Origin of the sequence: Herbaspirillum rhizosphaerae (genome assembly GCF_001189965.1) — a bacterium.
GTDB classification, from domain to species: domain Bacteria; phylum Pseudomonadota; class Gammaproteobacteria; order Burkholderiales; family Burkholderiaceae_D; genus Herbaspirillum; species Herbaspirillum rhizosphaerae.
The window spans coordinates 55,530-113,200 of sequence record NZ_LFLU01000004.1; the positions used below are offsets into that span (position 1 = coordinate 55,530).

The window sequence follows — 57,671 nt, forward strand, 5'->3', positions numbered from 1 at the left end:
GTATCGCAGAACTGGCAGATCGCCTTGCTGCGATCTTCCTCGCGGCCGGTCCACAGGTTGCAGCCGCTGAAACGGCAAAACACCGCCGGGCGGCCGGCATGCGTACCCTCGCCTTGCAAGGTATAGAAAATTTCTTTGATGCTGTAAGTCACAATGATAGGGAGCGCTGGCGGCGTGGGCGCCGCGGGTTTCGGAGTTTGCCTGAGCGGCAGTCACAGAGCCTGCTGCTCCGGTTTTCCGTAAAGCGGCATTATAGCCTGTCCGGCGCATGCGCCGCTGGGAAAGGCGCGCAGCGCTGCCGTAAACCGTCTTCGCGCCAAACAACAACACTTCACGGCGACATTTCCTATAACGGCAGAAAAATATCACTATAATCAGTAAATACTTACTTACTAATACAGTTTTTCTGCCCATATGCAAAATTTTTGCACCATAGAACTGTTCAGTGACGACCAATGGACCGAAGCCGCCACGGTGAGCCTGACGGGGGATGCCGCGCTTGGCACGCTCGCGCCGACCTCCAGCGGATACGGCCTGGAATATGCCGTCGCCTGGCCAAACCGGCGCGATGCGCATGCGCTTTGCAGCGGCTTTCCCGTGTCATTCTCGGGCCTCGACCTGCAGCATTGGCCGGTCTTCCTGATCGACATGCTGCCGCAGGGCTATGGCCGGCAAGAATTGCTGCGGCGGCTGGACATGCCCGAAACCACCGAAGCGGCAGGCGACTGGCCGCTGCTGCTCGCCGGCGCAGGCAATCCGATCGGCAATCTGCGCATCAAGGAAGCGGCGCAATGGCTGCAACAGCAAGACGGCCCCTTGCATGGCTTCACCGATGACGACGTCGCCACACGCGCCGACGACTTCACCGAATATCTGGCACAGCACGGCCTGTTCGTCGCCGGTTCATCCGGCGTACAGGGCGAATGGCCGAAGATCCTGCTCACCCGTGCTGACGACGGTTTGCTTTATCTCGATCATGCACTGCCCGACGAACGTGCACGAGAGCATTACATCGTCAAATTCGGCCGGGGATCCAACGAGCGGCTGGCGCAAATCCTGCGGCAGGAAGCGCCTTACATGGATATCGCCCGCCATCTGGGCCTGCGCGTGCACGCAAAGCTGCGGATGCAGGATCGCGCCCTGTTCATTCCGCGCTTCGATCGCCGTGTCGACAACGGCAAAGTGCTGCGCCTGGCGCAAGAAAGCCTGGCGACACTCACCGACAAACCCCGCTTCGGCCAGGTGCCGACGCACGATGAGGCTTGCCTGAAATTATGCCAAGTGGCTTCGGATCCTCTGGCGGAGATCTGCGAATACCTGCGCCGCGACGTCGCCAACATCGCGCTGGCCAACAAGGACAACCACGCGCGCAATACTGCCGTTGCCCGCGACGCTGCCGGGCATATCGGCCTGACGCCGCTATTCGATTTTGCGCCGATGTATCTGCATCCGGACGGCATCTCGCGCCGCATACGCTGGTCGCAGCACGACAATGGCAGCCCGGACTGGCAAGCCGTCATCGACATGGTGGCGGAGCAAACCGGGTTGCCACGCATGCCTCTGCTGGAGACCTTGCAAGCCATGGCGGAACCGTTGCTGGAAGTCGCCGATCATGGCGGCGACTTCGGTTTGGAAAACGACGTGCTGGCCTACCTGCAACAGCATTTGCGCACGCACGCAAAACGCCTGCAGGCATTGCGCTAAACGATTGCACCGAACTGCGAGACAACATCATGGATAAACGCTTTAACCCGATCCCGATACAAGAACAGGTACACCTGCGCAAACAGGCCGTCGAAGAAGTGCTCGCCCATCCGGAATGGAATCTGGGCGAAGCTACGCGTCACCTGCGCACCACCATGCGCCTGACCATCAAGGAGATGGCCAAAGTGACCGGTCTGTCCGAACGCACGCTGCGCGACATCGAAAGCGGCCGCTCCGGCGGCACTATCGCCACGGCGGAAAAATTGCTGGGGCTGGTCGGCTTGCGGCTATCGATCAGCCGCATCAAAGGCTGATGCGCAGGTATGCTCCCGGATACGGAAGAACCAATGGCGTCGCAGAGACTCACACAAACCCGCCGTCCCGACAGAATCCGCTTAAGCACCTACAACACCATGTCCGCCATCATCCACTCGTTCATCCACCTGCTGTTCATCGGCATCATTGCCCTGTTTCCGGTGGTCAATCCCATCGGCAGTGCGTTCATCGTGAATCCTTACTTTGAACGCCTCAGCGCAGCCGACAGAAAAATAGCGGTCAGGAAGATCACGCTCTACGCATTTTGCGTCTGCACGGTGGCCCTGTTTGCAGGTCACTACATTCTGGAATTGTTCGGCATTTCCATCCCCGTCATCCAGCTCGGCGGCGGCATCATGATTTGCAAAATGGGCTGGGAGTTTCTCAGCGCCGACGATGCGGCGCCGCGGCCGGCGGCGGCAAGCGAGGGGGCAAGCGTGACGGCATCGGATTACGGCAGTATTGAACCCAAACTGTTTTATCCGATCACCTTCCCCGTCACCACAGGCGCCGGCACCGTCTCGGTGCTGTTCACCCTGAGCGCGCATAGCGCGAATGAAGACTTCAGCACCTATATGCTCAATACGACGGCGATCCTGCTGTCCATACTTTTCATGTGCGCGCTGGTTTATATTTTTTACATGCACACGAAAAAGATGATCACTCGCCTGGGCAGCAGCGGCGAAAAAATCACCAACAGGATTACCGCATTCCTGATCTTTTGCGTCGGCTTGCAAATCAGCGTCTCGGGCATCCAGGCGCTGATGAAGACCTGAAATCGCAGCTAGTTACGCCGAGCGCTGCCCAACAGCAGCCGCACCAGCATGTCTGCCGTATCGAGCAAACGCGCCCTGCTCTGATAAACCCGCTCCATCACCACCAGCCCGCGCGTAAACGTCGTGATCAGGCGCGCGGCTTCTGCCGGCGAAGTCATCAATTGCGTGGAGTCTTCCGGACGCGACAAGCGTTCCAGCAAAGCCTGTTCCAGCCTGTCGATCAGCTTTTGCAATACCTGCCGTATCGGTTCTTCGATCACTTCGCCGCTTAATGCGGTCTTGCTGGTCAGGCAGCCTCTGGTCGGTTCTCCTGCCGTCATCGAATCGATCACGAATTCAAAAAAATCCGTCAACGCTTCGGACACATCCTGCTGGTCCAGCGTCTTGACGACGCTGGCGATGAAACGGTCCATGTACAGATCAAAGACCTTCAGGAACAAGGCGTCCTTGCCTTGATAGGCGTGATACAGCGAGCCGCGCTGAACGCCGGTCACCGCCGCCAGTTCCTGCATGGTGGTTTCGGCATAGCCTTTTTTCCAGAACAGGCCCATGGCCTTGTCGAGGACTGCTTCTTCATCAAATTGCCGAACGCCGGCCATACCCTGCTCCGCTGTGTTGTTTCCGCTTGTTTCCGCTTATTTGCTCTGAACGATGACTGTAAATCATCATTGACACATATGTCAATGATGATTAGGATTACCCATTATTGACATTAATGTCAAACATTGAATTACCGCTTCATCGCTACTTTCACAACAAGAATTTGCCTTAGAGGAACATCACCATGTCTGCCGACACGACGCTTTCGCAACTTCCCGCTTCAGACCGTAATGCCGTCTGGCGCCACATTCTCGCCGGGCTGTGCGCCAGCCTGGTCAGCATCGGCCTGGCGCGCTTTTCTTATACGCCCCTGATCCCTCCTCTGATCCAGGCGCACTGGTTTTCGGCGGCGGACATCGTCTACCTCGGCGCCGCGAATCTGGCCGGTTACCTGCTGGGCGCATTGCTCGGCCGACCGATTGCGCGCCGGCTTTCGAATGTGACCATGCTGCGGCTGATGATGGTGCTGGTGACGTTGTCCTTCCTGGCCTGCGCCATGCCACTGTCGGTGAGCTGGTTCTTTGGCTGGCGGCTGGTGTCGGGGATTGCCGGCGGCGCCATCATGGTGCTGGTGGCGGCGACCGTTCTGCCGCACGTCCCGGCTGAACGCAGGGGTTCGGCCAGCGGCGCCATCTTCCTTGGCCTGGGCCTGGGCATCGCCGGCTCGGGAACGCTGGTGCCGCTGCTCCTGAATCTGGGCCTGTGGCAGACCTGGTTCGGGCTTGGCGTTGTCTCTGCGGTACTGACAGCGGTCAGCTGGTTCTGGTGGCCATCGTCTGCTCCGGTGCCGACGGCGCACCTCGCACATGCTTCTGCACCCGGCGAAAAAACAGCTTCCGGCACAGGCCTGCTCTACCTTCAATATGCATTGACCGCAGTCGGCGTGGTGCCGGCGATGGTGTTCTTCGTGGATTTCATCGCGCGCGGCCTGGGCGCCGGCGCGCATCTGGGTTCGCTGTTCTGGATTCTGTATGGCGTCGGCGCCATCTTCGGGCCGCCGGTCTACGGCTTTCTCATCGACCGCATCGGTGCGCGCCCGACCATGCGCTATGTGCTGTTGACGCAACTGCTGGCCGTCGTTGGCATCTGCGTGACGGACAACTACTGGTGCATCGCTGCGCTGACCTTGCTGATCGGCGCCTTTCCTCCCGGCGTGGTCCCGCTGATGCTGGCGCGCGTGCGTGAAACGATCGTTGGCCACGCTGAGCAACAGAACGTCACGTGGGGCCGCGCCACCACGGTATTCGCGGCGTTTCAGGCGGTCGCGGGCTATAGCTATTCGGCGATCTTCAACGCCACGGGCGGCAATCATCGCCTGCTCTTTCTCATCGGTGCTGCGGCAATCGCCATTGCCTTGCTTGCCGATCTCGGCTTGCCGCTGTTGAGCGGGCGACGCAAATCTGCCGCCTAGCCCGCAAGGCGCTCCAGTTCTGAACCGCGCCCATTTTTTACAAGATGCGCGCAGTACGGGCGCGCAAGCGCGGCGTGGCAAAATCGAGGAAGGCGCGCAGCTTCAACGGCAACGGCGCCTGCCCAGTGTGCACCAGACTGACGGGCAATGGCGCCGACTCGAATTCCTCCAGCACCATCCGCAACGCCTGCTCGCGGACCGCATCTGCAACCTGGTAAGACAACACGCGTATCAGCCCGACGCCCAGCGTCGCGGCGGCGATGGCGGCCTCCGCCGTGTTGACCGTCAAGCGCGACTGAACGGGCACCGACAGCTCGGACTTGCCTGCCCCGAATACCCAGGCCCGCATGGACGCGAGAACTTCAAACGTCACGCATGCGTGCCCGGCAAGATCCTCCGGCCTGGCGGGCACCCCATACGCCGCCAGATAGGCAGGACTGGCGCAGACCACACGCCGCACCGTCCCGACGCCCGTTGCCATCAAGGCGCTATCGGGCAGCTCGCCGATCCGTATCGCCGCATCGGCGTGCTCGTCCATCAGGTGGACTACACGGTCGGTGAGTATCAGGTTGATGCCGATCTCCGGATAGTGCGCGAGAAACTCGGCGACCACCGGCACCACATGCAAGCGCCCGAACGCCACGGGAGCGGTGACCACCAGTTCTCCTTTGGGTGAAGCGTACTCTCCCGTCGCCGCCCGCTCGGCTTCGCCGATTTCTTCCAGGATGCGCCGGCAAGCAGCCACATAGGAGATGCCCGCCTCCGTCAGCGACAGTTGCCGCGTCGAGCGATGCAGCAAACGCGTCTTCAGATGCGCCTCCAGTTCCGCCACCTTGCGGCTGACCGTCGCCAGCGGCATGTCGAGGAAACGCGCAGCAGCCGACAAACTGCCGGCGTCGACGACGGCAATCAGGATGGACATGGAGTCGAGGCGATTCATGTGTTATTACCAAATTTTGAGAGGATTATTCCCGATCTTATGGAATTCTCTTTATAAATGCAAACAAGTAAGCTGGGCCGTTCGTCATCGGAGCGCGGCATCCCGCCGCCCCGAACGCAGACTTCAAGGAGAACGCCGTGAACGGCCAGCCCATCACATCCGATAGCACCCCACCCGCAGTCGCATCGCGCGGCAAGATCATCATGATGGCGATCATCGCCGGCGCCGTCATCACCAACATCTATTGCACCCAGCCCATCCTGCCCCTGATTGCGTCCGGCATGCAGGTGGACGTGGCAACCGTCGATCTCGTCGCCGGCTCGGCGCTGCTCGGCTTTGCCGTCGGGTTGGCATTGCTGCTGCCGCTCGGCGATCGCTTCGACCGCCGCAAGCTGGTGCTGGGCCAGATCGTCGGCGCCTTCGTCTTCGCCGCCATGGCGGCGCTGGCGCCTGGCATCTGGGCGCTGATCGCCGCCTCTTTCGGACTGGGCATTGTCAGTTGCGTGCCGCAGCAGCTGGTGCCTTTCGCCGCCGTCATGTCGTCGCCGAAAAATCGCGGACGTGCAGTGGGAACAGTCGTCAGCGGCATCATGGTCGGCATCCTGCTGGGCCGCACCATCAGCGGCGTGGTGGGCTCAGCCTATGGCTGGCGCGCGGTGTACGGCGTGGAAGCGGCGTTCATGATTCCGGTGTGGATCGCAGCTGCGATGCTGCTGCCGCGCGGAGTGCCGGGCACCAACCTGTCTTATGGACGTTTGCTGGCGTCGCTGTGGCCGCTGGCGCGCGATCATCGTCCGATTCGCGAATCGATGATGGTACAGGCACTGTTGTGGGCCTGTTTCAATGCGTTCTGGGTCAATCTGGCGGCCTTGCTGGCGAACGGTCCGTGGCATCTCGGCAGCGCCTGGGCCGGCGGCTTCGGCATCATCGGCGCAGCGGGGGCGCTGGCGGCTTCGCTCGGCGGCCGCGCCACCGACAAGCTCGGGCCGCGCAGCGTCATTGGCGCCAGCATCGGCATCGTGACGGCAGCCTTCCTGCTGCTGGCCGGCGCGGAGACCTCGCTGGTGCTGCTGGTAATCGGCGTTATCGTGCTCGACATCGGCGTGCAGTCGGGCCTGGTGTCCAACCAGACCCGCGCCTTCGCCGTCGATCCGAAGGCGCAAGGCCGCATCAACAGCCTGTACATGACCGCGACCTTCTCCGGCGGCGCGCTCGGCGTGATGATCAGCGGCTGGCTGATGGCGCGCTACGGCTGGACCGGCATCGTGATCTTCGGCATCGTACTGGGACTTGTTGCTGCGCTGGTGCACTGGAACGGCAACGCGCGCCGGGCAGAGGCAGTCAGCCGCTGAGCGGCCACACGCGCAACACTTCGTGGCGGGACAGGCCGATATGGCTTTTGACCAGCGCGAAGTGGGCAATCTGAAAGCCGACGGGATCGATGGCAATACGCTCCACCCGGTGGCGCGGATCGTAGCCGAGGGTCATGTGCGGTTCGTAGGAGCGCTGCGGCGCAAAACCATGCTCGGCCAGCGCGCAACCGAGCGCGGTGCGCAGCTCGCGTACGCCATTGAGACCATCGCCGCCGAGCAGCACGAACGGCCCGCTGGGTGCGGAGAATGTCACGGCGGCATCGAAACGGGCGTCGATCGCGGGAAAACGCACTGCATCGGCTGCGCGGCATGCCGCCTCCACCATTTCCGCCACCTGCGCATCGCTGTCGTGCCCGACCAGCTCCAAGGTAATGTGAAGCCGCTCCGGTCCGACACGTTTGCCGGTGACGCCATGAGACGCCAGCAATTTTTCGGCAAAGGCATCCAGACGCGCCGCATCGGCAGCCTCAGGACGCAACGCAAAGAACCAGGTGTGCTGCGGCGGGACCACCGATGGACGCGGGCGGGACGGGCGCGGACGCGCTGCAGCTGCAGGTGGGGGAACCTCCCCAAACAAATCCTGTTCAGCCATGGCTTGCGGTCCTAGCGCTTGGTCGCCGCATCGGCGCGCGCCTTGTGCAGTTTCTTGTAGCTGTCGATCAGGCGATGGTGCCTGTCGAGACCTTCCAGTTTCATGCTGGTTGGCGTCAATCCGAAAAAGCGCACGCTGCCGTCGACCGATCCCATTACCGCATCCATCCGCGCGTCGCCGAACATCCGGCGGAAGTTGACAACGTAGTCGTCCAGCTCCAGATCGTCGTCGAGCATCACTTCCAGCACCACGTTCAAGGCCTGGTAAAACAAGCCGCGCTCGACCGTGTTGTCGTTGTATTGCAGGAAGGCGCCCACCAGATCCTGCACTTCTTCGAACTGCTGCAAGGCGAGCTGAATCAGCAGCTTCAGCTCAAGGACCGTCAGCTGGCCCCAGACCGTGTTTTCGTCGAACTCGATGCCGATCAGGGTGGCGATATCGGAGTACTCATCCAACTCGCTGTTTTCCAGGCGCTCCAGCAAGGCCTCCAGCGCGGCATCGTCCAGGCGATGCAGGTTCAACACGTCCTCGCGGAACAACAGGGCCTTGTTGGTGTTGTCCCAGATCAGATCCTCTACCGGATAGACTTCCGAATAGCCGGGCACCAGAATCCGGCAGGCCACGGCGCCCAACTGGTCGTACACCGCCACGTAGGCCTCTTTGCCCATCTCCTTGAGGATGCCGAACAGGGTGGCGGCTTCCTCGGCATTGGAGTTCTCTCCTTGGCCGGTAAAGTCCCACTCGACAAAGTCGTAATTCGCCTTCGCGCTGAAAAAGCGCCACGACACGATGCCGCTGGAATCGATGAAGTGCTCAACGAAGTTGTTCGGCTCGGTCACCGCGTTGCTTTCAAAGGTCGGCTGAGGCAAATCGTTCAGGCCTTCAAAACTGCGTCCCTGCAGCAACTCGGTCAGACTGCGTTCCAGCGCCACCTCTAAGCTCGGGTGCGCGCCGAACGAGGCAAAGACGCCGCCGGTGCGCGGGTTCATCAAGGTGACGCACATCACCGGGTAAATCCCGCCCAGCGACGCATCCTTGACCAGCACGGGAAAGCCCTGCTCTTCCAGCCCCTTGATGCCTGCCAGGATGCCGGGATATTTCGCCAGCACTTCCTGCGGCACGTCAGGCAAGGTGATTTCGCCTTCCAGGATTTCGCGCTTGACCGCCCGTTCGAAAATTTCGGACAGGCATTGCACCTGTGCTTCGGCCAGCGTATTGCCGGCGCTCATGCCGTTGCTGACGAACAGGTTTTCGATCAGATTGGACGGGAAATACACCACCTCGCCGTCCGACTGCCGCACGTACGGCAGCGAACAGATACCGCGTTTCACATTGCCGGAGTTGGTGTCGACCAGATGCGTACCGCGCAACTCGCCATCGGGGTTGTAGATTTCCAGGCAGTAGTCATCCAGGATTTCTTTCGGCAGCGCATCCTTGCGGCCGGGCTTGAACCAGCGCTCGTTCGGATAATGGACGAATTCCGCCCCGGCGAGGTTTTCGCCCCAGAACGCGCCGGCGTAAAAGTGGTTGTTGCTGATCCGCTCGATGTACTCGCCCAGGGCCGACGCCAGCGCGCTTTCCTTGGTCGCTCCCTTGCCGTTGGTGAAGCACATCGGCGAGTGTGCATCGCGGATATGCAGGGACCACACGTTCGGGATGATATTGCGCCACGAGGCGATTTCAATCTTGATACCCAGGTCCGCCAACATGGCCGACATATTGGCGATGGTCTGCTCCAGCGGCAGATCCTTGCCCAGAATGAAGGTGCTAGCTTCGGCGTCCGGCTTCAGGGTCAACAGGGACTGCGCATCGGCATCCAGGTTTTCGACTTCTTCGATGATGAAGTCGGGGCCTTCCTGCACCACTTTCTTTACGGTACAGCGCTCGATGGAGCGCAGGATGCCGCGACGATCGCTCTCTTCGATATCCGCCGGCAACTCGACCTGGATCTTGAAGATCTGCTTGTAACGGTTTTCAGGATCGACAATATTGTTTTGCGACAGGCGGATATTTTCGGTGGAGATGTTGCGGGTGTTGCAATACAACTTCACGAAGTAAGCCGCGCACAAGGCCGACGACGCCAGAAAATAATCGAAGGGACCGGGCGCCGAGCCGTCGCCCTTGTAGCGGATAGGCTGGTCGGCGATGACAGTGAAGTCGTCGAACTTGGCTTCGAGACGCAGCTTGTCGAGGAAGTTGACTTTAATTTCCATGATGGAATTCCAAAAATAATGCTCTAAATGATGTCGCCGCCATTATCCGCTACCGCGCTGTCGCCCGGCCCAGAATACAAAGCCCTGTAAAAACAGGGCTTTGTATTTAATCAACCAGCGAACGATCTATCCCGAAAAGAGATATCACTCCCACTCGATCGTTGCCGGCGGCTTGCCGGAAATGTCGTAGACCACGCGGTTGATGCCGCGCACTTCGTTGATGATGCGGTTGGATACGCGACCCAGCAGCTCATGCGGCAGGTGCGCCCAGTGCGCGGTCATGAAGTCCTGCGTCTGCACGGCGCGCAGCGCCACCACGTATTCGTAGGTACGGCCGTCGCCCATCACGCCGACCGACTTGACCGGCAGGAAAACCGCAAACGCCTGGCTGGTCTTTTCGTACCAGCTTTGGCCGTCGGCTTCCTTGGTGTTGCGCAGTTCTTCGATGAAGATCGCATCGGCGCGGCGCAGCAAGTCGGCGAATTCCTTCTTCACTTCGCCGAGGATGCGCACGCCCAGACCCGGGCCCGGGAACGGATGACGGTAAACCATTTCGTGCGGCAGACCGAGCGCCACGCCGAGTTCGCGCACTTCGTCCTTGAACAGTTCGCGCAGCGGCTCGAGCAGTTTCAGGTTCAGCGTTTCCGGCAGGCCGCCGACGTTGTGGTGGCTCTTGATGGTGTGCGCGCCCTTCTTGCCCTTGCCGGCGCTTTCGATGACGTCTGGGTAAATCGTGCCCTGCGCCAGCCATTTGGCGTTCTTCAGCTTGCCGGATTCGGCCTGGAACACTTCCACGAATTCGCGGCCGATGATCTTGCGCTTGGCTTCCGGATCGGTCACGCCGGCCAGGTGGCCCATGAACTGATCGGTTGCATCGACATGGATGACCTTGACGCCAAGGTTCTTGCCGAACATTTCCATAACCATCTTGCCTTCGTCGAGGCGCAGCAGGCCGTGGTCGACGAATACGCAGGTCAGCTGGTCGCCGATGGCGCGATGGATCAGGGCAGCGGCAACGCTGCTGTCGACGCCGCCGGACAGGCCGAGAATGACTTCATCGGTGCCGACTTGCTGACGGATCGATTCGACCGCTTCAGCGATGTAGTCGGGCATGTTCCAGTCCGATTTGCAGCCGCAGATGTCGTGCACGAAACGGCCCAGCAACGCCTTGCCTTGCACGGTATGCGTGACTTCGGGATGGAACTGCACGGCGTAGAAACGGCGTTCTTCGTCGGCCATGCCGGCGACCGGGCAATTGCCGGTCGAGGCCATCAGCTTGAAGCCGTGCGGCATTTCATTGACCTTGTCGCCGTGGCTCATCCAGACCTTCAGCATGCCATGGCCTTCAGGCGTGGTGAAGTCGGCGATATCCTTCAGCAATGCCGTGTGGCCGTGGGCGCGCACTTCAGCGTAGCCGAACTCGCGCAGCTTGCCGTTTTCAACCTTGCCGCCCAGTTGTTCAGCCATGGTCTGCATGCCGTAGCAGATGCCCAGCACCGGCACGCCCAGTTCGAACACCGCGAACGGCGCGCGCGGTGTGTCGCCTTCGGTCACACTGTTCGGACCGCCCGACAGAATCACGCCGGAGGCGCCGTAGTTGCGGATGAATTCGTCGCTCACGTCGTAAGGAAAGACTTCGGAAAACACGCCGGCTTCGCGCACGCGACGCGCGATCAGCTGGGTGACCTGGGAACCGAAATCGATGATCAGAATTTTTGAGTGCATGGCAGTGGAGGTAGGCAAGTTTGAAATTATTTCAGCGGCAAAAATAAGTCAAAAGGCCGCAACTCGAAAAGGAGCGCGGCCTTTTGTCTCATCCTTACTTTGCTTAGTCGGCGCGGTAGTTAGGAGCTTCCTTGGTGATCTGCACATCGTGGACATGCGACTCGCGCATACCCGCCGAGGTAATCTCGACGAACTCGGCTTTTTCGCGGAATTCATCGATGGTGGCGCAACCGCAGTAACCCATGGAAGAACGCACGCCGCCGACCAGTTGATACAGAATCGCCAGCACGCTGCCCTTGTAGGCGACGCGGCCTTCGATACCTTCCGGCACCAGTTTTTCGGCGTTGTTTTCGCCGTCCTGGAAGTAGCGGTCAGCCGAACCGTCGGTCATGGCGCCAACGCTGCCCATGCCGCGATACGACTTGTAGCTGCGGCCCTGGAACAGGATCACTTCGCCCGGCGCTTCTTCTGTACCGGCAAACATGCTGCCCATCATGACGCTGGAGGCGCCTGCGGCCAGTGCCTTGGAGACATCGCCCGAGAAGCGGATACCGCCGTCGGCGATGACCGGTACGCCGGTGCCTTCCAGTGCTTTGGCCACGTTGGCGATGGCGGAAATTTGCGGCACACCGACGCCGGCGACGATACGCGTGGTGCAGATCGAGCCTGGGCCGATACCGACCTTGACCGCATCCGCACCGTGTTCGACCAGCGCCTTGGCAGCTGCACCGGTAGCAATGTTGCCGCCGATCACATCCACATGCGGGTAACGGGTCTTGACCCATTTGACGCGATTCAACACGCCTGCGGAGTGACCGTGGGCCGTATCGACCACCAGCACGTCCACACCTGCTGCGACCAGCAGTTCGATGCGTTCATCGTTATCGGGACCGACGCCGACGGCAGCGCCGACGCGCAGCTTGCCCTGGCTGTCTTTACTGGCGAACGGGTGCGCCGTGGATTTTTGAATATCTTTGACAGTGATCAGGCCGCGTAACTCGAAGTTGTCGTTGATGACCATGACGCGCTCGAGGCGGTGCTTGTTCATCAGGCGCTTGGCTTCTTCCGGATCGGCGCCGTCCTTGACATAGACCAGCTTGTCGCGTGGCGTCATCTTGGCGCGCACTTCGGCGTCGAGGTCTTCTTCAAAGCGCAGATCGCGGTTGGTGATGACGCCGACCAGGCTGGCACCCTCGACAACCGGGAAGCCGCTGATGCCGTGCAATTCGGACAAGGCGATGACTTCGCGGATCTTCATGGTCGGCGGGATCGTGATCGGATCGCGCACCACGCCGGATTCAAAACGCTTGACCTTGGAAACCTCGCGCGCCTGCTCCTTCGGCGTCAGGTTCTTGTGAACAATACCGATACCGCCTTCTTGTGCGATGGCAATTGCCAGACGCGCTTCAGTCACGGTGTCCATTGCCGCGGAAATAAGCGGAATGTTCAGGCGAATGTTGCGTGTCAGACGCGTGGCAAGGGAAGTATCTTTAGGGAGGATGTCCGAATAAGCCGGGACGAGGAGCACGTCATCGAATGTGAGTGCTTTTTGGAGAAGACGCATAGCATTTCCTATAGGCGCAAAAGCGAATTATACAGAAAACTTTTGCACGCGTCGCGGAGACCTTGATTTTTCCGTCAAATATGCACCCGAGGTGTGGCGCGGCTGCACTTGTTGTCAAAAGTCGCCGCCACGCTCAACGGTTCAGCCGCCCTTCTTCTGCACCCGGCGCCGGCGCGAATCCATGGGGTCCGCAATCAGCGGCCGGTAGATCTCGATGCGATCATGCTCGCGCAGTACGGTATCGAGGGTTTTCAGCTTGCCGTAGATGCCGACGCGGCAAACGGTCAGGTCGATTGCTGTACACTCCCGCAGCAGACCGCTTTGCATGATGGCTTGCTGCACGGTAGCGCCGGCGTCGACACGAACCGGCTTGCGGATCTCCAGATTCGGCGTGGCATAGCAGATCTCGACTTGCAGCTGATCTTCTTGCAATTGCGCCGCTTCAGCCATATATCTGTTCTGCACGTTTGCAAAAAGAATCGACAAAGCTGTTGGCGATCATGCTGAATACCGGCCCGATCACCGATTCCAGAATGCGGCTCGAAAACTCGTACTGCATGTCGAACTCGATCTTGCAGGCATCATCGCGCAGCGCCTTGAAATTCCAGCGCGCTTCGAAATGCTTGAACGGTCCTTCCACCAGATGCATCGTCATATTGCTTGGCGGCACATTGGTGTTTTCGGTGGTGAAGGATTGCTTGAGGCCGTGATAGTTGATCTTGAGCTTGGCCTTGAGCTTGTCGCCTTGACGCTCTTCAACGTCGACGCCGCCGCACCAGGGCAGGAATTCAGGGTAATCTTCGACGCGGTCGACCAGCTTGAACATCTGCTCGGCGCTGTAATTGATCAGGACTGTTTTATGTACGACTGCCATGAAAGGTGGTCCGTTTGATAAAATCGCAAAGTTGAAATTTTAACCGACACCACGGATTTTCCGATTAGATGAGTATTGTTGATAATAAAAAAGCCTTTTTCGATTACTTCGTCGAGGAGCGTTTCGAAGCCGGTATCGTCCTGGAAGGCTGGGAAGTCAAAGCCATCCGCGCCGGCAAGGCGCAGATCAAGGAAGCCTATGTGACGATCCGCAACGGCGAGATTTTTCTGTTCGGCGCGCATATCAGCGCCCTGACCAGCACCTCCACGCACGTCCATCCGGAAACCACGCGCACGCGCAAACTGCTGCTCAACGCCGCGGAAATCGCCAAACTGATCGGAAAAGTGGAACGTTCCGGCTATACGCTGATGCCGCTGAACCTGCATTTCAGCAAAGGCCGCATCAAATGCGAAATCGGCCTGGCAAAAGGCAAGAAGCAGCACGACAAACGCGAAACCGAGAAACAACGCGACAGCCAGCGCGAAATCCAGGCTGCCATGAAGACGCACCGCCGCTGACCGGCGGCGCGTATCCTGTCGTCGATCGCGTCACTCGCAACGGACTGACGCTTTTTTGACCGCTATCTTTTATCCCCCGGCCGCCAGTCGCAGGCACTCGGCAACTTCCTCCGCCACACCGGACCAATCGCCCCGAATCTTCTGACGGAACACCTTGACCGTCGGATACCAGCGCGAGTTGCCGGTTTGCCATCCCCAGCGCCATTCGCTTTCGTAGCGCAACAACAGCCAGGCCGGCTTGCCGAGCGCGCCGGCCAGATGAATGACGGCGGTATCGGCGCTGATGACCAGGTCGAGATGACTGATCAGCGCTGCCGTTTCGGCCATATCGCTCATGGCGGCTTCGAAGCGGCGCATGCGTTGCCAGCTGTCGAGTTCAGCCATATCGCCTTCGGGAACGTCGCGTTGCAGGCTGATCAGATCCACCGGAATATCCGCCAGCGGCCGCAGATAGCGCAAGGGAATATCGCGCGTGTGATTCAAGGCGCCGACCTGCCTGCCGGCCCATGCCATGCCGACTTTAAAACGAGCTGAGTGCGGCCTCTGCCCTTCGCCGAGTATCGCGGCCCAGCGCTGTAGCGATTCTCTCTCGGCGCGCAGATAAGGCGCGCTGGCCGGGATCGTCGCCAGCTTCCAGCTCAGCGCCAGCGGCAGGCTCATCAGCGGGCAATGAAAATCATGCGGCGCAAGCGCCAGATCGTTCACGACAATCGCGACGTTGGGCAAGGCCTCGAACGATGAGAGCAAGCGATACAGCGCCTCCGGCACGCATACCGTTACTTTTGCCGCGCTCTCGGCAATCAGCGGAATGTAGCGCGCGAACTGTATCGTATCTCCCAGGCCCTGCTCGGCCCAGAGCAAGATGCTGCGCCCTTCCAGCGAAGGTTCGCCCAACCATGCCGGTATGTCCGGAAACATTTCCTGTCCTTGCAGCTGTGGTGTCCGCCAACGCGCTTCATGCCGCTGCCAGCCGCCGGCAAAGTCGCCTTGTTGCAGCAGGCAATGACTTTGCGCCATCTCCGCCTCCGGGAAATTGGGCTGTAATGTCAGCGCCTGCTCGTAACACCAGAGCGCCTGATTCAGGCAATTCATCTTTTGCAGGACGTTGCCGCGGTTGAAAATGGCTGCCGCATTGGCAGCCGAGTGCGCAAGAATGCGGTCGTAGCACAGCACCGCTTCTTCGTGGCGATTCAAATGGAGTAAGACGTTGCCGCGCTGATTCAGCGCTTGCTGATGCGATGGCGCAAACGCCAGCACCCGATCAAGGGACGACAACGCCTCGTCGAAGCGTTCGAGATGCGTCTGCAATGCTGCCTGCCGGCACCACTGATCGGCATCCTGCGGGTACTCTTCCAGCGCCATGGTGGATTGCTCCAGCGCCAGGAACAAGGCGCGCTGACGCGACTGGCGCGCCTCCAGCAGGGTTGGAAAACGTCTCAGGCAATCGTCGTAGGCGGCGATCGCTTCGTCATAGCGCTCCTGCGACAGCAGCAGGTCGGCGCGCCGCATCAACGCCGGCACGAAGCCGGGATCCAGCTTGATGGCGAGTTCCAGGGAGGCCATCGCCTCATCGGATTTTCCCTGCACATCGGCAGTAATGCTCTGCGTCAGCAGATGCATCAACTCTTGCAGATGTGCGGGGTCTTGCAAAAGCTTGTCATGCAGCATGTATCAGATCCATCCCGTCCATGCCGGCGCGCCAGGCTTCAGGCAACTCGCCATCAAATCTTCCATCCGGTTTCCCATCAATCATCCGGCTCATGCCGTCGTATTGATGATGTTGCCACTGGATGGCGTTGCGTGCAATTTAGTCGTGATGCTCTGCAGGAAACTGCTCAATGAAGTGCCGCCTGCATCGCCCAGCGCGCTCAGCAGATTGGCAAAGCTGCTTTCCAGATCCGTGTTCGTCGACGACGAGCTGCCCGAGGTGCTGGAGTCGCTGGCCGAGGCCGTGTCGGTCGAGGAGGTGCTGGATTCCGACGCCGACAACGATTGAACCAGCTTGGTCAGGTCCTCTTCCAGACGTCCGCCGCCTGGCGGTGGCGGCGGGCGATTGGCCGCTGCCGCAGCGGACGAAGCCGTGGCTGCCGCCACTGCCGAAGCTGAAGTGACGCTGTTGTCGTCGGTGCTGCTATCGGTCGTCGAGTTGGAATTGGACGCGCTTTCCGAATGCAATGCCGTCAGCAGGTTTTGCAGGAAACTGTTCAACGCTGCGTCGACATTTTGCGTCGAGGTCGTATTGTCGGTGGACGATGTCGTCACCGTGCTGGAAGTCGCCGTATCGGCTTCAAGCGATGCCAGCGCTTGCTTGATGGCATCGATAAAATCGCCGCCGCCTCCGTGATGCCGCGGCGGCGGAGGTGGAAAATCTGAAAAACTGACCGTCGCACTGGTCTGATCGACGCCGCTGGTTCCGCCCAGGTCGGCCAAGGAAAAAAGATTGCTGCTGGATACGCCGCTGATACTCATGTTGTTCTCCCTCTGACAAGTTGCCCCTTGCATAGACGGACGTCATTCTTTACCGTCATTTGCACCTCGCAGCAAAAACCCGGAAGGTGTTATCTGCCCGCTTGACAAGTATCGGCGATACGCACATGTAAAGCCCGGTCCGCGAGTGTAAATTGGAGTAAATTTAGATTGATCGCGGGCACTTTTCCGCAAAGCCGCAGCGATACAGACGGAGCGCGCCTGTCCTTCATTTCCGACACCCGGGAAACAGTGGTGTTTCCCACGGCAAAATGCCTCCGGATGGCAAGTAAAAGTGTGTAAAGATGCGGACACTAAACGTTACCGCAGTACCGTCTGCGAGGGTTTTGCGCATATGATTGAAAAATCCGAAATGCTGCAGCAACCAGAGAAAGAGAAACAAACAACGATGTCAAAAGTACTACTGATAGACGACGACGTTGAACTCGTTGATATGCTCAAGGAATATCTTGAGCAGGAAAAATTTGAAGTCCGCGTCGCCTATGACGGCGAATCGGGTGTTGCCGAAGCCTTGTCCAACCAATACGCCATTGTGGTGCTCGACGTCATGATGCCTCGTCTCAATGGATTGGAAACCTTACGCCGCATCCGCGCCAAGAGCAATCTTCCTGTCTTGATGCTGACAGCCAAGGGCGACGACACCGACCGCATCATCGGCCTGGAACTCGGCGCCGACGACTACGTTCCCAAGCCTTGCACGCCGCGTGAGCTGACCGCCCGGGTGCGCGCCATCCTGCGCCGCACCGTCATCGACAATCCCGATCACAGCCCCTACTCGCCGCTGGCAGTCGGCGCACTCTCGATGTGGCCGGAACAACGCCGCGCCACCTGGTCCGGCCAACCGCTGGAGCTGACCAGCAGCGAATTCAACCTGCTAGAAGTGCTGGCGCGCAATGCCGGCAAACCGGTCAGCAAGCAACACCTTTCCGAGCAAGGCCTCGGCCGCCCTCTGGCGCGCTTCGACCGCAACATCGACGTGCACCTGAGCAGCATCCGCCAGAAGATCTCCACGCTTGGCAGCGACAAATCCTGCATCCAGACCGTCTATCGCTTGGGTTACCAGTTCATCAAGGAGTAATCGGTGGGCCGGCTGTTCTGGAAGTTCTTTTTCTTCATCATGGTGGCGCAGCTGACCGCCATCATCGGCGTGGGCATCATGTTTTCGTTCGAGAACCGCGAACGCAATCAGCGCACCACCGATCTGGACCTGAGTCCGCCGGCCGTCTTCACCATCCGCTCCGCCGCCGCCACGCTGCAGTATGGTGGTACGGAAGCGCTGCGCAAGCTGATCCTGAATGCGGAACGCCATCAGGTCTATGCCGTCGATGAAAACCAGAAGGAACTGCTCGGTCGCGCGGTCAATCCCAAGCTGGTCGAAGAAGCGCGCGTGCTGCTGAGCACGGAAGTCCGGCGCCGCGTGGTGGAAGAAGTCAAAGCTGCGGACGGCCATACCTACCTGCTCTTTCTGCCGTCGCCGTTGCGCATGAGCAACTCACCTGAGCCGCGCCGTGACAACCCCCAAATGCAGCCCCCACCGCCGCCGTTCTTCTTTCCGATGATGCCGATGCTGGTGTCGACCGTCGCCAGCCTGTTCTTCGCGATGTTGCTGGCCTGGTATTTTTCGCAGCCGATTCGCCAGCTCAAATCCGCCTTTGCCAATGCCGCCTCGGGCAATCTGAACGACCGCCTGGCGCCGCTGATGAGCAAGCGCAGCGACGAGCTGGCCGATCTCGGTCGCGATTTCGACAGCATGACCGACAAGCTGCGCGCACTGATGGAAAGCCAGCGCCGCTTGCTGCATGACGTCTCGCATGAGCTGCGTTCGCCGATTGCGAGACTGCAGGCCTCGATCGGCCTGGCGCGCCTGCAACCGGAAAAAACCGCCGCCACGCTGGAACGCATCGAACGCGAAGGCGTGCGCATGGACAAGCTGGTCGGTGAATTGTTGACCCTGTCGCGGCTGGAAGCCGGCGTGACCGGCGCCATGGAGGATCACATCCGCATTGAAGACCTGCTCGGCGAAATCATCGACGATGCGCGCTTCGAAGCCGAATCCATCGATCGCCACGTGGAAGGCCAGATACGCAGCAATGCCGTCATCAAGGGCGGAGCAGAACTGCTGTACCGCGCCATCGAAAATGTCGTGCGCAATGCCGTCAAACAGACGGCCGTCGATACCGTGGTGGCCATCAATACCCGCGTCAACAAAGACAAACAGCAGGTCCTGATTTCCGTCGTCGACCGTGGGCCGGGCGTTCCGGAAGATGAATTGCAGCTCATTTTCGAACCGTTCTTCCGCAGTACGCGCACGCAAAAAAACACGCATGGCTACGGCCTCGGCCTGACCATCGCGCGCCGCATCATCGAGGCGCATGGCGGCACCATCCGTGCACTCAACCGCATCGATGGCGGCTTGTCCGTGAATATCATGCTGCCGTATGACAGCATCGATTCTGTCGCGCCCACCGCGTGCGGCGACGACCGTATCGCGTGAGAAACCGCATCTGAGCAAATCTAAAACAAAAAGCGCCTGACGATCTCTCCTCAGGCGCTTTTTGCATTTACCGCCGCCGCGCAAGCATATTGCCGGCGACATCTTGCGATTGCTTTTACTTCTGCTGCGCCTTCACGACCTGCATGGCGCTGGCGATCAATGTGCTCATGTCGCCGAGATTGGCCGGCACGATGATGGAATTATTGGTCTTAGCCAATTGCGAGAACGCGGCGACATATTGCTCGGCGACTTTCAGGCTGACCGCATCCGCGCCGCCAGGCGATTGAATCGCAGCCGCCGTCTTGCGCAAGGCTTCGGCGCTCGCCTCCGCAATCGCCAGAATCGCTGCAGCCTGGCCTTCGGCGCGATTGATCGAGGCCTGCTTTTCACCTTCCGATTTGGCGATGGATGCCTCGCGTTCGCCGGTCGCGATATTGATCTGTTCCTGCTTGCGGCCTTCCGATGCCGCGATGAGCGCGCGCTTTTCACGCTCGGCGGTGATCTGCGCCTGCATCGCATGCAGGATTTCCTTCGGCGGCGTCAGATCCTTGATCTCGTAACGCAACACCTTGACGCCCCAGTTTTCTGCGGATTCGTCGATGGCGCTAACGATGGTGGTGTTGATGTGGTCGCGCTCTTCAAAGGTCTTGTCGAGCTCCATCTTGCCGATCACCGAGCGCAATGTGGTTTGCGCCAGCTGCGTGATCGCCGCGATGTAGTTGGACGAGCCGTAAGAGGCGCGCATCGGATCGGTAATCTGGAAATACAGGATGCCGTCGACCTGCAATTGTGTGTTGTCGCGCGTGATGCAGACCTGCGGCGGCACGTCGAGCGGAATTTCCTTGAGGATGTGCTTATAGGCGATGCGATCGATAAACGGCACCACGATGTTGAGCCCCGGTCCGAGCGTCGCGTGATACTTGCCGAGCCGCTCCACCACCCAGGCGTGCTGCTGCGGCACGACTTTGATGGTCTTGACGACGAAGATGATCGCAATGAAAAAGATAACCAGCGTTACGCTACCGAACATAGAAATTCCCCTTGTGAATGAAGCTTACTGCACCACTGCATGCGCGACGATCAGACGACTGCCGCGGATTTCCCGGATGATGAATTGCCCGGCTTGAACTGCATTGCCTGGCGCCAGTTCCACATCCCATTCTGCACCGCGATAGCGGACGCGCGAGGTCGGCGTACCGTCGAGATCGGTCCATAGCTCGACACGCACGGTTTGACCGATGTCCAGGATGACGTTCGGATCGCGCGCGGCGGCCTCCTTGTTCATTTTCCCGAAGCGGCTGCGGCGCAGCAAACCTACCGCGACGAAGCCGACCACCGCCGCGGCCAGGAGTTGCCACTCGACAGCGCCGCCAAGCAAGGCAACGCCACCGCCGGCGGCCAGGCCAATGGCGATCATCAGCAAATAGAATGTTCCGGTAAAGAGTTCCACCCCGATTGCCAGCCCGGCCAATACCAACCATATCGCCCAGTCCATCATGTTGGGTTTCCTTTTTATGTGACGCAAGCCACTGCTTGCTGGCAAGACTTTAACAGCCTATCGCCCGATATTGCTCAAAAACAAAAACGCGGGCATAAAGCCCGCGTTTTTATGAGACCAGACAAGCGAACCTGTCTGACTTAGACCTGACTGGCGCCTACTTAGTGCCGGCAAGTTTCTGCCAGGTGTCGATGACCGAATCGGGATTCAGCGAAATCGATTCAATGCCCTGCTTCATCAGCCATTCCGCAAAGTCCGGATGGTCCGATGGGCCTTGGCCGCAGATACCGACGTACTTGCCCTTGGCCAGGCAAGTCGAGATGACCTTGGTCAGCAAGGCTTGCAAGGCAGGATCGCGCTCGTCGAAATCCGCCGCCAGCAATTCCATGCCCGAATCGCGGTCCAGACCCAGCGTCAGCTGCGTCAGATCGTTGGAACCGATCGAGAAGCCGTCGAAGAATTCCAGGAACTGTTCGGCCAGGATCGCATTGGACGGCACTTCGCACATCATGATGACGCGCAGGCCGTTTTCGCCGCGTGTCAGGCCGTTCTTGCCGAGCAGGTTGATGACCTTTTCCGCTTGTCCCAGCGTACGGACGAACGGCACCATGATCTCGACGTTGGTCAGGCCCATGTCGTTACGGACGCGCTTCATGGCCTGGCATTCCATTTCGAATGCTTCGGCGAAGTCGGCCGCCAGGTAACGTGCGGCGCCGCGGAAACCCAGCATCGGATTTTCTTCGTCCGGTTCGTAGCGCGAACCGCCGATCAGCTTCTTGTACTCGTTCGACTTGAAGTCGGACAAGCGCACGATGACCGGCTTCGGCCAGAATGCCGCAGCGATGGTGGCAATGCCTTCGGCCAGCTTGTCGACGTAGAACGCCTTCGGCGATGCATGGCCGCGTGCGACGGATTCGACCGCCTTCTTCAGGTCGGCATCGATGTTCGGGTATTCCAGAATCGCCTTCGGATGCACGCCGATGTTGTTGTTGATGATGAATTCCAGACGCGCCAGACCGACGCCGCCGTTGGGAATCGACTGGAAGTCGAATGCCAGTTGCGGATTGCCGACGTTCATCATGATCTTCAACGGAATCGGTGGCAGCTCGCCGCGTGCGACTTCGGTGATTTCAGTTTCCAGCAGGCCGTCGTAGATCTTGCCTTCGTCGCCTTCGGCGCAGGAAACGGTGACCAGATTGCCGTCTTTCAGGATATCGGTGGCGTCGCCGCAACCAACCACTGCCGGCACGCCCAGCTCACGCGCAATGATCGCTGCGTGACAGGTACGGCCGCCGCGATTGGTGACGATGGCGGCAGCGCGCTTCATGACCGGTTCCCAGTTCGGATCGGTCATGTCGGCGACCAGCACGTCGCCCGGTTGTACGCGTTCCATTTCGGACGCATCGCGAATCACGCGCACCGGACCGGCGCCGATCTTCTGGCCGATGGCGCGGCCGGTTGCCAGCACGGCGCTGGAGCCCTTCAATTTGAAACGTTGCTGCGCATCGGTCGCTTTTTGCTGCGACTTCACAGTTTCCGGACGCGCCTGCAGGATGTACAGCTTGCCGTCGCGGCCGTCCTTGCCCCATTCGATGTCCATCGGACGCTGATAGTGCTTCTCGATGATGGTGGCGTACTTGGCCAGTTCGACGATTTCGGCGTCGTTGAGCGAATAGCGGTTGCGCATTTCAACCGGCACGTCGACGGTCTTGACCGAGCGGCCGGCCTTGGCTTCGCCGGTGAATTCCATCTTGATCAGCTTGGAGCCGATGTTGCGGCGGATGATCGGCAGCTTGCCTTGTTCCAGCATCGGCTTGTGGACGTAGAACTCGTCCGGATTGACGGCGCCCTGCACCACTGTTTCGCCCAGGCCGTAGCTGGAAGTGATGAAGACCACGTCCTTGAAGCCCGATTCGGTGTCGATGGTGAACATCACGCCGGCGGCGCCGACGTCGGAGCGCACCATGCGTTGCACGCCGGCCGACAGCGCGACTTCAGCGTGGGTAAAGCCCTTGTGGACGCGATACGAGATGGCGCGGTCGTTGTACAGCGAAGCGAACACGTGCTTCATCGCTTCAAGCACGTTGTCGATGCCGACGACGTTCAGGAAGGTTTCCTGCTGGCCGGCAAAGGATGCATCGGGCAGGTCTTCTGCAGTTGCGGACGAACGCACGGCGAAAGACATTTCACCGGTGGAATCGGCAACCAGTTGATCGTAGAAGGATTTGATCTGCTGTTCCAGCGCAGGCTGGAAAGGCGTATCGATAATCCATTGACGAATCTCCGCACCGGCTTGCGCCAATGCACGCACATCTTCGATGTCCAGCGTGACGAGACGATCTGCAATACGTTGGGCCAGCGTAGCGCCGCCACTCACACCTTCGGCACTGTGTTCCAGAAAGTCGCGGAAAGCCTGCGCCGTCGTGGCAAAACCACCTGGCACGCGGACTCCGGCACCGGCCAGCTGGCTGATCATTTCACCCAGCGACGCGTTCTTGCCGCCGACGGACTCGACATCCGTCATGCGAAGATTTTCAAAGGAGACTACGTATGCTGCCCCCTGGGTAGAACCCATATTTACTGCGTTGGACATAACAACCTCTAGTTTGATGATAAGAAATCTTCGCGCGGCCGGCAGTCGTCATTTGTTCTTTGTTATTTTTGGACGAAGGCGACATAATCGATACAGCGGCTTGGCTCAACACTTGTTGCATGATCCGACGCAATTGGCGCGCGGCAGTTCCGACGGCGTTTGCAAAGGCAAACATCCAGAGGAATTCGGTCAACTTGCGCAGCACGGTCAGGATCATTTTGAGCTAGCTTCTCAATCTGTTGCATGGCATTTTACAGGGTAGCCGGCAATTTTTTCATCCGGTCTCTTATTTTTTATTGTTTTCTTTTTAACAACACTATGCTCGATCTTGCACCGCCTGCCTGCCCCGTCCCTTTGCCTCCGGCCAACCGCACCGTGTTCTTCGTATCCGATGGTACCGGCATTACGGCGGAAACCCTGGGACACTCCGTCCTCAGCCAGTTCGAGCTGCGCTTCAAGCAGGTGCGCCTGCCCTTCGTCGATACGCTGGACAAGGCTTACGACGCCACGCGCCGCATCAACGAAGTCGCCGAAACCGACGGCAAGGCGCCGATCGTCTTTTCAACGCTGGTAAAGGCGGATTTGTCGGCCGTCATCCGGCAGTCGAAGGCGATGCACATGGATTTGTTCCAGACCTTCGTCGAGCCGCTGGAGCAGGAACTGGGCGTCAAGTCGACCCACACCATCGGCCGCAGCCACAACACGGCCGATTCGGAAGAGTACAAAAATCGTATCGAAGCGATCAATTTCTCGCTGGCGCACGATGACGGCCAATCAAACAAGAACCTGGCCAGCGCCGACGTCATCCTGGTGGGCGTGTCGCGCTCCGGCAAGACGCCGACCAGCCTCTACCTGGCCATGCAATACGGCATCAAGGCGGCCAACTATCCGCTGATCCCGGAAGATTTCGAGCGCGACAAACTGCCGAGCGGACTGGTGAATTTCAAGAAGAAGATCTTCGGCCTGACGATCGCGCCGGAGCGCCTGTCGGAAGTACGCAACGAGCGCCGTCCCGGCAGCAAATACGCCGCCATCGAGAATTGCCGTTACGAAGTCAATGAAGCGGAAAAAATGATGCGCCGCGAAGGCATACGCTGGATGTCGTCCACCGCCAAATCGATCGAAGAAATTGCCGCCACGATTCTGCAGGAAATCAAGCCGGAAACACGCTAGCCCCCACGCGTGCAAGGCCGGCGCGAATCAGCCGGCCGCTCTCGTGAACTGCGTGTGCAGCAGATAGTCTTTCTGCGGTCCTTCGATACGCGTATGCAGATCGAAGCGGCCTGCATCAATCAGCACATAGCGACCGTCGTAACGATCCGCAATGCAGAGATGCGTCTCCAGCGGCAATAGCGCCTTTTGCGCCGGATCGTATCGGTAACTCTGATAAGCCTGCCCCGCCTGCATGCCATCGGCAAAGGCGACATGGACGATGTCGTCCTCCACCCGATAGTCGAAACGCCGGGTAAACGACACCACGCGCTGATCGGCCGCCAGACGCAACCGGCCGGATTCCTTGTACTGCAAACCGTACGCTTCGTGGGGATGGAATTCTGCCTGGCCGTCGGCTTCGCCGATGAGCATGTTGTCGACGCCAAGCATGCTGCGCGTGAAGCGCCAGTTTCCGCTGAAATAAGCGTAGAGATCAGGATGCATGCGCGCGACCGTCTTCGCTATCAACAGCAAGCTGGCGAACCGCGCTCAGCGGCCGCCCTGCCTTTGCCGGGCTTGCTCAAAAAAACACACGGCTGCCGCTGCGGCAACGTTGAGCGACTCCATCTGACCGAGATGCGGGATCACCACTTTGATGCCGGCTGCCTCCATCAGATCGTCGGCGACGCCCTGCCCTTCATGGCCGAACAGCCAGGCGACTTCTTGCGTGAGATCGATCTGATAGATAGTTTCCTGTGCATACGAACTGGTCGCCAGCACCGGGATCTTGCTGGCCTTGCTGAGGCTCAGCAAATCGGCACCCTCAAAAATCTGCAGCAGGAAATGTGCACCCATACCGGCGCGCAACACCTTCGGCGACCAGGCCCCGACCGTGCCGGCGGAACAGAATACCTGGCGAATGCCGGCGGCGGCAGCGCTGCGCAGGATTGAGCCGAGATTGCCGGGGTCCTGCAAGCCGTCGAGCAAGACCGCCGACGTTGCCAACACTGAGGGTGCTTGCGGTTGCGGCGTCGCGATGACAAGCAACAAGCCGACGCCATTTTCGACCTGGCTCAAGGCCTGATACAGCGCATCGGGCAAACAAATGCATAGGCTGCCGGCGGCTTCGCACTGCGCCAGCAGCGGCGCAACTTCGGCGTGATAAAGCGCACTCTCGGCAACAACGCACTGCTCGGGCGTGCCGCCCTGCTGCAAATACGCCTCCGCCAGATGCACGCCGTCGAGCAGGCTGCGCCCGGCTTTGCGGCGCGCCTGGGCACTGGCGGCGAGCTGCTTGAGTTCTTTATAAACTCCGTTGTCGCGAGAAGAAATCGACTTCATCCGCCCTCCTCAAACGCCGGCCAACAGCGCGCGCACGGGCGCGTAAGACTTGCGATGCACCGGCGACACGCCGTGCAGGCGCAGACGCTCCAGATGCAAGGCGGTCGGGTAACCCTTGTGCTGATCGAAAGCGTAGTGCGGATATTGATCGTGCAAGACCCGCAAGGCGGCGTCGCGTGCCGTCTTGGCAAGAATCGACGCCGCCGAAATCGCCGGCACCTTGTCGTCGCCCTTGACGATGGCTTCCGAACGCGTCGCCATCACGGGGCAACGGTTGCCGTCGATCAGCGCCAGCGTGGGAACGGTCTTCAATGCTTCGACCGCCCGCCGCATGGCGAGCATGCTGGCGTGGAGGATATTGAGCTGATCGATTTCGTCTTCAGAACATTCTGCAATCGCCCAGGCAATCGCGTGCTCCCTGATTTCAATCGCCAATGCGTCCCGGCTGGCTTCGCTCAGTTTTTTGGAATCGCGCAGGCCGACGATAGGCCGTGCAGGATCCAGGATGACGGCCGCAGCGAAGACCGGCCCGGCCAGAGGGCCGCGCCCGGCTTCGTCGACGCCGCAGATGATTTCGCCGGCGTAATCGTCAAGCGCAAACAAGGATAAATTGGTATCGTTTTTTCTGGCCATGATCGCCTAAGCTCCTTGCGCAAAACGGGTCGTCTGCCGGCGATCCAGCAAGGCGCATACCGCTTGCGCGCTGACGTTGGCGGTGTCGCGCAATAAAGAGTGATGCATGTCGGTAAAGCGCTGGCGCAGGCGTTGCAGATGCGCCGGATCGTCCAGTTGCTGCCACAGCGCATCGGCCAAGGCTTGCGGCGTGGCGGCATCCTGCAACAGCTCCGGAACCACAAACTCGCGCGCCAGAATATTCGGCAAGCCGACCCACGGCTGATAATTCATGTGCCGCATGATCTCGTAGGAAGCACGCATCATCTTGTAGGCAATCACCATCGGTTTCTTGTAGAGCGCGACTTCCAGCGACGCCGTACCGGAGGCGACCAGGACTGCATCCGCCGCTGCCATTGCGCCATGCGACTGCCCGTTGACGATCAGGATGTCCAGATCCGCACAATTGTTTTCCGCGATCAATTGCTCGAAATAGGCGCGCTGCTTGTCACCGGCCATGGGCGCCACGAATTGCAGTCGCGGCTCGCGCTGCTTCAGCAATCTGGCTGCACCGAGAAAACTCGCCGTGTTGTACTTGAGCTCCGACATGCGGCTGCCGGGGAGAATCGCGACCACGCGAGTATCCTGTTGCAAGCCAAGGGCTACGCGCGCGGCAGCCTGATCGGGCTCCATGGGAATGACTTCCGCCAGCGGATGCCCGACATAGGTCACCGGCACGCCGGCCTTGCGGTAGATTTCTTCTTCGAACGGGAAAATCACCAGCATGTGTGACACCGCGCGCGCGATTTTCTTGATGCGTCCGCCGCGCCAGGCCCAGATTTGCGGGCCGATGAAATGCATGGTCGGAATGCCGGACTCGCGCAACTGCTGCTCCAGCCCCAGATTGAAGCCGCCATAATCGACGCCGATGAACACCGCCGGGCGCTCGGCCAGCAGTTGATCGCGCAAGGCGTTCTGGATTCCCTTGATTTCGCGATAGCGCGGGATGACTTCGAACAGGCCCCGGACAGTCAGCTTGTCCATCGGCCAGTCGCTGATGAAGCCGTGCTCCGCCATGTGCGGACCGCCGATGCCGTGCAGGCGCGCATCCGGCAAACGCGGACGCAGGCCGGACAACAAGCGGCTCGCCAGCAGGTCGCCCGAGCTTTCGCCGGCGACCATGGCGATCGACATCTTATCGGATGATGCCACGAGAGGACGATGCGATGAATTCACGCATCAGGCGGATGTATGCAGCCGATTCGGGGGATTTTTCTTCTTGCAGCAGCAATTCCTGCCTGGCTTCTTCCAGCGGCAGGCTGGAGCGATAGATGGCCTTGTACGCACGCTTGATGGCGGCGATCTGCTCCGGCGTGAAACCGCGACGCTTCAGGCCTTCGCTGTTGATGCCTGCCGGCACGGCGCGATTGCCTGCGGCCGTGACGAAGGGCGGGATATCCTGGCTGACGGCTGCAGTAAATGCCGTCATGGCATGCGCGCCGATATGGCAGAACTGATGCACCGAGGTAAAGCCGCCGAGGAATACCCAGTCGCCCAGATGCACGTGACCGGCGAGCGTGGCATTGTTGGCCAGAATGATGTTGTTTCCGAGCTGGCAATCATGGGCAATATGCACGTAGGCCATGATCCAGTTGTCGTCGCCGATGCGGGTCACGCCTGCATCCTGCGTCGTCCCCAGATTGAAGGTGACGAATTCCCGGATGGTGTTGCGATCGCCGATTTCCAGACGAGTCGGCTCGCCGGCGTATTTCTTGTCTTGCGGCGCAGCGCCCAGGGAGCCGAACTGAAAAATCTGATTATCGCGGCCGATGGTCGTATGGCCTTCGATCACGACGTGCGGGCCGATTTTTGTGCCGGCGTCGACGCGCACGTTGGCGCCGATCACCGAATAGGCACCGACCTCGACCGTTGAATCGAGCTGAGCGCCCGACTCAATAACGGCGGTAGGATGAATGCGCGACATGGCTTAGCCTGCCTGGCTGGCGTCGTTGGCATTGCGCATGGTGCACATCAGGTCGCCTTCGACAGCAACCTGGCCGTCAACTGTCGCGACTGCCTTGTATTTCCAGATACCGCGCGCGCGGCGGGTAATTTCCACGTGCATCTTCAACTGGTCGCCCGGCTCCACCGGACGCTTGAAGCGTGCATTGTCGATACCGACGAAATACACCACGGTATTGGCGTCAGGCTTGCGGCCTTCAGTCAGGAAGGAGAGCAAGGCAGCGGTCTGCGCCAGCGCTTCGATCATCAATACGCCCGGCATCACAGGCTTGTGCGGAAAATGGCCGTTGAAAAATTCTTCGTTGACGGTCACGTTCTTGATGGCGGTGATGTCCTTGCCGCTTTCCCAGGTAAGAACGCGATCCACCAACAACAGCGGATAACGGTGCGGGAGGTATTCTTTGATTTGATTGATATCGAGACTAGTCATTTTTTTGCTCAGTATTGTGCTCAGTAAGCGGCTCTGTAAGCGATTTGATCGTTTTTTCCAACGCACGGATTTTCTCACGCATTGTGCTCAGATTGCGCACTAATGCTGCCGATTTTTCCCATTCTCCGTGCTTGGCGATAGGGTAAAAGCCGGTATATTGCCCTGGCTCCAGGATCGAACGGAGCGCCAGCGTGCCTGCCGAGACGTGCACCTTGTCGGCAATCGTAATATGGCCGTGAATCATCGCCGCGCCGCCGATCGAGCAATATTTGCCGATTTTGGCACTGCCGGCGATACCCGCACAGGCTGCAATCGCGGTGTGCGCGCCAATATGACAGTTGTGGGCGATCTGAATCTGGTTGTCGAGCTTGACGCCGTCTTCCAGCACCGTATCGGACAAGGCGCCGCGGTCTATCGTCGTATTGGCCCCGATTTCGACGTCGCTGCCGATGACCACCCTGCCCACCTGAGGAATCTTGATCCAGGCGCCGCCTTCGTTGGCAAAACCGAAGCCGTCCGCGCCGATCACGACACCCGAATGCACGATGCCGCGCTCGCCGATTTCACAACCGGCATGAAACGTCACGCGTGCATAGAAATGCGTATCTGCGCCAATGCGTGCATTGCGTCCGACATAACTGCCGGCATCAATCACAACACGTTCGCCGATGACGGCGCCGGCTTCAATCACGACTTGCGGTCCGATCGTCGCGCTCGCCGCTACCTGGGCGGTGTCGTCTACGCAGGCGCTGCGGTGAATGCCGGCGGTAACGGGCACGGCTGCCTGTGCGGCGAATAACTGCGCTGCACGGGCAAAATAGGCGTAGGGATTCTTGACGACGATGCGCGCGCCCGGATAAGCGGCGACAGCCGCGTCGTCCACTTCGGACAAAATCAGGGCGGCAGCTTGCGTCTGCTCTGCCTGGGATCGGAACTTGGGATTGGAGAGGAACGTGATGTGCGACGATGTCGCACCATCCAAAGGCGCGATGCCGCTGACGTCAATCTGCGCATCGCCTTTTAGCTGGCCACCCAAGCGTTCGACCAACTGTTCTAGCCGAATACTCATCTTGGCCTTCTTAGATTATTGCACTACCTGCTCAAGCAGCGCAGATTGGCGATTTCTCTTCGGGACAATCTGCGTGCCTGGGGTAAGCATGATGACGATTTGAACCGGCTTACTTGGCCAGCTCTTTCAGAACCTTGTCGGTGATATCGATGCGCTTGCTGGCGTAGACTGCTTCCTGGAAAACGATATCGTATTTTTCAGCTTCGGCGATCTGGCGAATCACCTTGTTGGTGCGCTCCAGAACAACCGACAATTCTTCATTGCGACGCTGATTCAGGTCTTCGCGGAATTCACGTTGCTTGCGCTGGAATTCCTTGTCGATATCGGCCAGGTCGCGCTGACGCTTAACGCGCTCGGACTCGGACAAAACAGCGGCATCCTTGTCCAGCTTGTCCGACTGTGCCTTCAGGCGTGCAGCCATGTCTGCGATGTCTTTTTCGCGCTTGGCGAATTCGGCTTCCAGCTTGGTTTGCGCAGCCTTGGCAGGCACGGCTTCACGGAAGATGCGCTCAGTACTGACAAAAGCGATTTTCGATTCTTGCGCCTGCACATTTGCAAACGACAACATGCCGACAGCCAGCGTTGCGGCTTGGATCGACATCAGTGATTTAGTAATAAACTTCAAGATCATTCTCCGTAATACAGATTTCTATTATGCCACGAGCTGATCGGCTGATCAGAATCCGGTGCCCAGTTGGAACTGGAAGTTTTGCGCCTTGTCGCCGGTCTTCGCGTTCAGCGGCTTACCGTAGCTCAGCTTCAGCGGACCGATTGGCGAGATCCAGCTGATACCGAAACCGGTGGAATAGCGCAGATCGTTGATTTTAATACGCTCGCCATCGGCAAAGACGTTACCGCCGTCAACGAAGGTAAACCAGCGCAAACTACGATCCTGTCCCGAACCAGGGAACGGGAATTGCAACTCCACGTTGGCGATCAGACGCGATGCACCGCCCATGGAATCGCCGTATTGGTCTTTCAGGTTACCCAGGGACGAAGCCTCATATCCGCGAACCGTACCGATACCACCGGCGTAGTAGTTCTTGAAGATTGGATAAGGCTTGCCGCCAAAGCCCTTGCCGTAGTCAACTTCGCCGTTCCAGGCCAGCGTCGCGGCATTGCTCCAGAAAGGCTGGAAGTATTGATGCTGATACGTCGCACGATAATACTGCAAGGTGCCGATACCCGAGACTTCCAGGTTGGCGCGCTGGTATACGCCCTTGGTCGGCACCAGTGCGCTGTCGCGGCTGTCGCGCTGCCATGCGACGGTCAACGGGAAGCTGGTCGTGGTGGCGGTGCCGATGCCGCAAGTGCCGTCATTGACGACATCGCATCCTCTTGCGCCGGTGCCGCTGCCGAAGTCGCGCACATACTGACGATACAGGCTCGGGCTGGAACTGTCGGTGTCGACCTTGGTATTTTCAATACCGACGCCGAAGAAGACGCGGTCCAGCTCGGAGAACGGCACGCCGAATTTCACGCTGCCGCCGATCGTCTTCACGCGATAGTCACCTGTGGTGTATGCCGACGGACGAATTGTCCGCAGGAACACTTCATAGGTACGGCTGATGCCGTCATCCGTGAAGTACGGATTGGTCTGCGACACCGCGATCGTGCGATAACGGGAGCTGGTGTTGACTTCGATACCGACGGTATTGCCGCTGCCGAATGCATTTTCCTGCGAAATCGAACCGGTCAGGCTCAGCTTGTCCGTTTGCGAGAAGCCGGCGCCGATCATGATGTTGCCTGTCGGCTTTTCTTCCACCTTCATGTTGACATCGATCTGGTCGGTGCTGTTCGGCACTTCCGGCGTCTCGATGGTGACTTCCTTGAAGTAGCCCAGGCGGTCGACGCGGTCGCGCGACAACTTGATCTTTTCGCCGTCGTACCAGGAATCTTCAAACTGGCGGAATTCGCGGCGGATGACTTCGTCGCGCGTCTTGGTATTACCGGCAATGTTGATATGGCGCACGTACACGCGCTTGCCCGGATCGACCATGATGGTGAAGGCAACTTCCTTCTTCTCGCGGTCGACATTCGGATTGGCGTTGACGTTGGCAAACGCATAGCCGAAATTGCCGAGACGTTCGCTGATCTTCTTGGTGCTGTCGGTGAGCTTGGTGCCGGAATACACGTCACCCTTTTTCAACTGAACCAGCGCTGCCAGGTCGCTCTGCATGCCGAACATTTCGCCGTCGAGCTTGATGTCGGAGACCGTGTATTTTTCGCCTTCGTTGATGTTGATGGTGATGTAGATGTCTTTCTTGTCAGGCGTGATCGAGACCTGAGTAGATTCGATCTGCATTTCAAGATAGCCGCGATCCAGATAATAGGAACGCAGCGATTCGATATCGCCGGCCAGCTTTTGCTTGGAGTATTGATCCGCCTTGGTGTACCAGGTGAACCAACCCGGCGTAGTCAATTTGAGCTGGTCGCGCAAATTGCCGTCGGAGAACGCCTTGTTGCCGACAATGTTGATTTGCCTGATGCGCGAGACGTCGCCCTCATCCACGGCAAAACTCACCGCAACACGGTTACGCTCAACAGGGGTGATCGTTGTGGTGACCTTGGCGCCATACAGACCGCGCGACAAATATTGGCGCTTGAGCTCCTGCTCCGCGCGATCGACTTGCGATTTATCAAAAATACGCGATTCCGCAACGCCGATTTCCTTGAGCGCCTTGGTCAGTTGTTCCTTGTCGAATTCTTTGATGCCGGTGAAGTCGACACTGGCAATCGCCGGACGCTCTTCCACCTGGATCACCAGCACGTCGCCTTCGGCTTCGACACGAACGTCCTTGAAGAAGCCGGTCGCGTACAACGCCTTGATCGCGGCAGTACCCTTTTCGTCGGTGAAGGTATCGCCCACTCGCACCGGCAAGTAGCTGAACACCGTACCGGCTTCGGTACGCTGAATGCCTTCGACGCGAATGTCCTTGACCACGAACGGTTCGACGGCGAATGCCTGATTGCAGAAGGCAAGCGCAGCAACGGCGATCAGGCTACGGGAAAAGGTCGGTGCAGGGAAATGCGCAGAATGTAAGTTCATTAGCTATCGTTTATTAACTATGTTTTTGCCGACAATTTTTAACAATAGTCGAACATATGTAAAGTCAAAAGCCATCCTTGCCATCAGGACGGCTTGGGACGAATCCTTAAAACATCAGACGGACAATGTCGTTAAATGCAGCAACGATCATCAACGTCATCAAAATACCCAGACCAGCACGTTGAGCAATTTCCCCAAAGCGCTCAGAAACAGGACGTCCGGTCAAAATCTCCAGCGAATAATACAGCAAATGGCCGCCATCTAAAACCGGGATGGGCAGCAGGTTCATGACACCGAGACTGATGCTGATAAACGCAATGAAGCTCAGATAGCTGACCAGCCCGACTTTGGCAGTCTGTCCGGCGTAGTCGGCGATGGTAATCGGGCCGGTAATATTTTTCCATGAAACCTGGCCGACGATCATTTTCCCTATCATCTTCAGCGTCATTGCGCTGGTGTCCCAGGTTTTCTGAGCGCCCTTGGCGATCGCCGTCCACGGGGCATCGCTGACGACGATCATTTCCGGCGCCAGCGGCACTTCCACCTTGATGCGCCCTATCGTCTGGCCATTGTCGTTCAGCGTATCGGGCGTCACCCGGATGTGGAATTCGCTTTGGCCGCGCATGCCATGCAGCAGCAGCGGCTTGCCGGGAGAAGAGCGGACCAATTCTACCAGCGCCAGACCGTCTTTGATCTGCATGCCGTTCACGTCGAGAATCAGGTCGCCCTTTTGCAAGCCGGCCTGCATTGCCGGGCCTTCCATGATCTTGCCGAGTATGGCCGGAGGACGCGCCAGCGTCAGGCCCAGCTTCGCCAGGAAATCGCTTTCGAGATCCTTGCTCGTTACGCCATCGAGCGGCAAATTGACCGAATCCAGCAGTTTGCCGCCGTTAAGCCCATTGTTGATGCGCTCCACATCCAGGCGCGCAGGCGTCTTCTCGAGCACGTGCTGCATCAGCTCCCAGCGCACTTCCGACCAAGCCTGAACCGGCACACCGTTGATTGCTGTAATCGTTTCGCCGCCGCGCAGGCCGGCCTGATAAGCAGCCGTCTGCTCCGCCATCGGGCGCAGCTTGGGGACTGGTTCGGGAATGCCGTGCATGAACAAGCCGGCAAACAAGAGAATGGCGAGGATGAAATTGGCCACCGGGCCGGCGGCAACGATGGCGATACGGCGCCAGACGGACTGACGCGTGAATTCGCGCTTGAGATCCTGCGGCGACATGTCGCTGACATCCTGCTCGCGGGCGTCGAGCATCTTGACGTAGCCGCCCAGCGGCAAAATCGACAAGGCCCACTCGGTCTGATCGCGACCGAAGCGGCGGGAATAGATCACACGCCCCATGCCGACGGAAAAACGCAAAACCTTGACGCCGCACAAGCGCGCCACCCAGTAATGCCCCAGTTCGTGCACGACGACCAGCGTACCGAGCGCGACCGCGAAGGCCAGCAGAGTGTGCAACAGGTTCATGACAGAAAGATCATAAAGACAAGCAGGAGTGCGCGAACGAGCGTGCCAGCTGATCTTGCTCAATCAGGGCGTCGATATCGGTGACGGGACCATGGGGAAGTTTATCCATGACGCGGGCGATCACTTGATCAATCATGCGGAATCCGATTTCTTGATTCAGGAATGCCTGGACGGCAACTTCGTTGGCGGCGTTGAGAATCGCCGCCGAGCTGCCCCCGGCTTGCAGTGCATCATACGCCAGTTTCAGACACGGAAAACGCCCAAAATCCGGACGCTCGAAAAATAACTGCCCGATCTGAGCCAGATCCAGCTGCGCCACCCCGGATTCAATCCGTTCCGGGTAAGCCAGCGCATTGGCGATGGGGGTACGCATATCCGGATTACCCAACTGCGCCAGCACGGAACCGTCTATGTAGGACACCATCGAGTGAATCACGCTTTGCGGATGAATCATGACCTCGATCTTGTCGGCCGGCGCGCCGAACAGCCAGTGCGCCTCGATGACCTCCAGCCCCTTGTTCATCATGGTGGCGGAATCCACCGAAATCTTGCGTCCCATGACCCATTTCGGATGCGCCACCGCCTCTTCCGGTGTCACGCTATCCAGGGTAGCAACGTCGCGCTTAAGGAAGGGGCCGCCCGATGCCGTCAACAGTATTTTGGAAATCCCCGCGTCCGGCAGCGACCGGCGATAGTCGTGCGGCAGGCACTGAAAAATGGCGTTGTGTTCGCTGTCGATAGGCAGCAAGCTTGCCTTGTGCTGCGCCACGGCGTCGATCAGCAACTGGCCGGACATGACCAGCGCTTCTTTGTTGGCCAGCAGGATTTTCTTGCCTGCGCGTGCAGCCGCCAGCGTCGACGCCAGACCTGCAGCGCCGACGATGGCCGCCATGACAGTATCGCACTCCGCAGCACCGGCCACTTCGCACAGCGCCTGCGCGCCGTAGAGCACCTCGGTGCGCAACTGGCCGGCCTTGAGTTTTTGCTGTAACGCCTGCGCCGCCTGCGCCGTACCGACCACCGCCAGCTTGGGATGAAAACGCAGGCATTGCTCAGCCAGCTCATCCACACGCGAGTGTGCAGTCAGGGCATAGACCCGATAACGGTCCGGATGGCGTGCAATGACATCCAGCGTAGAAACGCCGATGGAACCGGTAGAACCGAGAACGGTAATTGCCTGCATGAAATTCCTACAACCAGAGATCGATCAGCGCCGCCAGCGGCAAAACCGGGATCAGGGCATCGATCCGATCCAATACGCCGCCGTGACCGGGCAATAAATTACTGCTGTCCTTGAAACCGGCACGGCGCTTCAATTGAGACTCGAACAAATCGCCGACAACGCTGGCCGCGACCAGCAAGGTCATGACGACGATGAAGCCAGGCCAGCCAAAGCGCTCATACAAACGCCCCGAAAATGTATCGCCGTCGAGATAGATGACCACGGCAGCGGCAATCACCAGCACCGCAAGCCACCCGCCGACAGCGCCTTCCCAGGATTTGCCCGGGGAAATCGATGGTGCCAGCTTGTGCCGGCCGAAACCCTTGCCGGCAAAATACGCGCCGATATCCGCAACCCAGACGATCGCCATGACCGACAGCAAATACAAGGGAGAGTGTTGAAACAGGGAAACAATCGCAATGAAACAGCCCATGAGCGCCAGCGTGTATGTCACGCTGAGCAGGCGGTTTCCGGAAGTGCCCAGCGCCGGTAAGCCAAGCTTCAACGCCGGCACGAAGCGAATCACCCACAGCGCCACGCACAAGCCGAACAAGCTGCGCACGCTCGGCAAGCCGCTGACGAAAATGATGATGGCATAACCGACTGCCCAAAACCCGGCCCAGACTTGCGGCCGCGACAGGCGAAACAGGCGCAGCCCTTCCCAGGCGCCGGCGGCAAAAAAGGCCAGCGTCACAGCAGCAAACGCAAAGAAATTATTCAAAAAGAGGATAGGCAACAGAATTGCCAGGAGAACCAACGCCGTGATGACACGCGTTTTTAGCATCAGGAGGCCTTTTTCTGCTCGACCAATTGCTCGCTGGTGCGACCGAAACGCCGTTCGCGCTGGCGATAGGAGTCGATCGCCTTGTCCAGCTCCGCCCCATCGAAATCGGGCCAATAGGTCTCAGTAAAATACAATTCGCTATAGGCAAGTTGCCACAGCAGGAAGTTGGAGATGCGCTCTTCGCCGCCGGTACGGATGAACAGATCCGGTTCGGGGGCGTAAGCCATCGCCAAATGGGGAGTTAATTGCTCTTCGGAAAAATCGGTGGCGCCAGGCTGCTCCTTGATCATCTTGCCGACCGCTTGCATGATGTCCCAGCGACCGCCGTAATTGGCGCAAATCGTCAGCGTCAACCGCGTGTTGCCGGCGGTCTGCGCCTCGGCCTTGGCGACCATATCTTGCAGCTTGGCGTCGAATCGACCGAGGTCACCCACCACGCGCAGACGAATATTGTTCGCGTGCATCTTGCTGACTTCGCGTTCCAGCGCCGTCATGAACAAACGCATCAGCAGCGAGACCTCGTCGGCGGGACGACGCCAGTTTTCAGAACTGAACGCAAACAGCGTCAGGTATTCCACGCCGCGCTGCGAGCAAGCCTCGACGATCGTGCGCACCGCCTCGACGCCCTTGACGTGCCCTGCCACGCGCGGCAAAAAACGTTTGGTCGCCCAACGCCCATTGCCATCCATGATGATGGCAACGTGGCGCGGCACCGAGGAAACCGGCGGCACAGCCTGGGTTGAGCTTTTATGAGTCATACAGTGTAAAAAATCCGGGTGAGCGATGTTGCCGGCGCCGGCCTGGCCAAGCCTGGCGGCGCCACATCGAATGAATCATCGCATAAGCTGCAGCGACGATGCGCCTACACCGTCAGAACTTCTTTTTCTTTTTCTGCCACCAGCTTGTCGACTTCGGCGACGAACTTGTCGGTCAGCTTCTGGATATCGTCCTGGCCGCGACGCTCGTCGTCTTCCGAACAAACCTTGTCCTTGACCAGCTTCTTCAAACCTTCGTTGGCATCGCGGCGAATGTTGCGAATCGAAATTTTTGTATCTTCCGCTTCGCCCTTGACCAGCTTGACCATTTCCTTGCGGCGCTCTTCCGTCAGCGGAGGAGTCGGCACGCGGATCAGTTCGCCCTGCGTCGCCGGATTCAGGCCCAGATCGGCTTCGCGAATCGCTTTTTCGACCGCGGCCAGCATTTTCTTTTCATACGGCTGTACGCCGATGGTACGGGCGTCGATCAGCGTCAGGTTGGCGACTTGCGACAATTGCGTCGGCGAGCCGTAGTAGTCGACCTGGACGTGATCCAGGATACCGGTGTGGGCGCGACCAGTACGCACTTTGGCCAGATCGGCGCGCAGCGACTCGATCGACTTGGTCATTTTTTGTTCGGTGCTCTTCTTAACGTCAGCGATGGTCATGCTGCTCTCCTATCATCTCAAACTATCTTACAGTATTCGAAAAACGAAATTATTTATACGTGAACCAAAGTGCCTTCGTCCTCGCCCAGCACGACGCGCTTGAGCGCACCCGGCTTGACGATGGAAAACACCTTGATCGGCAGCTTCTGATCGCGGCACAGCGCGAATGCCGTGGCGTCCATGACTTGCAGATGCTTGGCAATCGCTTCATCAAACGTGATGGTGCTGTAACGCGTCGCCGAAGGATCCTTCTTCGGATCGGCAGTATAAACGCCGTCCACCTTGGTGGCTTTCAGAACGATTTGCGCGCCGATTTCCGAGCCACGCAATGCCGCTGCGGTATCGGTCGTAAAGAATGGGTTGCCGGTGCCGGCGGCAAATACCACGATCTTGCCTTCTTCCAGGTATTGCAAGGCCTTGGGGCGAACATAAGGCTCGACGACCTGCTCGATGCCGATCGCCGACATGACACGCGCCGTCAGGCCGGCCTGACGCATGGCATCGGCCAGCGCGAGGGAGTTCATGACTGTTGCCAGCATGCCCATGTAATCGGCAGTGGCGCGATCCATGCCTTGAGCGCCGGGCGCTACGCCGCGGAAGATGTTGCCGCCGCCGATGACGATGGCCAGCTCGACTCCCAACTGGCTGATCTCGGCCACGTCGGCAACCATGCGCTCGATGGTGGCGCGGTTGATGCCGTAGGCATCGTCGCCCATCAGGGCTTCGCCGGAAAGTTTGAGGAGTACGCGCTTATAGGCTGGTGTCGTCATGTGCTGGGCTCCGTTTGCTATCCGATTAACTGATTCTGTCCGTCCTGCTTATTGCTTGCGGCCTGTAGCCGGCTTGCCGCTTATCACTTCAGCGACGCACCGCACAGGCGAGGACGTTATTGTATGCTGCCGTACTCTGCTGCCGGGGACTTGCTTACATTTTGAAATGCCTGCCAACGCAGATATTTCCAACTATTTCTTGCCGGCCCCGCCGCCTCCCTAAATCGAGAGGCTTAAAAAAACGGGCCTCTCGGCCCGCTTTCCTGTTTCTTACTGCGCTTGCTTGGCGGCAGCAACCTGGGCTGCCACCTCTGCTGCGAAGTCATCTTGCTTCTTCTCGATGCCTTCACCCACCACATACATGGTGAACGACTTGACCGAAGTATTCGCGGCCTTCAGCATTTGCTCAACAGTTTGCTTGTCGTTCTTCACGAAAGACTGGTTGAACAGCGACACTTCCTTCAGGTACTTCTGCACCGAACCGTCAACCATCTTGGCGACGATGTCAGCAGGCTTGCCGGATTCAGCAGCCTTCAGCGAAGCAACCGAACGCTCTTTTTCGATCAGATCAGCAGGAACCTGATCCGACGACAGCGCAACCGGCTTCATCGCTGCGATGTGCATTGCAACGTCTTTACCGACTTGTTCGTCAGCGCCGTCAAAGTCAACAACCACACCGATACGTGTGCCGTGCAGGTAAGAAACCAGCTTGCCGGCTGTTTCGAAACGCTGGAAGCGGCGGATCGACATGTTTTCGCCGATACGGCCGATCAGCTCGGTACGTGTTTCTTCAACTGTCTTTTCACCCAGCGGCAGTGCAGCCAATGCGGCCAGATCGGCAGGATTCTTTTCTGCGATCACTTTGGCGACGGCGTTTGCCAGACCGATGAATTCATCGTTCTTGGTGACGAAGTCGGTTTCGCAGTTGATTTCCACCAGGGCGCCAACGCCGCCGGCGATGTAAGTTGCGACAACGCCTTCCGAAGTGATGCGGGAAGAAGCCTTGGATGCCTTGCTGCCCAGCTTGACGCGCAGGATTTCTTCAGCACGAACCATATCGCCTTCGGCTTCGGTCAGTGCCTTCTTGCATTCCATCATCGGCGCGTCGGTCTTCGCGCGCAGTTCGCCTACCAATGCTGCGGTAATTGCCGCCATATATTTCTCCTAACTAAGTAGACATGCCGCCATCAGAGACGTCACATCAAAAATTCGATCAATTTACTCAAAAAAAAGGGGCGAACTGCGCTTACTCTCGCTGTTACCCCTTTTCTTATCGCCCGCCGCTGAAGCGCCTGCGGGCGTCACAGGCAAATTAAGCCTGTTCGTTCACTTCAACGAATTCGTCGCCACCGTTCTTGACGGCTTCGACAACTTCGTTCACTGCATTGGCACGGCCTTCCAGGATTGCGTCGGCAACACCGCGAGCGTACAGCGCGATCGCCTTGGCGGAGTCATCGTTACCAGGAATGATGTAAGTCACGCCTTCCGGGGAGTGGTTGGTATCAACCACGCCGATAACAGGGATGCCCAGCTTGGCGGCTTCAGTGATGGCGCCCTTGTGGTAGCCGACGTCGATCACGAAAATAGCGTCAGGAATGCCGCCCATATCCTTGATGCCGCCGATTGCCTTTTGCAGCTTTTCTTGTTCACGGCTGAACAGCAGAGCTTCTTTCTTGCTCAGCTTTTCGTTGGAACCGTCAGCGATTGCCGCTTCCATGTCCTTCAGACGCTTGATCGAAGTCTTGATGGTCTTGAAGTTGGTCAGCATGCCGCCCAACCAGCGTTGGTCGACGTAAGGAACACCTGCGCGTTGCGCTTCTGCTGCAACGGTCTCACGCGCCTGACGCTTGGTACCGACAAACAGGATAGTGCCGCGGTTGGACGACAGTTGGCGCACGTACTTCAGCGCTTCCTGATACATGCCCAGGGTCTTTTCCAGGTTGACGATGTGAATTTTGTTGCGATGACCGAAGATAAACGGGGCCATCTTTGGGTTCCAGAAGCGTGTTTGGTGACCGAAGTGGACACCGGCTTCCAGCATTTCGCGCATAGTTACGGACATAAATTTCTCCAGGGTTAGGGTCTGGAATCCATTCGGTCATTCGAGCCTGCGTAGTGCTTTAAACACTGCTTCACATGAAGCTGCCGACCCAAACACCCTTTGGCGAACGGATTCGCGATTCAACTTAGTTTCAAATAAACAACTCTTTATTACTTCAAGACAACACCGGCACAGACACATGCAAAACGCCCGCAGCCACACCGATACTCGCCTTCCAACCTGAGCAACTCAAGTTAGCCGAGCATTCTACCTCATCCGGAGAATCCATTCAAGCTCCGAAAGCATTGTTTTCATTAGCTTTTGCCCGCCAGCCCGGGCCAATCGCCGCCGACAGAACCGCCCTGCCTCGTCTATAATCTCTACTTAATGATTTTTAAGCGAATTGCGACAATTTTATGGGCTCCATTTCCATCAAAACCGCCGAAGACATCGAAGGCATGCGCGTTGCCGGCAAACTTGCGGCAGAAGTACTCGACTACATCGCCCCCTTCGTCAAGGCAGGCACCACAACCGGCGAACTGGACCGCTTGTGTCATGAATACATGACGAATGTGCAAGACACCATTCCGGCGCCGCTAAATTACTGCCCTCCAGGCTACACGCCTTATCCGAAGGCCATCTGCACCTCGCTCAACGACATTATCTGCCACGGCATCCCGGGCGACAAAGTGATGAAAAACGGCGACGTGCTCAATATCGACATCACGGTCATCAAGAACGGCTACCACGGCGACACCAGCCGCATGTTTTACATTGGAGAACCATCCATTCTGGCGCGCCGCCTCACCGAAATCACCTACGAATGCATGTGGCTGGGCATCTCCAAGATCAAGCCCGGCGCACATCTGGGCGACATCGGCCATGTGATTCAGCAGCATGCTGAGAAAGCCGGCTACAGCGTGGTCCGCGAGTTTTGCGGGCACGGCATCGGCAAGGTATTCCATGAAGAGCCGCAAGTGCTGCATTACGGCCGCCCCGGCACGCTGGAAAAACTGGAAGCCGGCATGATCTTTACCGTGGAGCCGATGATCAACGCCGGTCGCCGCGATATTCGCGAAATGGGCGACGGCTGGACCATCAAAACCAAGGATCGCAGCCTCTCCGCGCAGTGGGAGCACACTGTATTAGTGACCGAAACCGGCTTTGAAGTCCTGACCATTTCCCCGGGCATGCCTGCGCCGCCGGCATTCATCCAGCAACCGGCCGCAGTCGCCGCCTGATCTCTTTCGCCGATCGCCTATGCCCTCTCTTGCCGTCAGTCTCAAAAAACAATTAAAAGCAGCACGCCAGCAGGCCATTGAGGCCTTCCAGGCCGACGGCAAGACCGAGCATTTACTGACGCAGTTGCGCCGCAACGTCGACGCCGCCCTCACCGAAGCCTGGGAAAAATGCGCGCTGCCGCACGATATCGCCCTGGTGGCGGTCGGCGGCTACGGACGCGGCGAGCTGTTCCCGCATTCGGATGTCGACGTGCTGATCCTGCTCGATCAGACGCCCGACAAAGCCATGCAGGCGAAGCTGGAGTCGCTGGTTCAGCTGTTCTGGGATATCGGCCTGGAAATCGGTCACAGCATCCGCACGGTGGACGAATGCCTGGCCGAATCGGCGGCCGACATCACCGTGCAGACCAGCCTGCTGGAAGCACGCCTGGTGACCGGCAATAAAACACTGTTCCAGTTGCTGCAACTGCGCTGCAACAGCGCCATGGATCCGCGCGCCTTTTTCCAGGCCAAAACCCTGGAAATGCAGCAGCGCCATGTCAAATACGAAGACACGCCTTACAGCCTGGAGCCCAACTGCAAGGAAAGCCCCGGCGGTTTGCGCGACCTGCAAGTCATCCTGTGGGTGGCCAAAGCGGCCGGATTGGGCGACTCCTGGAGCAAGCTGGCGCAACGCGGACTGCTGACCGCAACGGAAGCACGCCAGCTGACGCAGAAAGAACGCGCCTTCAAGGACATCCGCATCCGCCTGCACATTTACAGCAACCGCCGCGAAGACCGCCTGGTGTTCGACATCCAGACGCCGATTGCGGAAAGCTTCGGCTTCAAAAACACCGACACGCGCCGCGCCAGCGAATACCTGATGCAACGCTATTATTGGGCCGCCAAGGCAGTCACGCAGCTCAATACCATCCTGCTGCAGAACATCGAAGCGCAACTGTTCCCGCAAGAAGTGGTGCCGCAAAAGATCAACGAGCGCTTCAACGAACTCAACGGTTTCCTCGACATCGCCCACGACAACGTCTTCGAAGACACGCCGTCGGCCATGCTGGAAGTTTTCCTGACCCTGGCCCAGCATCCGGAACTCAAGGACATGTCGGCGCGCACCATGCGCGCGCTGTGGCATGCACGCTTCAAGATCGACAACGCCTTCCGCGCCAACCCGGCCAATCACGCGCTGTTCATGCAGATACTGCAAAGCAAGCGCGGCATCATGCACGCGCTGCGGCGCATGAACCAGACCAGCGTGCTCGGCCGCTATCTGCCGAACTTCCGCCGCATCGTCGGCCAGATGCAGCACGACCTGTTTCACGTCTACACCGTCGACCAGCACATCCTGATGGTGGTGCGCAACGTGCGCCGCTTCACGATGAGCGAGCACGCCCACGAATATCCGTTCTGCAGCCAGTTGATGGCCAACTTCGCGCAGCCGTGGATCCTGTATGTCGCGGCGCTGTTCCACGACATCGCCAAAGGCCGCGGCGGCGATCACTCCAAGCTGGGCATGGCCGATGCGCGCCAGTTCTGCGTCCAGCATGGCGTTTCGGAAGAGAACACCGAGCTGGTGGTCTTCCTGGTCGAGCAGCACCTGACCATGTCGCAAGTCGCGCAAAAACAGGATCTTTCCGACCCGGACGTGATCCAGCAATTCGTCAATACGGTCAAGGACGAGCGCCACCTGACCGCGCTCTATCTGCTGACCGTCGCCGACATCCGCGGCACCAGCCCGAAGGTCTGGAACGCCTGGAAAGGCAAGCTGCTGGAAGACTTGTATCGCATGACCCTGCGCGTGCTCGGCGGCGAAGCGCCGTCCGCCGACCGCGAACTGAAAAACACGCAGCAGGAAGCCATCAAGACCTTGCGCCTGTACGGCCTGCCCGCCGATGCGCATGAACAATTCTGGCGGCAACTGGACGTGGCCTATTTCCTGCGGCTGGATGCGTCCGATATCGCCTGGCAAACGCGTTCCTTCTACGACAAGATCGACAGCACCGTACCGGTCGTGAAATGCCGCCTGGCGCCGATCGGCGAAGGCGTGCAAGTTGCCGTCTACACGCCTGACCGCCCCGATTTGTTCGCGCGCATCTGCAGCTATTTCGACGAAAAGAATTTCAGCATTCTCGACGCCAAGATTCACACTACCAAGCTCAACTACGCGCTCGACGCCTTCCTCATCAGCGCGCCGGTGTTCGCCAAAAACTACCGTGACATCATCAACCTGATCGAGCACGAGCTGGCGCATCTGCTGCAATCCGACGGCCCGCTGCCGGCCCCTACCCGAGGACGCCTGTCGCGCCTGTCTCGCACCTTCCCGATCAACCCGTCGGTGGATCTGCGCCCTGACGAGCGCGGCCAGTTTTACCTGCTGTCGGTCTCAGCCAATGATCGCAACGGCTTGCTCTACACGATTTCCAACATCCTGGCCAAATACAAGATCAACCTGCACACCGCCAAAGTCATGACCCTGGGCGAACGCGTGGAAGACGTATTCCTGGTCGACGGCGCCGCGCTCAACCATCCGCGCAACCAGATCATGCTGGAAACCGACCTGCTCAAAGCCTTGCGCATTTGACGCGCCGCAATTCCAACGCCGCCAGCACCATTACTCTTTTCTCTTCAACACTGCACTGACCCTGCTGAATTTATCCGATTGCCGCCATGACTGAACCAGTACGCCTTTCCAAACGCATGTCCGAACTCGGCCTGTGCTCGCGCCGCGAAGCGGACGAGTGGATCGAAAAGGGCTGGGTGCGCGTCGACGGCAAAGTCGTGTCCGTGCTGGGCAGCAAGGTGCTGCCGCATCAGCGCGTGACGGTCGAGCGCCAGGCCGCGGCAGAGCAATCGAAACGCGTGACGATCCTGATCAACAAACCGGTCGGCTACGTCAGCGGCCAGGCGGAAGACGGCTACAAACCCGCCGTGGCGCTGGTGGAAGCGGCAACACGCTGGGCGGAAGATCAGGTCGACACGCAATTCCACCCGACCCAGCTGCGCAGCCTGGTGCCGGCCGGACGCCTCGACATTGACTCCGTCGGCCTGCTGGTGCTGACGCAGGATGGACGCATTGCCAAGCAACTGATCGGCGAAGACACCAGCGTCGACAAGGAATACCTGGTGCGCGTGCAGTACACCAAACCCGGCAAGCTGCCCGACAGCGACCTCAAGCGCCTCAACCATGGCCTGTCGCTCGACGGTAAGGCACTCAAGCCCGCCAAGGTGCGCTGGCAAAACGACGACCAGCTCAGCTTCACGCTGAACGAAGGCAAGAAGCGCCAGATCCGCCGCATGTGCGAACTGGTCGGCCTGAAGGTCGTCGGCCTCAAGCGCGTACGCATCGGCGGCGTCAAGCTGGGGGATTTACCGCCCGGCCAGTGGCGTTACCTGCGTCCGGACGAGCAGTTCTGACATCCTGAGCACAATAAAAAAACCGGTTGCAGCCTTGGGCGACAACCGGTTTTTTATTTGGAGCCGGGCTTTCCCGACAGGCTCAGAGGAAGCGATCCAGAATCTTCCTGCTGTGCTTGTCCAGCGCCTTGGTATCGCGAATCAGGAACTGGATGCCGTGACTGTCGGAAATCAGCAAGGCAGATTGCGGTAGCCGGCGAATATCCTCTTCGCCTTTGAGCGTAAAGGAAGTGTTGCCGCGATTGGTTTCCACGTCCCACACGGTCGGCGTCGCGAAACTGGAGACGCCGATGATGCGGCCGATTTCCGGCATGAATTCGCGCGTCGCCAGTTCCGCCTCGATCATCTTGCGAATTTCGGGAGACACGTCCGACCAGCGTTCGATCCAGGCCAGCTCGTGTCCATCGGCACTCACCAGCGCAATGCCTTCGTCCGGCGCGCCGATCGGAAATGCGCGCACAGGGATCGCACCCTCATGCTCGCCGCCGTCCGCATCGACAAACACCAGACGACCGAGACCGTTATGGCGCAGGCTGAAGTTGTGCGCCGGCGCTTGTATTGCATCATTCATTTGCGTATCCATCATCAGCCGCCCTTCTCTTCATCGCCATCATCGCCGCTGTCGTCGCTGCCCGGAACTTCTCCCTCCGGATTGCGTGCCTGGGCCTGATACAGACGATAGTAAGCGCCTTGCTTGGCCATCAATTCTTCATGCGGACCGACTTCGACCACTTGTCCGCGATCCAGCACGACCAGGCGATCCGCCTTGCGCAAGGTGGACAGCCGGTGCGCAATCGCGATCGTGGTGCGTCCCTTGACCAGATTGTCGAGCGCCTTCTGGATCTCTTTCTCGGTCGTGGTGTCCACGGACGAAGTCGCCTCATCCAGAATCAGGAAGCGCGGATCGATCAGCAAGGCGCGCGCAATCGAAATACGCTGGCGCTCGCCGCCCGACAACGCCTGCCCGCGCTCGCCGACCAGCGAGTCGTAGCCTTGCGGCAAACGCAGGATGAACTCATGCGCATGCGCGGCACGTGCGGCGGCAATGATTTCGGCACGGGTGGCATCGGGCTTGCCGTAAGCGATGTTCTCGGCGATGGTGCCGAAAAACAGGAACGGTTCCTGCAGCACCAGGCCGATATTGCGGCGATATTCCGAAATCGGCAGCGAACGGATATCGACGCCGTCAATGCGAATCGAGCCTTCCGACACGTCATAAAAACGGCAGATCAGATTGACCATCGTGCTCTTGCCGGAGCCGCTGTGACCGACCAGGCCGATCATTTCTCCCGGAGCGATCGCCAGATCGACTCCGCGCATCACCGAGCGATTACCGTAGCGGAAACCGACATTGCGCAGTTCGATCGAACCCTTCACGTGTTCGATATGCACAGGATTGGCCGGCTCCGGTACGCTGGAGACGTGATCGAGGATATCGAAAATCCGTTTGGCGCCGGCGGCCGCTTTCTGCGTCACCGACACGATGCGGCTCATGGAATCCAGACGCGTGTAGAAGCGGCTGATATACGCCAGGAAAGCAGTCAGCACACCGACCGTGATCTGGTTATGCGACACCTGCCAGATACCGAACACCCACACGACGAGCAGGCCGATTTCCGTCAGCATGGTCACGGTCGGCGTGAACAGCGACCAGATTTTGTTGACGCGGTCGTTGACCACCAGGTTGTGGCGGTTGGCTTCTTTGAAGCGCGCCGCTTCGCGCTTTTCCTGTGCGAACGCCTTGACCACGCGAATGCCGGGAATCGTATCGGCCAGCACGTTGGTCACTTCGGACCAGATGCGGTCGATCTTTTCAAAGCCGTGACGCAGGCGGTCGCGCACCACGTGGATCATCCAGGCGATGAACGGCAGCGGCAACAAGGTCACCAGCGCCAGCCACGGGTTGATCGAAATCAGGATCACCGCAGTCATGATGATCATCAGCACGTCGATGATGAAATCCAGCAAGTGCAACGACAGGAAGACGCAGATACGGTCGGTCTCCGAGCCGATGCGGGCCATCAGGTCGCCGGTGCGCTTGCCGCCGAAATATTCCTGCGACAGGCGCAACAAATGTTCGTAGGTCGTGGTGCGCAGATCGGCGCCGATGCGTTCGCTGACCAGCGCCAGGATGTAGGTGCGACCCCAGCCCAGAATCCAGGCCACCATGGCCGAACCGAGCAGGCCGCTCAGATACAGTCCCGCCAGATGGGAGTCCAGCGGCGCGCCGTTCTGGAACGGAATCAGCACGTTGTCCATCAGCGGCATGGTCATGTAAGGCGGCACCAGCGTGGCGGCGGTCGACGCCAGCGTCAGCAGGAAACCGAGCAGCAAGGAGCCCTTGTACGGCTTGGCGAAACGCGTCAGACGGAACAACGCCCAGGTCGACGGCGGCGCTTCCTTGGCTTCCGGACAGATGGCGCAGGTTTCCTGCCCTTCCGGGATCGGCGCCTTGCATTGCGGGCACACGTCCAGTTCTTCCTGCACCACTTGCTGACCGGACACGTGCGTATCGCGTTGCAGCTCGAATTGATTGATCAGGCGCAGCGCTTGCGGGTTTTGCGCCAGGGTATAACGCCAGTGCGCCAGGCGCGAGGCGCCGTCCTGCAACTCCAGACTGCCGACGCCGGCGTGGTCGTGGTGCTTCAGAACCGAGCCCGAGCGGTAATCCCAGGCAGTCCAGGCCTGACCGCTCCCATGGGTCGCAAGCAGGCGGCGGTCGGTGACCAGCACCAGCCCGCGCGTGAATTTCAGCGAAATGTCGAGATCAAGCTCCAGCCAGGCGACGATTTTTTCATCGGACGCCAACTGGGCCTGCACTTCCGCGCGCCATGGCGCGGGCAAATTGGTAGAACTTGGGATGAGGGATTCTTTGTTCATCTAGACGGCATGTATGTCCTGTGCGGACAGTGAAGAATGGTTTTGCTGGCAACTTTTTGCCGGCAATCTATGCCGCGCATATTATATCGTATGGCTTTGCCACCCCGACAACGCACAAGGCCGTCCCGGCGATGACAGCCCGCACGTCCTTTCCACTCTTCAAGCTGACGAAATCCTGATTATTTTGCATGCAAGACGGGAAACACTCTGCGACAATATCGTTACATTTTGTGTAGATCGGCAACTTCGGGAAGGGGCCGGTAACCAATCGTAAAGAGAACAGTGCATAAATAACAAAAATTCCGGCCAATATTCGCGCGCCTTGGCTGTGAGGCTCTTCGCTGTCAGCTTATTTAGTCCGCATTTTATTGAGACCAAGTAAACCAATCACGGCTTTATGCGTTATTCATGCTTGGATCGACAGAACAGACAACGCTTAGCGGCAAACCTGCTTACCCATGAAAAATATAGAATTTCTCCGTATCCTCCCCTTGCACGGCCCCAACATCTGGACCTATCGGCCGGCGCTGGAAGTCTGGATCGACATCGGAGAACTGGAAGACTTTCCGTCGAACATCATTCCCGGCTTCAATGAACGCCTGACAAGCTGGCTCCCGTCACTGGTCGAGCACCGCTGCAGCTACGGCGAACGCGGCGGCTTCCTGCAGCGCCTCAAGGAAGGCACCTGGCCCGGCCACATCATGGAACACGTCACGCTGGAGCTGCAAAACATGGCCGGCCTGCCCGGCGGTTTCGGCAAAGCGCGCGAAACCTCCGTGCGCGGCGTCTATAAAGTGGTCGTCCGCGCCCGCCACGAACAAGTCACCCGCGCCGCCCTGTATGCCGGCCGCGATCTGGTCATGGCCGCCATCGAAGACAAGCCCTTCGACGTCAACGCCGCGGTTGAAAAACTGCGCGACATGGTCGACTCGCTGTGCCTCGGCCCCAGCACCGCCTGCATCGTGGACGCCGCCGATGAGCGCCGCATCCCGTCGATTCGCCTGTCCGAAGGCAATCTGGTCCAGCTCGGCCACGGCATCAAGCAACGCCGCATCTGGACCGCCGAAACCGACCAGACCAGCGCCATTGCAGAAAGCATCTCGCGCGACAAGGACCTGACCAAGACCCTGCTGCAATCCTGCGGCGTCGCCATTCCCGAAGGCCGCGTCGTCGACAGCCCGGCAGACGCCTGGGAAGCTGCCGAAGACATCGGCCTGCCGGTGGTCGTCAAACCGTCCGACGCCAACCACGGCCGCGGCGTCTTCATCGACCTCAATACCCAAGCCGAAGTCGAAACCGCCTACAAGGCTGCGCTGGAAGAAGGCAGCAGCGTGCTGGTGGAACGTTTCATCCGCGGCAACGAACATCGCCTGCTGATCGTCGGCGGCAAGCTGGCGGCGGCGGCGCGCGGCGAACCGATCTTCGTCATCGGCGACGGCAAGTCGACCGTCTCGCAACTGATCGACGTGGTCAACATGGATCCGCGTCGCGGCGATCTGGAAGAACATCCCCTGAACCCGGTCATCCTCGACCGCGAACCGGCCGCTCGCCTCGAACTGGAACGTCAGGGACTGACCGCCGACTCGGTACCGCCCGCCGGCAAAAAGGTCTTGTTGCTCCGCAATGGCAACGTTGCCATCGACGTCACCGATCAGGTCCACCCGAGCGTGGCCGCAACCGCCGCGCTGGCCGCGCGCGTGGTCGGGCTCGACATCGCCGGCGTCGATCTGGTGGCGGAAGACATCTCCAAACCGCTCGATGAACAACGCGGCGCCATCGTCGAAGTCAACGCCGGCCCCGGCCTGCTGATGCACCTGAAACCGTCCGAAGGCACACCGCGCCCGGTCGGCCAGGCCATCGTCGAGCATCTGTTCAAGCCGGAAGACACCGGCCGCATTCCTATCGTCGGCATCACCGGCACGCACGGCAAGACCACCATCGCACGCCTGGTCGCCCGCATCATTCACCTGAGCGGCAAGCACGTGGGCCTGGCCTGCGGCGACGGTCTCTATTTCGGCCAGCGCCTGGTCGAAAAAGGCAATCGCGCAACCTGGGGCGCCGCGCACCGCGTCCTGCTCAACCGCGCCGTGGAAGCCGCCGTGTTTGAAAACGGCAGCGTCTCCATCCTGTCCGAAGGCCTGGCCTACGACCGTTGCCAGGTCGGCGTGGTCGCCAACATCGACCCGGCCGACAGCCTGCCCGAGTACTACATCGACAACGCCGAGCAAATGGCCACCAAGGTCAAGCGCACCCAGGTCGACGTCGTGTTGCCGGACGGCGTTGCCGTCCTCAATGCAGAAGACCCGCTGGTGGCCGACATGGCCGGCCTGTGCGACGGCGAAGTCATCTTCTTCGGTTCCGATGCCGCCGGTGCGGTCATGGCGGAACACCTGAAGCAAGGCAAGCGCGGCGTGTTCGTGCGCAATGGCGACCTCATCCTCGCCAGCGGCGACAAGGAAATCCTGGTCAGCGCCGTGGCCGCGATCCCGATTACCGGCGGCGGCGCGGTCAGCTTCCAGATCGAGAACGTTCTGGCTGCCGTTGCCGCAGCATGGGCGCTGGGCATCTCCGCCGATCTGATTCGCGCCGGCATCGAATTGTTCGGCACCGAGCAGGCAGAAGAACAAGACAAGAAGCGCAAGGCCCAGACCGCCTGATCGTCTCGATTGGCGATCAGTCACAGTTACTACAGTCACAACCGGCCGGCATGGCCCAAGACACATTCAGGAAGACTCGTTGATGGACGTTTCACGTATTCGCGTACTGCGCGGCCCTAATCTCTGGAGCAGGCACACTGCGATAGAAGCTATCGTCTCCTGCACCGAGGCCGAACGCGCCATTGAAGGCATCGCAGGCTTTGAAGTGCGCCTGCGCGCGCGCTTCCCGCACATCGGTTTCCTGCAGCCTGCCGGCGAAGCCAAGGCCGTCTCCATGGCGCACGCGCTGGAAGCGGCGACCCTGGGATTGCAATCGCAAGCGGGTTGCCCGGTCACCTTCAGCCGCACCGTCCCGACCGTCGAAACCGGCGTCTATCAGGTCATCGTCGAATACAGCGAAGAAGCCGTCGGCCGCCTCGCCTTTGAACTGGCGCGCGAACTCTGCCTGGCCGCCGCCGAAGACAAACCTTTCGACCTGGCCGATGCGCTGGCCCGCCTGCGCGAACTCGACGAAGACGTCCGCCTGGGACCAAGCACCGGCTCCATCGTCACCGCTGCACTCAAGCGCGGCATCCCGTTCCGTCGCCTGACCGACGGCAGCATGGTGCAGTTCGGCTGGGGCAGCCGCCAGAAGCGCATCCAGGCCGCCGAAACCAGCGACACCAGCGCCATCGCCGAATCGATTGCACAGGACAAGGAACTGACCAAGATGCTGCTGCACGCAGCAGGTGTGCCGGTCCCTAACGGCCGCGTGGTCGAAACCGTGGAAGACGCCTGGGCCGCCGCACAGGAAATCGGCGCTCCGGTCGTCATCAAGCCGCGCGACGGCAACCAGGGCAAAGGCGTCGCCGTCAACATCAGCACGCAAGCGCAAGTCACCGCGGCGTTCAACGCCGCGGTCAAGATCAGCGATGAAATCATCGTCGAGCGTTACATGCCCGGCCACGACTATCGCCTGCTGGTGATCGGCAAGCATCTGGTCGCCGCCGCCCGCCGCGATCCGCCGCAAGTCATCGGCGACGGCGTGCACACCATTCGCCAGTTGGTGGACAAGGTCAACAGCGATCCGCTGCGCGGCGAAGGTCATGCGACTTCGCTGACCAAGATCCGCTTCGACGATATCGCTCTGGCGACCCTGACCAAACAGAATTACGACGCCGAATCGATCCCGCCACAAGGCGCGCGCATCGTTCTGCGCAACAACGCCAACCTGTCTACCGGCGGCACCGCCACCGACGTGACGGACGACGTCCATCCGGAACTGGCGGCACGCGCCATCGCGGCAGCGCAAATGGTCGGCCTCGACATCTGCGGCGTCGACATCGTCTGCAACAGCGTGCACAAGCCGCTGGAAGAACAGGAAGGCGGCGTGGTCGAAGTCAACGCCGCGCCAGGCCTGCGCATGCACCTGACACCGTCCTACGGCAAGGGCCGTGCGGTCGGCGACGCCATCATTTCGACCATGTTCGCCGATGGCGACGATGCGCGTATTCCCGTCGTGGCGGTTGCCGGCACCAACGGCAAGACCACCACCGTGCGCCTGATCACGCATCTGCTCGCACAAAAAGGCCTGCGCGTCGGCATGACCAATACCGACGGCGTCTATATCGACAAGCAACGCATCGACACCGGCGACTGCAGCGGCCCGCGCAGCGCACGCAACGTGCTGTTCCATCCCGACGTCGATGCCGCCGTGCTTGAAACCGCCCGTGGCGGCGTCCTGCGCGAAGGCCTCGGCTTCGATCGCTGCAACGTTGCCGTCGTCACCAACATCGGCATGGGCGACCATCTGGGCCTGAGCTACATCAGCACGGTGGAAGACCTGGCCGTGGTCAAGCGCGTGATTGTAGAAAACGTCGCGCCAACCGGTTACGCCGTATTGAATGCGGCCGATCCTATGGTCTCCAGCATGGCGCAGTCATGCCCGGGCGCCATCATCTTCTTCGCATTGGATCCGCAACATCCGATCATGGCGACGCAGCGTGCACAAGGCCACCGTGTCGTCTTCCGCGACGGCAATGACATCGTGGCGGCACAAGGCGATCAGGAATACCGCCTGGCGCTCGGCAACATCCCGCTGACCCGCGGCGGCACCATCGGCTTCCAGGTGGAAAACACCATGGCGTCGGTCGCCGCAGTCTGGGCACTGAATCTGGACTGGGAAATCGTCCGCGCCGGCTTGCGCACCTTCATCAGCGATGTCGGCACCGCGCCCGGTCGCTTCAACATGTTTGACTATCGCGGCGCGACGCTGATCGCCGACTACGGCCACAATCCGGATGCTATCAACGCGCTGGTCAAAGCTGTGGAAAGCATTCCCGCCAAACGCCGCTCGGTGGTCATCAGTGGCGCCGGCGATCGCCGCGATATCGATATCCGCCAGCAAACGGAAATCCTCGGCGACGCCTTCGATGAAGTCGTGCTGTATCAGGATCAATGCCAGCGCGGCCGCGCCGATGGCGAAGTACTCGCCCTGCTGCGCCAAGGCCTGGTTAATGCGCGCCGCACCACCGAAACCAAGGAAGTCTTTGGCGAGTTCCTGGCGATCGACACGGCACTGGCATCGTTGAAAGAAGGCGATTTGTGCCTGATCCTGATCGATCAGATTGAGGAAGCGCTGGAGCATATTGCCAAGCGCGTCGCGGAAGGCTGACCGGACCGCGAAGTCGTCGCAAAAATGAAAATCGCGTGTTGAAGTCAGACTTCACACGCGATTTTTTATTGGCTGCCGACTATCCGGACCGCAAACATGACCCGATCATTCAGTCATCGTCATTGGGATCCAGCTCGGGAAACAGAATTTCCGTGAAGCCGAAACGCGAAAAATCCTTGATGCGCATCGGATAGAGAATACCCCACAAGTGATCGCACTCATGCTGCACCACGCGCGCATGAAAGCCGTCGACGGTGCGGTCGATGCGGCCGCCGGTTTCGTCGAATCCTTCGTAGCGCAGGCGGCTCCAGCGCGGCACCACGCCGCGCAGGCCGGGCACCGACAGGCAACCTTCCCAGCCTTCTTCGGTCTCGCCGCCGAGTTGGGTCAGCGTCGGATTGATCAGCACGGTTTCCGGCACTTCCGGGGCGTCCGGATAGCGCAGGTTTTTCTTGAAACCGAAAATCACCAGCTGCAAATTGACGCCGATCTGCGGCGCCGCCAGTCCGGCGCCATTCACCGCGCGCATGGTTTCGAACATGTCGGCAATCAGCGTATCCATCTCCGGCGTACCGAACTGCTGCACCGGCTCGGCCTGGCGCAGCAGGCGCGGGTCGCCCATTTTCAGAATTTCGCGTATTGCCATCCCTGCTCTCCTTGCTGCTGTTTATGCTGCGCTCAGGCGTTGATATCGAGTTGCTTGAGGTATTCGGTGAAGGCGGCTCCGGTTTCGGCATGCTTCATCCCCATGGCGACCATCGCCTTGAGATAACCGAGCTTGGAACCGCAGTCGTAGCGCTGGCCTTCATAGCGATACGCCAGCACAGTCTGCGCATGCATCAGCGCCGCGATGCCGTCGGTCAGCTGGATCTCGCCGCCGGCGCCCTTGCCGATGGTTTCCAGGTATTCAAAGATACGGTTGTTCAGCACGTAACGGCCGACCACGGCCAGCGTCGACGGCGCGACGTCCGGCGCCGGTTTTTCGACGATGCCGTTGACGCGCTCGAGATTCGGCTGATAAGCCGTTGCACTGACGATGCCGTATTGTTTGGTCTCACTGCGCGGCACGTCCTGGACCGCCAGCAGGCTCAGGCCTTCGCGCTCATAGACTTCGGTCATTTGCGCCATGACCGGCTTGTGACCAACACCCACATCCATGAAGTCATCGGCCAGCAACACCGCGAAAGGCTCGTCGCCGACCACCGGACGCGCGCACAGCACCGCATGACCCAGGCCCAGCGGCGCGGATTGGCGGATGAAGATGCAGGTCACGTTCTTGGGAATGACGTTCTGGACGATATCCAGCAACTGTTGCTTGCCGGCTGCTTCCAGCTCGGCTTCCAGTTCGTAAGCCTTGTCGAAATGATCTTCGATGGCGCGCTTGTTGCGGCCGGTGATGAAGACCATCTCGGTAATGCCCGCCGCGACCGCTTCTTCCACTGCGTAGTGGATCAGCGGTTTATCAACGATGGGCAGCATTTCCTTGGGCTGCGCCTTGGTTGCCGGCAAAAAGCGGCTACCCAGACCCGCAACAGGAAATACGGCTTTCTTGATTCTTTTAGTCATTGCAGCTCCAAATAAAAATAGATATATCTGTCCGGCATTTGTCGGCATTATCGCCCACTATCGCCACGCCCGCCGCTTATCTCCGGCGATTACCCGGCTGCAGCATCCACGCCGGCAGCGTCGGCCGCATCTTGCGGACCGCTCTGCACCAGCGCCACCAGCGCATCCTCGTCGAGAATGGCGATGCCCAGCTCTTCCGCCTTGGCCAGCTTGCTGCCGGCTTCGGCGCCGGCGACAACATAGCTGGTCTTCTTCGATACCGAACCGCTCACCTTGCCGCCGGCGGCTTCGATCAATTGCGCCGCGTCGTCGCGCGACATGGTCGGCAGCGTGCCGGTCAGCACGAAAATCTTGCCGGCCAGCGTCTTGGCCTGGATTTCAACGCCAGCGCCTTCGGTCCAGTGAATGCCGGCCGCGCGCAATTGATTGACCAGCTCGACGTTCAGGCCGTCTTCAAAGAAACTGATGATGGAACGCGCCACCACAGGACCGATGTCGGCGACTTCCAGCAATTGCGCTTCCGTTGCCGCCAGGACTGCATCCATATTGCCGAAATGACGCGCCAGTTCCTTGGCGGTCGCTTCGCCGACATGGCGAATGCCCAGCGAATAGATGAACCGTGCAAGCGTCGTCGATTTGGATTTCTCCAAGGCATCGAGTACGTTCTGCGCCGACTTTTCCGCCATACGATCAAGTTCGGCCAGCGAGGTCAAACCCAGGCGGTACAAATCGGCGGCGGTCGTAATGACGTTTTTGTCGACCAGCTGATCGATCAACTGGTCGCCCAGACCGTCGACATCCATCGCGCGGCGCGACACAAAATGCTGCAAGCCGCCCTTGCGCTGCGCCGAACACTTGACCCAGCCGCCGGAGCATCGTGCGATCGCTTCTTCTTCCAGCCGGATGATGGGCGAACCGCACACCGGGCATGCCGTCGGCATCTCAAACGGCCTCGCGTCAGCAGGACGCGATTCCGCGACATACGCCACGACCTCGGGAATCACATCGCCGGCGCGGCGCACGATCACCGTGTCGCCGATCTGGATATCCTTGCGCCGCACTTCGTCTTCGTTATGCAACGTCGCATTAGTCACCGTCACGCCGCCGACAAATACCGGCACCAGCCGCGCCACCGGCGTGATCGCGCCGGTGCGGCCGACCTGGACTTCAATACCCTGCACCACCGTCAGCGCTTCCTGCGCCGGAAACTTGTGGGCCAATGCAAAGCGCGGCGCACGCGAAACGAAACCGAGCTGTTGCTGCTGATCGAGGCGGTCCACCTTGTACACCACACCGTCGATCTCATACGGGAGTTCGCCACGCTTGGCACCGATGCCGCTATAAAACTTCAGCAAGCCTTCGGCGCCATGGACTACCGCTCTTTCCTTGCATACCGGGAGGCCCAGCGACGAATACCAGTCGAGCAACGCCGAATGCGAGACAGGCATATCCATGCCCTCCAACACACCAATGCCGTAGGCAAAAAAGCGCAAAGTGCGTTGTGCCGTAATCTTTGAATCGAGCTGGCGCAAGCTGCCCGCAGCCGCATTGCGCGGATTGGCGAATTCCTTCAGCCCGGCATCGCGCTGGCGCTGATTGAGTTTGGCGAAATCATTCTTGTACATCAGCACTTCGCCGCGCACTTCCAGCACCTGCGGCGGGTTGTCGCCATGCAGGCGCAACGGAATGGCGCGTACGGTGCGGATATTTGCCGTGACGTTCTCTCCCGTTGTGCCGTCACCGCGCGTTGCCGCGCCGACCAGCACGCCGTTTTCATAACGCAGGCTGATCGCCAGGCCATCGAACTTCAACTCGGTGGCGTAAGCGATGTCCGTCAGCGAGGACAAACCATCCTGGACGCGTTTGTCGAAGGCGACAATATCTTCCTCATCAAAGCCATTACCCAAGGACAACATGGGAATGGCATGACGCACCTGCTCGAACTGCGGCAGCGGCGCACCGCCCACGCGCTGCGTCGGCGAATCCGCCGTCGCCAGCTCGGGATGTTGCTGCTCCAGCGCTTGCAGCTCGTGGAACAGCTTGTCGTATTCCGCATCGGGAATACTCGGATCGTCGAGGACGTAATAGGCGTGATTGTGGCGGTCCAACGCCGCCTTGAGGCTAGCCGCCCGCGCGCGCCAATCATCTGCCGGCGCGGGTGCTGAAAATGAATCTGGGTACATGGTGAGGGGCGCTTGGTAGGGAA

The 57,671-nt window shown here is 59.5% G+C and carries 50 protein-coding genes (1 of these 50 only partly in view); 14 read left to right on the forward strand and 36 right to left on the reverse strand.

The features are described 5' to 3' along the window. Positions 1-152, reverse strand: the beginning of a protein-coding gene (queE, locus tag AKL25_RS07575) for a 7-carboxy-7-deazaguanine synthase (protein WP_050477049.1). The gene continues 484 nt to the left of window position 1, outside the view; the window shows 152 of its 636 coding nt (coding positions 1-152); it begins with the start codon at positions 150-152; its stop codon lies beyond the left edge, outside the window. 262 nt (positions 153-414) lie between these two features. On the opposite strand from queE, the gene AKL25_RS07580 reads away from it, so the two are divergent. From AKL25_RS07580 to AKL25_RS07590, 3 genes are read left to right on the forward strand one after another with little or no spacing between them, the layout of a single operon-like run. Further along, positions 415-1,704, forward strand: a complete 1,290-nt coding sequence (locus AKL25_RS07580) for a type II toxin-antitoxin system HipA family toxin (RefSeq protein ID WP_050477050.1) — start codon at positions 415-417, stop codon at positions 1,702-1,704. A 29-nt stretch (positions 1,705-1,733) separates the two neighbouring features. Beyond that, positions 1,734-2,018, forward strand: coding sequence for a helix-turn-helix domain-containing protein (locus AKL25_RS07585; RefSeq protein WP_050477051.1), 285 nt, complete (start codon positions 1,734-1,736; stop codon positions 2,016-2,018). Positions 2,019-2,051: 33 nt separating this feature from the next. Beyond that, a complete protein-coding gene (locus AKL25_RS07590) occupies positions 2,052-2,795 on the forward strand; it encodes a MarC family protein (protein WP_205627225.1) in 744 nt (247 codons plus the stop codon). An 8-nt stretch (positions 2,796-2,803) separates the two neighbouring features. Here AKL25_RS07590 and AKL25_RS07595 read toward each other — a convergent pair whose 3' ends face one another. Then, a complete protein-coding gene (locus AKL25_RS07595; RefSeq protein ID WP_050477053.1) occupies positions 2,804-3,394 on the reverse strand; it encodes a TetR/AcrR family transcriptional regulator in 591 nt (196 codons plus the stop codon). A gap of 185 nt (positions 3,395-3,579) precedes the next feature. On the opposite strand from AKL25_RS07595, the gene AKL25_RS07600 reads away from it, so the two are divergent. Further along, positions 3,580-4,806, forward strand: coding sequence for a YbfB/YjiJ family MFS transporter (locus AKL25_RS07600; protein ID WP_050477054.1), 1,227 nt, complete (start codon positions 3,580-3,582; stop codon positions 4,804-4,806). A gap of 37 nt (positions 4,807-4,843) precedes the next feature. On the opposite strand, the gene AKL25_RS07605 is transcribed toward AKL25_RS07600, so the two are convergent. After that, positions 4,844-5,746: a LysR family transcriptional regulator gene (locus AKL25_RS07605; RefSeq protein WP_050477055.1), complete on the reverse strand. Its 903-nt coding sequence runs from the start codon at positions 5,744-5,746 to the stop codon at positions 4,844-4,846. A gap of 137 nt (positions 5,747-5,883) precedes the next feature. On the opposite strand from AKL25_RS07605, the gene AKL25_RS07610 reads away from it, so the two are divergent. After that, complete coding sequence (locus AKL25_RS07610) at positions 5,884-7,098, forward strand: MFS transporter (RefSeq protein ID WP_050477056.1); 1,215 nt, start codon at positions 5,884-5,886, stop codon at positions 7,096-7,098. On the opposite strand, the gene AKL25_RS07615 is transcribed toward AKL25_RS07610, so the two are convergent. The 6 genes from AKL25_RS07615 to AKL25_RS07640 all read right to left on the reverse strand — a co-directional run bounded on the left by AKL25_RS07615 (position 7,088) and on the right by AKL25_RS07640 (position 14,087). Further along, on the reverse strand, positions 7,088-7,711 hold the full coding sequence (locus tag AKL25_RS07615; protein WP_083444611.1) for a 2'-5' RNA ligase family protein: 624 nt from the start codon (positions 7,709-7,711) through the stop codon (positions 7,088-7,090). The genes AKL25_RS07610 and AKL25_RS07615 overlap by 11 nt on opposite strands. Before the next feature lie 11 nt (positions 7,712-7,722). Continuing rightward, a complete protein-coding gene (locus AKL25_RS07620; protein ID WP_050477058.1) occupies positions 7,723-9,924 on the reverse strand; it encodes an OsmC domain/YcaO domain-containing protein in 2,202 nt (733 codons plus the stop codon). A gap of 144 nt (positions 9,925-10,068) precedes the next feature. Then, positions 10,069-11,649: a glutamine-hydrolyzing GMP synthase gene (gene guaA / locus AKL25_RS07625; protein WP_050477059.1), complete on the reverse strand. Its 1,581-nt coding sequence runs from the start codon at positions 11,647-11,649 to the stop codon at positions 10,069-10,071. A 103-nt stretch (positions 11,650-11,752) separates the two neighbouring features. Then, complete coding sequence (gene guaB, locus AKL25_RS07630) at positions 11,753-13,213, reverse strand: IMP dehydrogenase (protein ID WP_050477060.1); 1,461 nt, start codon at positions 13,211-13,213, stop codon at positions 11,753-11,755. Positions 13,214-13,354: 141 nt separating this feature from the next. Further along, complete coding sequence (locus AKL25_RS07635; RefSeq protein ID WP_050477061.1) at positions 13,355-13,663, reverse strand: RnfH family protein; 309 nt, start codon at positions 13,661-13,663, stop codon at positions 13,355-13,357. After that, a complete protein-coding gene (locus AKL25_RS07640) occupies positions 13,656-14,087 on the reverse strand; it encodes a type II toxin-antitoxin system RatA family toxin (RefSeq protein ID WP_050477062.1) in 432 nt (143 codons plus the stop codon). Before AKL25_RS07640 ends, AKL25_RS07635 begins: the two co-directional genes overlap by 8 nt. Positions 14,088-14,155: 68 nt before the next feature. Between AKL25_RS07640 and smpB the strand changes: the two genes are divergently transcribed. Beyond that, positions 14,156-14,605 (forward strand): SsrA-binding protein SmpB, encoded by a 450-nt coding sequence (gene smpB / locus AKL25_RS07645; RefSeq protein WP_007875730.1) that lies wholly within the window; start codon positions 14,156-14,158, stop codon positions 14,603-14,605. Between the two features lie 69 nt (positions 14,606-14,674). On the opposite strand, the gene AKL25_RS07650 is transcribed toward smpB, so the two are convergent. Both AKL25_RS07650 and AKL25_RS07655 read right to left on the reverse strand, forming a co-directional pair. After that, on the reverse strand, positions 14,675-16,273 hold the full coding sequence (locus AKL25_RS07650; RefSeq protein WP_050477063.1) for a tetratricopeptide repeat protein: 1,599 nt from the start codon (positions 16,271-16,273) through the stop codon (positions 14,675-14,677). 90 nt (positions 16,274-16,363) lie between these two features. Further along, complete coding sequence (locus AKL25_RS07655) at positions 16,364-17,074, reverse strand: hypothetical protein (protein ID WP_050477064.1); 711 nt, start codon at positions 17,072-17,074, stop codon at positions 16,364-16,366. A 406-nt stretch (positions 17,075-17,480) separates the two neighbouring features. Between AKL25_RS07655 and AKL25_RS07660 the strand changes: the two genes are divergently transcribed. Together AKL25_RS07660 and AKL25_RS07665 are read left to right on the forward strand one after the other, a co-directional pair. Continuing rightward, positions 17,481-18,170 (forward strand): response regulator transcription factor, encoded by a 690-nt coding sequence (locus tag AKL25_RS07660; protein WP_050477286.1) that lies wholly within the window; start codon positions 17,481-17,483, stop codon positions 18,168-18,170. 3 nt (positions 18,171-18,173) lie between these two features. After that, positions 18,174-19,586 (forward strand): ATP-binding protein, encoded by a 1,413-nt coding sequence (locus tag AKL25_RS07665; RefSeq protein ID WP_050477065.1) that lies wholly within the window; start codon positions 18,174-18,176, stop codon positions 19,584-19,586. A gap of 115 nt (positions 19,587-19,701) precedes the next feature. Here AKL25_RS07665 and AKL25_RS07670 read toward each other — a convergent pair whose 3' ends face one another. The 3 genes from AKL25_RS07670 to ppsA all read right to left on the reverse strand — a co-directional run bounded on the left by AKL25_RS07670 (position 19,702) and on the right by ppsA (position 23,608). Further along, positions 19,702-20,616: an SPFH domain-containing protein gene (locus AKL25_RS07670; RefSeq protein WP_050477066.1), complete on the reverse strand. Its 915-nt coding sequence runs from the start codon at positions 20,614-20,616 to the stop codon at positions 19,702-19,704. Between the two features lie 24 nt (positions 20,617-20,640). Further along, entirely contained in the window at positions 20,641-21,084 is a 444-nt protein-coding gene (locus tag AKL25_RS07675) for an NfeD family protein (RefSeq protein WP_050477067.1), read from the reverse strand. Positions 21,085-21,241: 157 nt separating this feature from the next. Continuing rightward, the gene (ppsA, locus tag AKL25_RS07680; protein WP_050477068.1) at positions 21,242-23,608 is read right to left on the reverse strand and encodes a phosphoenolpyruvate synthase; all 2,367 of its coding nucleotides are present in this window, start codon (positions 23,606-23,608) and stop codon (positions 21,242-21,244) included. 387 nt (positions 23,609-23,995) lie between these two features. Between ppsA and ppsR the strand changes: the two genes are divergently transcribed. After that, on the forward strand, positions 23,996-24,850 hold the full coding sequence (gene ppsR, locus AKL25_RS07690) for a posphoenolpyruvate synthetase regulatory kinase/phosphorylase PpsR (RefSeq protein ID WP_050477070.1): 855 nt from the start codon (positions 23,996-23,998) through the stop codon (positions 24,848-24,850). 27 nt (positions 24,851-24,877) lie between these two features. On the opposite strand, the gene AKL25_RS07695 is transcribed toward ppsR, so the two are convergent. From AKL25_RS07695 to rpsB, 17 genes are all read right to left on the reverse strand, one after another. Beyond that, positions 24,878-25,333: a DUF6314 family protein gene (locus tag AKL25_RS07695; protein WP_050477287.1), complete on the reverse strand. Its 456-nt coding sequence runs from the start codon at positions 25,331-25,333 to the stop codon at positions 24,878-24,880. A gap of 45 nt (positions 25,334-25,378) precedes the next feature. Next, the gene (locus AKL25_RS07700; RefSeq protein WP_050477071.1) at positions 25,379-26,170 is read right to left on the reverse strand and encodes a TrmH family RNA methyltransferase; all 792 of its coding nucleotides are present in this window, start codon (positions 26,168-26,170) and stop codon (positions 25,379-25,381) included. A gap of 9 nt (positions 26,171-26,179) precedes the next feature. Further along, on the reverse strand, positions 26,180-26,803 hold the full coding sequence (rnhB, locus tag AKL25_RS07705) for a ribonuclease HII (RefSeq protein WP_050477072.1): 624 nt from the start codon (positions 26,801-26,803) through the stop codon (positions 26,180-26,182). A 6-nt stretch (positions 26,804-26,809) separates the two neighbouring features. Further along, positions 26,810-27,964: a lipid-A-disaccharide synthase gene (gene lpxB / locus AKL25_RS07710; RefSeq protein ID WP_205627227.1), complete on the reverse strand. Its 1,155-nt coding sequence runs from the start codon at positions 27,962-27,964 to the stop codon at positions 26,810-26,812. A 13-nt stretch (positions 27,965-27,977) separates the two neighbouring features. After that, positions 27,978-28,766 (reverse strand): acyl-ACP--UDP-N-acetylglucosamine O-acyltransferase, encoded by a 789-nt coding sequence (lpxA, locus tag AKL25_RS24535; protein WP_050477074.1) that lies wholly within the window; start codon positions 28,764-28,766, stop codon positions 27,978-27,980. Between the two features lie 3 nt (positions 28,767-28,769). Then, a complete protein-coding gene (fabZ, locus tag AKL25_RS24540) occupies positions 28,770-29,234 on the reverse strand; it encodes a 3-hydroxyacyl-ACP dehydratase FabZ (protein WP_050477075.1) in 465 nt (154 codons plus the stop codon). Next, positions 29,227-30,303: a UDP-3-O-(3-hydroxymyristoyl)glucosamine N-acyltransferase gene (lpxD, locus tag AKL25_RS07725; RefSeq protein ID WP_050477076.1), complete on the reverse strand. Its 1,077-nt coding sequence runs from the start codon at positions 30,301-30,303 to the stop codon at positions 29,227-29,229. The genes fabZ and lpxD overlap by 8 nt, the downstream gene beginning before the upstream one ends. A 109-nt stretch (positions 30,304-30,412) precedes the next feature. Next, positions 30,413-30,934, reverse strand: a complete 522-nt coding sequence (locus AKL25_RS07730) for an OmpH/Skp family outer membrane protein (RefSeq protein WP_240475678.1) — start codon at positions 30,932-30,934, stop codon at positions 30,413-30,415. Between the two features lie 45 nt (positions 30,935-30,979). Then, the gene (gene bamA, locus AKL25_RS07735; protein ID WP_050477077.1) at positions 30,980-33,352 is read right to left on the reverse strand and encodes an outer membrane protein assembly factor BamA; all 2,373 of its coding nucleotides are present in this window, start codon (positions 33,350-33,352) and stop codon (positions 30,980-30,982) included. A 106-nt stretch (positions 33,353-33,458) separates the two neighbouring features. After that, complete coding sequence (rseP, locus tag AKL25_RS07740) at positions 33,459-34,823, reverse strand: RIP metalloprotease RseP (protein WP_050477078.1); 1,365 nt, start codon at positions 34,821-34,823, stop codon at positions 33,459-33,461. Positions 34,824-34,833: 10 nt separating this feature from the next. Further along, complete coding sequence (gene ispC, locus AKL25_RS07745) at positions 34,834-36,006, reverse strand: 1-deoxy-D-xylulose-5-phosphate reductoisomerase (protein WP_050477079.1); 1,173 nt, start codon at positions 36,004-36,006, stop codon at positions 34,834-34,836. Positions 36,007-36,013: 7 nt separating this feature from the next. Further along, positions 36,014-36,829 (reverse strand): phosphatidate cytidylyltransferase, encoded by an 816-nt coding sequence (locus AKL25_RS07750; protein WP_050477080.1) that lies wholly within the window; start codon positions 36,827-36,829, stop codon positions 36,014-36,016. Next, positions 36,829-37,587, reverse strand: coding sequence for a polyprenyl diphosphate synthase (uppS, locus tag AKL25_RS07755; protein WP_050477081.1), 759 nt, complete (start codon positions 37,585-37,587; stop codon positions 36,829-36,831). The genes AKL25_RS07750 and uppS overlap by 1 nt, the downstream gene beginning before the upstream one ends. Before the next feature lie 104 nt (positions 37,588-37,691). Continuing rightward, a complete protein-coding gene (gene frr, locus AKL25_RS07760; protein ID WP_007875766.1) occupies positions 37,692-38,252 on the reverse strand; it encodes a ribosome recycling factor in 561 nt (186 codons plus the stop codon). 53 nt (positions 38,253-38,305) lie between these two features. Beyond that, positions 38,306-39,022: a UMP kinase gene (gene pyrH / locus AKL25_RS07765; protein ID WP_050477082.1), complete on the reverse strand. Its 717-nt coding sequence runs from the start codon at positions 39,020-39,022 to the stop codon at positions 38,306-38,308. A 270-nt stretch (positions 39,023-39,292) separates the two neighbouring features. Then, on the reverse strand, positions 39,293-40,177 hold the full coding sequence (tsf, locus tag AKL25_RS07770) for a translation elongation factor Ts (RefSeq protein WP_050477083.1): 885 nt from the start codon (positions 40,175-40,177) through the stop codon (positions 39,293-39,295). A 157-nt stretch (positions 40,178-40,334) separates the two neighbouring features. Continuing rightward, a complete protein-coding gene (gene rpsB / locus AKL25_RS07775; protein WP_050477084.1) occupies positions 40,335-41,084 on the reverse strand; it encodes a 30S ribosomal protein S2 in 750 nt (249 codons plus the stop codon). Between the two features lie 395 nt (positions 41,085-41,479). Here rpsB and map point away from each other — a divergent pair, with 395 nt between their 5' ends. From map to AKL25_RS07790, 3 genes are all read left to right on the forward strand, one after another. Continuing rightward, a complete protein-coding gene (map, locus tag AKL25_RS07780; protein WP_050477085.1) occupies positions 41,480-42,304 on the forward strand; it encodes a type I methionyl aminopeptidase in 825 nt (274 codons plus the stop codon). A gap of 19 nt (positions 42,305-42,323) precedes the next feature. After that, positions 42,324-44,876 (forward strand): [protein-PII] uridylyltransferase, encoded by a 2,553-nt coding sequence (locus tag AKL25_RS07785; RefSeq protein WP_050477086.1) that lies wholly within the window; start codon positions 42,324-42,326, stop codon positions 44,874-44,876. 86 nt (positions 44,877-44,962) lie between these two features. After that, a complete protein-coding gene (locus tag AKL25_RS07790; RefSeq protein WP_050477087.1) occupies positions 44,963-45,709 on the forward strand; it encodes a pseudouridine synthase in 747 nt (248 codons plus the stop codon). 82 nt (positions 45,710-45,791) lie between these two features. On the opposite strand, the gene AKL25_RS07795 is transcribed toward AKL25_RS07790, so the two are convergent. Continuing rightward, positions 45,792-46,280, reverse strand: coding sequence for a cyanophycin metabolism-associated DUF1854 family protein (locus AKL25_RS07795; protein ID WP_167541865.1), 489 nt, complete (start codon positions 46,278-46,280; stop codon positions 45,792-45,794). Positions 46,281-46,294: 14 nt separating this feature from the next. Then, complete coding sequence (locus AKL25_RS07800) at positions 46,295-48,589, reverse strand: cyanophycin metabolism-associated ABC transporter (protein WP_050477088.1); 2,295 nt, start codon at positions 48,587-48,589, stop codon at positions 46,295-46,297. A gap of 458 nt (positions 48,590-49,047) precedes the next feature. On the opposite strand from AKL25_RS07800, the gene AKL25_RS07805 reads away from it, so the two are divergent. Both AKL25_RS07805 and cphA read left to right on the forward strand, forming a co-directional pair. After that, positions 49,048-51,246: a cyanophycin synthetase gene (locus AKL25_RS07805; RefSeq protein ID WP_050477089.1), complete on the forward strand. Its 2,199-nt coding sequence runs from the start codon at positions 49,048-49,050 to the stop codon at positions 51,244-51,246. A gap of 82 nt (positions 51,247-51,328) precedes the next feature. Then, on the forward strand, positions 51,329-53,899 hold the full coding sequence (gene cphA / locus AKL25_RS07810; RefSeq protein WP_050477090.1) for a cyanophycin synthetase: 2,571 nt from the start codon (positions 51,329-51,331) through the stop codon (positions 53,897-53,899). Positions 53,900-54,008: 109 nt separating this feature from the next. Here the strand turns inward: cphA and def are convergent, their stop codons facing one another. From def to ligA, 3 genes are all read right to left on the reverse strand, one after another. Beyond that, positions 54,009-54,545 (reverse strand): peptide deformylase, encoded by a 537-nt coding sequence (def, locus tag AKL25_RS07815; protein ID WP_050477091.1) that lies wholly within the window; start codon positions 54,543-54,545, stop codon positions 54,009-54,011. 32 nt (positions 54,546-54,577) lie between these two features. Further along, entirely contained in the window at positions 54,578-55,465 is an 888-nt protein-coding gene (gene galU / locus AKL25_RS07820) for a UTP--glucose-1-phosphate uridylyltransferase GalU (RefSeq protein WP_050477092.1), read from the reverse strand. Between the two features lie 89 nt (positions 55,466-55,554). Beyond that, positions 55,555-57,648 (reverse strand): NAD-dependent DNA ligase LigA, encoded by a 2,094-nt coding sequence (gene ligA, locus AKL25_RS07825; protein ID WP_050477093.1) that lies wholly within the window; start codon positions 57,646-57,648, stop codon positions 55,555-55,557. Positions 57,649-57,671: the final 23 nt, after the last annotated feature.

What these genes read in the sequence shown, in the direction of transcription:
- AKL25_RS07670 (WP_050477066.1), bottom strand. Translation starts at nt 20,616, where the DNA reads ATGTTCGGTAGCGTAACGCTGGTTATCTTTTTCATTGCGATCATCTTC.
- uppS (WP_050477081.1), bottom strand. Translation starts at nt 37,587, where the DNA reads ATGACTCATAAAAGCTCAACCCAGGCTGTGCCGCCGGTTTCCTCGGTG.
- ispC (WP_050477079.1), bottom strand. Translation starts at nt 36,006, where the DNA reads ATGCAGGCAATTACCGTTCTCGGTTCTACCGGTTCCATCGGCGTTTCT.
- rnhB (WP_050477072.1), bottom strand. Translation starts at nt 26,803, where the DNA reads ATGGCCAGAAAAAACGATACCAATTTATCCTTGTTTGCGCTTGACGAT.
- lpxD (WP_050477076.1), bottom strand. Translation starts at nt 30,303, where the DNA reads ATGAGTATTCGGCTAGAACAGTTGGTCGAACGCTTGGGTGGCCAGCTA.
- AKL25_RS07675 (WP_050477067.1), bottom strand. Translation starts at nt 21,084, where the DNA reads ATGATGGACTGGGCGATATGGTTGGTATTGGCCGGGCTGGCAATCGGG.
- AKL25_RS07585 (WP_050477051.1), top strand. Translation starts at nt 1,734, where the DNA reads ATGGATAAACGCTTTAACCCGATCCCGATACAAGAACAGGTACACCTG.
- AKL25_RS07790 (WP_050477087.1), top strand. Translation starts at nt 44,963, where the DNA reads ATGACTGAACCAGTACGCCTTTCCAAACGCATGTCCGAACTCGGCCTG.
- tsf (WP_050477083.1), bottom strand. Translation starts at nt 40,177, where the DNA reads ATGGCGGCAATTACCGCAGCATTGGTAGGCGAACTGCGCGCGAAGACC.
- ppsA (WP_050477068.1), bottom strand. Translation starts at nt 23,608, where the DNA reads ATGACGGATGTCGAGTCCGTCGGCGGCAAGAACGCGTCGCTGGGTGAA.
- AKL25_RS07620 (WP_050477058.1), bottom strand. Translation starts at nt 9,924, where the DNA reads ATGGAAATTAAAGTCAACTTCCTCGACAAGCTGCGTCTCGAAGCCAAG.
- AKL25_RS07635 (WP_050477061.1), bottom strand. Translation starts at nt 13,663, where the DNA reads ATGGCTGAAGCGGCGCAATTGCAAGAAGATCAGCTGCAAGTCGAGATC.
- ppsR (WP_050477070.1), top strand. Translation starts at nt 23,996, where the DNA reads ATGCTCGATCTTGCACCGCCTGCCTGCCCCGTCCCTTTGCCTCCGGCC.
- ligA (WP_050477093.1), bottom strand. Translation starts at nt 57,648, where the DNA reads ATGTACCCAGATTCATTTTCAGCACCCGCGCCGGCAGATGATTGGCGC.
- AKL25_RS07730 (WP_240475678.1), bottom strand. Translation starts at nt 30,934, where the DNA reads ATGATCTTGAAGTTTATTACTAAATCACTGATGTCGATCCAAGCCGCA.
- smpB (WP_007875730.1), top strand. Translation starts at nt 14,156, where the DNA reads ATGAGTATTGTTGATAATAAAAAAGCCTTTTTCGATTACTTCGTCGAG.
- AKL25_RS07660 (WP_050477286.1), top strand. Translation starts at nt 17,481, where the DNA reads ATGTCAAAAGTACTACTGATAGACGACGACGTTGAACTCGTTGATATG.
- AKL25_RS07785 (WP_050477086.1), top strand. Translation starts at nt 42,324, where the DNA reads ATGCCCTCTCTTGCCGTCAGTCTCAAAAAACAATTAAAAGCAGCACGC.
- guaB (WP_050477060.1), bottom strand. Translation starts at nt 13,213, where the DNA reads ATGCGTCTTCTCCAAAAAGCACTCACATTCGATGACGTGCTCCTCGTC.
- AKL25_RS07750 (WP_050477080.1), bottom strand. Translation starts at nt 36,829, where the DNA reads ATGCTAAAAACGCGTGTCATCACGGCGTTGGTTCTCCTGGCAATTCTG.
- cphA (WP_050477090.1), top strand. Translation starts at nt 51,329, where the DNA reads ATGGACGTTTCACGTATTCGCGTACTGCGCGGCCCTAATCTCTGGAGC.
- AKL25_RS07650 (WP_050477063.1), bottom strand. Translation starts at nt 16,273, where the DNA reads ATGCTGCATGACAAGCTTTTGCAAGACCCCGCACATCTGCAAGAGTTG.
- AKL25_RS07800 (WP_050477088.1), bottom strand. Translation starts at nt 48,589, where the DNA reads ATGAACAAAGAATCCCTCATCCCAAGTTCTACCAATTTGCCCGCGCCA.
- rseP (WP_050477078.1), bottom strand. Translation starts at nt 34,823, where the DNA reads ATGAACCTGTTGCACACTCTGCTGGCCTTCGCGGTCGCGCTCGGTACG.
- pyrH (WP_050477082.1), bottom strand. Translation starts at nt 39,022, where the DNA reads ATGACGACACCAGCCTATAAGCGCGTACTCCTCAAACTTTCCGGCGAA.
- guaA (WP_050477059.1), bottom strand. Translation starts at nt 11,649, where the DNA reads ATGCACTCAAAAATTCTGATCATCGATTTCGGTTCCCAGGTCACCCAG.
- AKL25_RS07580 (WP_050477050.1), top strand. Translation starts at nt 415, where the DNA reads ATGCAAAATTTTTGCACCATAGAACTGTTCAGTGACGACCAATGGACC.
- AKL25_RS07795 (WP_167541865.1), bottom strand. Translation starts at nt 46,280, where the DNA reads ATGAATGATGCAATACAAGCGCCGGCGCACAACTTCAGCCTGCGCCAT.
- def (WP_050477091.1), bottom strand. Translation starts at nt 54,545, where the DNA reads ATGGCAATACGCGAAATTCTGAAAATGGGCGACCCGCGCCTGCTGCGC.
- AKL25_RS07595 (WP_050477053.1), bottom strand. Translation starts at nt 3,394, where the DNA reads ATGGCCGGCGTTCGGCAATTTGATGAAGAAGCAGTCCTCGACAAGGCC.
- AKL25_RS07590 (WP_205627225.1), top strand. Translation starts at nt 2,052, where the DNA reads ATGGCGTCGCAGAGACTCACACAAACCCGCCGTCCCGACAGAATCCGC.
- lpxB (WP_205627227.1), bottom strand. Translation starts at nt 27,964, where the DNA reads ATGGTCGCCGGCGAAAGCTCGGGCGACCTGCTGGCGAGCCGCTTGTTG.
- map (WP_050477085.1), top strand. Translation starts at nt 41,480, where the DNA reads ATGGGCTCCATTTCCATCAAAACCGCCGAAGACATCGAAGGCATGCGC.
- AKL25_RS07695 (WP_050477287.1), bottom strand. Translation starts at nt 25,333, where the DNA reads ATGCATCCTGATCTCTACGCTTATTTCAGCGGAAACTGGCGCTTCACG.
- AKL25_RS07805 (WP_050477089.1), top strand. Translation starts at nt 49,048, where the DNA reads ATGAAAAATATAGAATTTCTCCGTATCCTCCCCTTGCACGGCCCCAAC.
- lpxA (WP_050477074.1), bottom strand. Translation starts at nt 28,766, where the DNA reads ATGTCGCGCATTCATCCTACCGCCGTTATTGAGTCGGGCGCTCAGCTC.
- rpsB (WP_050477084.1), bottom strand. Translation starts at nt 41,084, where the DNA reads ATGTCCGTAACTATGCGCGAAATGCTGGAAGCCGGTGTCCACTTCGGT.
- AKL25_RS07700 (WP_050477071.1), bottom strand. Translation starts at nt 26,170, where the DNA reads ATGAAGTCGATTTCTTCTCGCGACAACGGAGTTTATAAAGAACTCAAG.
- frr (WP_007875766.1), bottom strand. Translation starts at nt 38,252, where the DNA reads ATGACCATCGCTGACGTTAAGAAGAGCACCGAACAAAAAATGACCAAG.
- AKL25_RS07655 (WP_050477064.1), bottom strand. Translation starts at nt 17,074, where the DNA reads ATGAGTATCAGCGGCGTATCCAGCAGCAATCTTTTTTCCTTGGCCGAC.
- AKL25_RS07600 (WP_050477054.1), top strand. Translation starts at nt 3,580, where the DNA reads ATGTCTGCCGACACGACGCTTTCGCAACTTCCCGCTTCAGACCGTAAT.
- AKL25_RS07605 (WP_050477055.1), bottom strand. Translation starts at nt 5,746, where the DNA reads ATGAATCGCCTCGACTCCATGTCCATCCTGATTGCCGTCGTCGACGCC.
- AKL25_RS07640 (WP_050477062.1), bottom strand. Translation starts at nt 14,087, where the DNA reads ATGGCAGTCGTACATAAAACAGTCCTGATCAATTACAGCGCCGAGCAG.
- AKL25_RS07615 (WP_083444611.1), bottom strand. Translation starts at nt 7,711, where the DNA reads ATGGCTGAACAGGATTTGTTTGGGGAGGTTCCCCCACCTGCAGCTGCA.
- fabZ (WP_050477075.1), bottom strand. Translation starts at nt 29,234, where the DNA reads ATGACTAGTCTCGATATCAATCAAATCAAAGAATACCTCCCGCACCGT.
- galU (WP_050477092.1), bottom strand. Translation starts at nt 55,465, where the DNA reads ATGACTAAAAGAATCAAGAAAGCCGTATTTCCTGTTGCGGGTCTGGGT.
- bamA (WP_050477077.1), bottom strand. Translation starts at nt 33,352, where the DNA reads ATGAACTTACATTCTGCGCATTTCCCTGCACCGACCTTTTCCCGTAGC.